General features: G+C 71.3%; 55 protein-coding genes and 1 pseudogene (1 of these 56 cut by a window edge). 21 read left to right on the top strand and 35 right to left on the bottom strand.

Annotated features, from left to right (window positions below; translation table 11 throughout):
- The 3 genes from FG385_RS24640 to FG385_RS24630 form a co-directional block, all read right to left on the bottom strand.
- Positions 1–115, bottom strand: partial view of a DUF3040 domain-containing protein gene (locus tag FG385_RS24640; RefSeq protein WP_139099154.1) — the 5' portion only. 266 nt of this gene lie to the left of the window's left edge; only the first 115 of its 381 coding nucleotides appear in the window; it begins with the start codon at positions 113–115; its stop codon lies beyond the left edge, outside the window.
- Between the two features lie 170 nt (positions 116–285).
- Complete coding sequence (gene dinB / locus FG385_RS24635; RefSeq protein WP_139099153.1) at positions 286–1,551, bottom strand: DNA polymerase IV; 1,266 nt, start codon at positions 1,549–1,551, stop codon at positions 286–288.
- Between the two features lie 82 nt (positions 1,552–1,633).
- Positions 1,634–2,380 carry a methyltransferase domain-containing protein gene (locus FG385_RS24630; protein WP_139099152.1) on the bottom strand — a complete coding sequence of 249 codons (747 nt, stop codon included), beginning with the start codon at positions 2,378–2,380 and terminating at the stop codon, positions 1,634–1,636.
- A 64-nt stretch (positions 2,381–2,444) separates the two neighbouring features.
- Between FG385_RS24630 and FG385_RS24625 the strand changes: the two genes are divergently transcribed.
- The 4 genes from FG385_RS24625 (at position 2,445) to FG385_RS24610 (ending at position 6,158) form a co-directional block, all read left to right on the top strand.
- Entirely contained in the window at positions 2,445–3,302 is an 858-nt protein-coding gene (locus FG385_RS24625) for a ParA family protein (RefSeq protein ID WP_139099151.1), read from the top strand.
- On the top strand, positions 3,295–4,098 hold the full coding sequence (locus FG385_RS24620) for a DNA-formamidopyrimidine glycosylase family protein (RefSeq protein ID WP_139099150.1): 804 nt from the start codon (positions 3,295–3,297) through the stop codon (positions 4,096–4,098). The genes FG385_RS24625 and FG385_RS24620 overlap by 8 nt, the downstream gene beginning before the upstream one ends.
- 455 nt (positions 4,099–4,553) lie before the next feature.
- Positions 4,554–5,111, top strand: a complete 558-nt coding sequence (locus FG385_RS24615; RefSeq protein ID WP_139099149.1) for a GNAT family N-acetyltransferase — start codon at positions 4,554–4,556, stop codon at positions 5,109–5,111.
- Between the two features lie 15 nt (positions 5,112–5,126).
- Positions 5,127–6,158, top strand: a complete 1,032-nt coding sequence (locus FG385_RS24610; RefSeq protein WP_200834634.1) for a quinone-dependent dihydroorotate dehydrogenase — start codon at positions 5,127–5,129, stop codon at positions 6,156–6,158.
- On the opposite strand, the gene FG385_RS24605 is transcribed toward FG385_RS24610, so the two are convergent.
- The 7 genes from FG385_RS24605 to rimO form a co-directional block, all read right to left on the bottom strand.
- A complete protein-coding gene (locus FG385_RS24605; RefSeq protein ID WP_139099147.1) occupies positions 6,130–7,377 on the bottom strand; it encodes an allophanate hydrolase-related protein in 1,248 nt (415 codons plus the stop codon). The genes FG385_RS24610 and FG385_RS24605 overlap by 29 nt on opposite strands.
- A 75-nt stretch (positions 7,378–7,452) precedes the next feature.
- A complete protein-coding gene (pspM, locus tag FG385_RS24600; protein ID WP_139099146.1) occupies positions 7,453–8,349 on the bottom strand; it encodes a phage shock envelope stress response protein PspM in 897 nt (298 codons plus the stop codon).
- 11 nt (positions 8,350–8,360) lie between these two features.
- Positions 8,361–9,206 (bottom strand): PspA/IM30 family protein, encoded by an 846-nt coding sequence (locus FG385_RS24595; protein WP_139099145.1) that lies wholly within the window; start codon positions 9,204–9,206, stop codon positions 8,361–8,363.
- 244 nt (positions 9,207–9,450) lie between these two features.
- Positions 9,451–9,891, bottom strand: coding sequence for a helix-turn-helix domain-containing protein (locus tag FG385_RS24590; protein ID WP_139099144.1), 441 nt, complete (start codon positions 9,889–9,891; stop codon positions 9,451–9,453).
- A gap of 95 nt (positions 9,892–9,986) precedes the next feature.
- Entirely contained in the window at positions 9,987–10,451 is a 465-nt protein-coding gene (locus FG385_RS24585) for a CinA family protein (protein ID WP_200834633.1), read from the bottom strand.
- Positions 10,448–11,044 (bottom strand): CDP-diacylglycerol--glycerol-3-phosphate 3-phosphatidyltransferase, encoded by a 597-nt coding sequence (pgsA, locus tag FG385_RS24580; RefSeq protein WP_139099143.1) that lies wholly within the window; start codon positions 11,042–11,044, stop codon positions 10,448–10,450. Before pgsA ends, FG385_RS24585 begins: the two co-directional genes overlap by 4 nt.
- The gene (gene rimO / locus FG385_RS24575; RefSeq protein WP_407645539.1) at positions 11,041–12,444 is read right to left on the bottom strand and encodes a 30S ribosomal protein S12 methylthiotransferase RimO; all 1,404 of its coding nucleotides are present in this window, start codon (positions 12,442–12,444) and stop codon (positions 11,041–11,043) included. Before rimO ends, pgsA begins: the two co-directional genes overlap by 4 nt.
- Before the next feature lie 72 nt (positions 12,445–12,516).
- On the opposite strand from rimO, the gene FG385_RS24570 reads away from it, so the two are divergent.
- Positions 12,517–13,029, top strand: coding sequence for an amino-acid N-acetyltransferase (locus tag FG385_RS24570; RefSeq protein ID WP_139099141.1), 513 nt, complete (start codon positions 12,517–12,519; stop codon positions 13,027–13,029).
- A 28-nt stretch (positions 13,030–13,057) separates the two neighbouring features.
- Here FG385_RS24570 and FG385_RS24565 read toward each other — a convergent pair whose 3' ends face one another.
- Positions 13,058–15,541 carry a DNA translocase FtsK gene (locus FG385_RS24565; protein WP_139099140.1) on the bottom strand — a complete coding sequence of 828 codons (2,484 nt, stop codon included), beginning with the start codon at positions 15,539–15,541 and terminating at the stop codon, positions 13,058–13,060.
- Positions 15,542–15,656: 115 nt separating this feature from the next.
- Between FG385_RS24565 and FG385_RS24560 the strand changes: the two genes are divergently transcribed.
- The 3 genes from FG385_RS24560 to FG385_RS24550 all read left to right on the top strand — a co-directional run bounded on the left by FG385_RS24560 (position 15,657) and on the right by FG385_RS24550 (position 18,289).
- A complete protein-coding gene (locus FG385_RS24560) occupies positions 15,657–16,466 on the top strand; it encodes a lysophospholipid acyltransferase family protein (protein WP_200834632.1) in 810 nt (269 codons plus the stop codon).
- A gap of 13 nt (positions 16,467–16,479) precedes the next feature.
- Positions 16,480–17,106 (top strand): NAD(P)H:quinone oxidoreductase, encoded by a 627-nt coding sequence (gene wrbA / locus FG385_RS24555; RefSeq protein WP_139099139.1) that lies wholly within the window; start codon positions 16,480–16,482, stop codon positions 17,104–17,106.
- A 190-nt stretch (positions 17,107–17,296) separates the two neighbouring features.
- Positions 17,297–18,289 (top strand): EamA family transporter, encoded by a 993-nt coding sequence (locus FG385_RS24550; RefSeq protein WP_235022770.1) that lies wholly within the window; start codon positions 17,297–17,299, stop codon positions 18,287–18,289.
- Here FG385_RS24550 and FG385_RS24545 read toward each other — a convergent pair.
- The 7 genes from FG385_RS24545 to thyX form a co-directional block, all read right to left on the bottom strand.
- The gene (locus tag FG385_RS24545; protein ID WP_235022769.1) at positions 18,241–19,887 is read right to left on the bottom strand and encodes a substrate-binding and VWA domain-containing protein; all 1,647 of its coding nucleotides are present in this window, start codon (positions 19,885–19,887) and stop codon (positions 18,241–18,243) included. The genes FG385_RS24550 and FG385_RS24545 overlap by 49 nt on opposite strands.
- A gap of 67 nt (positions 19,888–19,954) precedes the next feature.
- A complete protein-coding gene (locus FG385_RS24540; protein WP_327436859.1) occupies positions 19,955–21,589 on the bottom strand; it encodes a ribonuclease J in 1,635 nt (544 codons plus the stop codon).
- Positions 21,590–21,654: 65 nt separating this feature from the next.
- The gene (gene dapA, locus FG385_RS24535) at positions 21,655–22,668 is read right to left on the bottom strand and encodes a 4-hydroxy-tetrahydrodipicolinate synthase (RefSeq protein ID WP_139099136.1); all 1,014 of its coding nucleotides are present in this window, start codon (positions 22,666–22,668) and stop codon (positions 21,655–21,657) included.
- A 132-nt stretch (positions 22,669–22,800) separates the two neighbouring features.
- On the bottom strand, positions 22,801–24,255 hold the full coding sequence (locus tag FG385_RS24530; RefSeq protein WP_139099135.1) for a serine/threonine-protein kinase: 1,455 nt from the start codon (positions 24,253–24,255) through the stop codon (positions 22,801–22,803).
- Positions 24,256–24,324: 69 nt separating this feature from the next.
- Positions 24,325–25,563, bottom strand: a complete 1,239-nt coding sequence (locus tag FG385_RS24525) for an Nramp family divalent metal transporter (protein WP_200834631.1) — start codon at positions 25,561–25,563, stop codon at positions 24,325–24,327.
- Positions 25,564–25,658: 95 nt separating this feature from the next.
- Positions 25,659–26,057, bottom strand: coding sequence for an ACT domain-containing protein (locus tag FG385_RS24520; protein WP_139099134.1), 399 nt, complete (start codon positions 26,055–26,057; stop codon positions 25,659–25,661).
- Positions 26,054–26,806 (bottom strand): FAD-dependent thymidylate synthase, encoded by a 753-nt coding sequence (gene thyX, locus FG385_RS24515; RefSeq protein ID WP_139099133.1) that lies wholly within the window; start codon positions 26,804–26,806, stop codon positions 26,054–26,056. The genes FG385_RS24520 and thyX overlap by 4 nt, the downstream gene beginning before the upstream one ends.
- Before the next feature lie 118 nt (positions 26,807–26,924).
- On the opposite strand from thyX, the gene FG385_RS24510 reads away from it, so the two are divergent.
- Together FG385_RS24510 and FG385_RS24505 are read left to right on the top strand one after the other, a co-directional pair.
- A complete protein-coding gene (locus FG385_RS24510; RefSeq protein WP_139099132.1) occupies positions 26,925–27,449 on the top strand; it encodes a toxin-antitoxin system HicB family antitoxin in 525 nt (174 codons plus the stop codon).
- A gap of 3 nt (positions 27,450–27,452) precedes the next feature.
- Positions 27,453–28,358 (top strand): DUF4097 family beta strand repeat-containing protein, encoded by a 906-nt coding sequence (locus FG385_RS24505; protein ID WP_139099131.1) that lies wholly within the window; start codon positions 27,453–27,455, stop codon positions 28,356–28,358.
- A gap of 49 nt (positions 28,359–28,407) precedes the next feature.
- On the opposite strand, the gene FG385_RS24500 is transcribed toward FG385_RS24505, so the two are convergent.
- Positions 28,408–29,610: a winged helix-turn-helix domain-containing protein gene (locus tag FG385_RS24500; RefSeq protein WP_139099130.1), complete on the bottom strand. Its 1,203-nt coding sequence runs from the start codon at positions 29,608–29,610 to the stop codon at positions 28,408–28,410.
- A gap of 116 nt (positions 29,611–29,726) precedes the next feature.
- Here FG385_RS24500 and FG385_RS24495 point away from each other — a divergent pair, with 116 nt between their 5' ends.
- Complete coding sequence (locus FG385_RS24495; protein ID WP_139099129.1) at positions 29,727–30,284, top strand: GNAT family N-acetyltransferase; 558 nt, start codon at positions 29,727–29,729, stop codon at positions 30,282–30,284.
- Between the two features lie 279 nt (positions 30,285–30,563).
- On the opposite strand, the pseudogene FG385_RS35020 reads toward FG385_RS24495, so the two are convergent.
- Together FG385_RS35020 and FG385_RS24485 are read right to left on the bottom strand one after the other, a co-directional pair.
- Positions 30,564–31,346, bottom strand: a pseudogene (locus tag FG385_RS35020) (glycosyltransferase family 87 protein); the annotation flags it as partial.
- 203 nt (positions 31,347–31,549) lie between these two features.
- A complete protein-coding gene (locus FG385_RS24485; RefSeq protein ID WP_139099128.1) occupies positions 31,550–32,044 on the bottom strand; it encodes a GtrA family protein in 495 nt (164 codons plus the stop codon).
- 135 nt (positions 32,045–32,179) lie between these two features.
- On the opposite strand from FG385_RS24485, the gene FG385_RS24480 reads away from it, so the two are divergent.
- Genes FG385_RS24480 through FG385_RS24470 form a run of 3 tightly spaced genes read left to right on the top strand, consistent with a single transcriptional unit; the run spans position 32,180 to position 33,992 of the window.
- A complete protein-coding gene (locus tag FG385_RS24480; protein WP_139099127.1) occupies positions 32,180–32,701 on the top strand; it encodes a hypothetical protein in 522 nt (173 codons plus the stop codon).
- A gap of 41 nt (positions 32,702–32,742) precedes the next feature.
- Positions 32,743–33,162: a helix-turn-helix domain-containing protein gene (locus tag FG385_RS24475; RefSeq protein ID WP_139099126.1), complete on the top strand. Its 420-nt coding sequence runs from the start codon at positions 32,743–32,745 to the stop codon at positions 33,160–33,162.
- Positions 33,159–33,992 carry an alpha/beta fold hydrolase gene (locus tag FG385_RS24470; RefSeq protein ID WP_139099125.1) on the top strand — a complete coding sequence of 278 codons (834 nt, stop codon included), beginning with the start codon at positions 33,159–33,161 and terminating at the stop codon, positions 33,990–33,992. Before FG385_RS24475 ends, FG385_RS24470 begins: the two co-directional genes overlap by 4 nt.
- Before the next feature lie 306 nt (positions 33,993–34,298).
- Here the strand turns inward: FG385_RS24470 and FG385_RS24460 are convergent, their stop codons facing one another.
- The 10 genes from FG385_RS24460 to FG385_RS24415 all read right to left on the bottom strand — a co-directional run bounded on the left by FG385_RS24460 (position 34,299) and on the right by FG385_RS24415 (position 43,187).
- Positions 34,299–34,748: a hypothetical protein gene (locus tag FG385_RS24460; protein ID WP_139099124.1), complete on the bottom strand. Its 450-nt coding sequence runs from the start codon at positions 34,746–34,748 to the stop codon at positions 34,299–34,301.
- The gene (dapB, locus tag FG385_RS24455; RefSeq protein WP_268815942.1) at positions 34,745–35,482 is read right to left on the bottom strand and encodes a 4-hydroxy-tetrahydrodipicolinate reductase; all 738 of its coding nucleotides are present in this window, start codon (positions 35,480–35,482) and stop codon (positions 34,745–34,747) included. Before dapB ends, FG385_RS24460 begins: the two co-directional genes overlap by 4 nt.
- Positions 35,479–36,828, bottom strand: a complete 1,350-nt coding sequence (locus FG385_RS24450) for a M16 family metallopeptidase (protein ID WP_139099123.1) — start codon at positions 36,826–36,828, stop codon at positions 35,479–35,481. The genes dapB and FG385_RS24450 overlap by 4 nt, the downstream gene beginning before the upstream one ends.
- Positions 36,829–36,899: 71 nt before the next feature.
- The gene (locus FG385_RS24445) at positions 36,900–39,152 is read right to left on the bottom strand and encodes a polyribonucleotide nucleotidyltransferase (protein ID WP_139099122.1); all 2,253 of its coding nucleotides are present in this window, start codon (positions 39,150–39,152) and stop codon (positions 36,900–36,902) included.
- Between the two features lie 221 nt (positions 39,153–39,373).
- Positions 39,374–39,643 carry a 30S ribosomal protein S15 gene (rpsO, locus tag FG385_RS24440; protein WP_139099121.1) on the bottom strand — a complete coding sequence of 90 codons (270 nt, stop codon included), beginning with the start codon at positions 39,641–39,643 and terminating at the stop codon, positions 39,374–39,376.
- Between the two features lie 121 nt (positions 39,644–39,764).
- Positions 39,765–40,274 carry an RNA 2',3'-cyclic phosphodiesterase gene (gene thpR, locus FG385_RS24435; protein ID WP_139099120.1) on the bottom strand — a complete coding sequence of 170 codons (510 nt, stop codon included), beginning with the start codon at positions 40,272–40,274 and terminating at the stop codon, positions 39,765–39,767.
- A 3-nt stretch (positions 40,275–40,277) separates the two neighbouring features.
- Positions 40,278–40,754: a helix-turn-helix domain-containing protein gene (locus FG385_RS24430; protein ID WP_139099187.1), complete on the bottom strand. Its 477-nt coding sequence runs from the start codon at positions 40,752–40,754 to the stop codon at positions 40,278–40,280.
- A 101-nt stretch (positions 40,755–40,855) separates the two neighbouring features.
- Positions 40,856–41,812, bottom strand: a complete 957-nt coding sequence (locus FG385_RS24425) for a bifunctional riboflavin kinase/FAD synthetase (RefSeq protein WP_139099119.1) — start codon at positions 41,810–41,812, stop codon at positions 40,856–40,858.
- A gap of 11 nt (positions 41,813–41,823) precedes the next feature.
- Positions 41,824–42,717 carry a tRNA pseudouridine(55) synthase TruB gene (gene truB, locus FG385_RS24420; RefSeq protein ID WP_268815941.1) on the bottom strand — a complete coding sequence of 298 codons (894 nt, stop codon included), beginning with the start codon at positions 42,715–42,717 and terminating at the stop codon, positions 41,824–41,826.
- A gap of 11 nt (positions 42,718–42,728) precedes the next feature.
- Complete coding sequence (locus tag FG385_RS24415; protein WP_200834639.1) at positions 42,729–43,187, bottom strand: GNAT family N-acetyltransferase; 459 nt, start codon at positions 43,185–43,187, stop codon at positions 42,729–42,731.
- A gap of 40 nt (positions 43,188–43,227) precedes the next feature.
- Between FG385_RS24415 and FG385_RS24410 the strand changes: the two genes are divergently transcribed.
- A complete protein-coding gene (locus FG385_RS24410) occupies positions 43,228–43,860 on the top strand; it encodes a TetR/AcrR family transcriptional regulator (RefSeq protein WP_139099117.1) in 633 nt (210 codons plus the stop codon).
- On the opposite strand, the gene FG385_RS24405 is transcribed toward FG385_RS24410, so the two are convergent.
- The 3 genes from FG385_RS24405 to FG385_RS24395 form a co-directional block, all read right to left on the bottom strand.
- Complete coding sequence (locus tag FG385_RS24405) at positions 43,812–45,122, bottom strand: MFS transporter (protein ID WP_139099185.1); 1,311 nt, start codon at positions 45,120–45,122, stop codon at positions 43,812–43,814. The genes FG385_RS24410 and FG385_RS24405 overlap by 49 nt on opposite strands.
- A gap of 124 nt (positions 45,123–45,246) precedes the next feature.
- The gene (locus FG385_RS24400) at positions 45,247–46,545 is read right to left on the bottom strand and encodes an MATE family efflux transporter (protein WP_200834638.1); all 1,299 of its coding nucleotides are present in this window, start codon (positions 46,543–46,545) and stop codon (positions 45,247–45,249) included.
- A gap of 26 nt (positions 46,546–46,571) precedes the next feature.
- The gene (locus FG385_RS24395) at positions 46,572–47,552 is read right to left on the bottom strand and encodes a DHH family phosphoesterase (RefSeq protein WP_139099115.1); all 981 of its coding nucleotides are present in this window, start codon (positions 47,550–47,552) and stop codon (positions 46,572–46,574) included.
- A gap of 24 nt (positions 47,553–47,576) precedes the next feature.
- Here FG385_RS24395 and FG385_RS24390 point away from each other — a divergent pair, with 24 nt between their 5' ends.
- From FG385_RS24390 to nrfD, 4 genes are read left to right on the top strand one after another with little or no spacing between them, the layout of a single operon-like run.
- Positions 47,577–48,599: a TRM11 family SAM-dependent methyltransferase gene (locus tag FG385_RS24390; RefSeq protein WP_139099114.1), complete on the top strand. Its 1,023-nt coding sequence runs from the start codon at positions 47,577–47,579 to the stop codon at positions 48,597–48,599.
- 43 nt (positions 48,600–48,642) lie between these two features.
- Positions 48,643–51,897 (top strand): formate dehydrogenase, encoded by a 3,255-nt coding sequence (fdh, locus tag FG385_RS24385; protein WP_139099113.1) that lies wholly within the window; start codon positions 48,643–48,645, stop codon positions 51,895–51,897.
- 20 nt (positions 51,898–51,917) lie between these two features.
- A complete protein-coding gene (locus tag FG385_RS24380; protein WP_139099184.1) occupies positions 51,918–52,733 on the top strand; it encodes a 4Fe-4S dicluster domain-containing protein in 816 nt (271 codons plus the stop codon).
- On the top strand, positions 52,730–53,668 hold the full coding sequence (gene nrfD, locus FG385_RS24375; RefSeq protein ID WP_139099112.1) for an NrfD/PsrC family molybdoenzyme membrane anchor subunit: 939 nt from the start codon (positions 52,730–52,732) through the stop codon (positions 53,666–53,668). The genes FG385_RS24380 and nrfD overlap by 4 nt, the downstream gene beginning before the upstream one ends.
- On the opposite strand, the gene FG385_RS24370 is transcribed toward nrfD, so the two are convergent.
- Complete coding sequence (locus FG385_RS24370) at positions 53,657–54,247, bottom strand: Rossmann-fold NAD(P)-binding domain-containing protein (RefSeq protein WP_160148878.1); 591 nt, start codon at positions 54,245–54,247, stop codon at positions 53,657–53,659. The genes nrfD and FG385_RS24370 overlap by 12 nt on opposite strands.
- Before the next feature lie 215 nt (positions 54,248–54,462).
- On the opposite strand from FG385_RS24370, the gene FG385_RS24360 reads away from it, so the two are divergent.
- Together FG385_RS24360 and FG385_RS24355 are read left to right on the top strand one after the other, a co-directional pair.
- Positions 54,463–55,863, top strand: a complete 1,401-nt coding sequence (locus tag FG385_RS24360; protein WP_139099110.1) for an MFS transporter — start codon at positions 54,463–54,465, stop codon at positions 55,861–55,863.
- Positions 55,860–56,783, top strand: a complete 924-nt coding sequence (locus tag FG385_RS24355; protein WP_139099109.1) for a sigma-70 family RNA polymerase sigma factor — start codon at positions 55,860–55,862, stop codon at positions 56,781–56,783. Before FG385_RS24360 ends, FG385_RS24355 begins: the two co-directional genes overlap by 4 nt.
- Positions 56,784–56,857: the final 74 nt, after the last annotated feature.

The raw sequence follows: 56,857 nt of genomic DNA, 5'->3' as shown, positions 1-56,857 counted from the left end.
GGGCGGGCCGGCGGAACCGGGCACCGCGCACCGTAGACGCGAACTTGGGGTCCTCGGCATAGAGCTCGCGCTCGATCTGATCGAGCAGCCGCTGCTCATGCTCGGAGAGTGGCATCTTTCCTCCTCCGGCACAGCTGTCACGGCGCCGGGCCGCGCAACGTCCTGGACCCAACAATCTTCACCCCGAGCGGGGTGTCGCTGTCCAGGATACGAGTCCTTAGCGCGCAGGACTACCCGATCCCGGTGCCAAGCTGTGCCCCGTTTGGTTCGACGGCATCACCACCGTCACGTCGGGCCCTGCCGCGGCGGTTCAGCCGGGCCTGGGGACAGCAGCGATGCCGGCCTGATGGCCGCCGCCCCGAACTTCGATCGCGCCACGTCCGCCGCCACCTCGGCGTCCCGCCAGCGGGGCTCAGCCCGTTCGAAGGTCAGCTGCTCGGGCGTGCCGGCTCCGGCGAGTCCTTCGACCCGTACCCCGAGTAGCCGGATCTCGGCGCCGGAACTCGCCTCCGCCAGCAGCGCGACCGCCGTCGAGTGGATGACCCGGGCGACGTCGGTCGCGGAAGCGAGCGTCCGGGCGCGGGTGATCGTCCGGAAGTCGGCGAACCGGACCTTGATCGAGACCGTCCGGCCGCGCACCTGCTTCGCGCGCAGGCTCGCCGCGACGCGTTCGGACAGCCGCAGCAGCTCCCGTTCCAGCAGCGCGCGGTCGCGCTGGTCGGTGTCGAACGTGTGCTCCGCGCCGATCGACTTGTCCTGGCTTTCGGTGACCACGCCCCGCTCGTCGTGGCCGCCCGCGAGCGCGTGCAGGTGTTCGGCCACGGCGTTGCCGACCGCGCGGCGCAACCGGGGCAACGGCGCCGCCGCGACTTCCGCGACGGTGGTGAGCCCGAGCCGCCGCAGGCTCTCTTCGGTGCGCGCGCCCACGCCCCACAGCGCCGAGATCGGCAGCGGGTGGAGGAACGCGAGGGTCTGCTCCACCGGCACGACCACCACCCCGTCCGGTTTGGCCATCCCGGAGGCGAGCTTCGCGATGAACTTGACCCCGGCCACGCCCACCGAGCACGTGATCCCGTGCTCGGCCCGCACCCGCTCGCGGATCAGCTCGGCCACCTGCGCCGGGGTCGCGCGGAGCCGCCGCAGCGCGCCGCTGACGTCCAGGAAGGTTTCGTCGAGGCTCATCGGCTCGACCAGTGGCGTCAGCTCGCGGAAGATCGCCATCACCCCGCGCGACACCTCGCCGTAGAGGCCGTGGGTCGGCGGGATGAAGACCGCGTGCGGGCACAGGCGCCGCGCGACCGCGGCCTGCATCGCGGCGCGCACGCCGTACTCGCGGGCCGGGTAGTTCGCCGAGGTGACCACCGAACGGGGGCCGCCACCGGCCACGATCACCGGCTTGTCCACCAGCTCGGGCCGGGTACGCAGCTCGACGGCCGCGAAGAACGCGTCCATGTCGACATGCAGCAGGCCGCAGCCCGAGTCGTCCGGGGCGTGCGCCGGCGACACCCGGAACCGTTCGTAACCGGCGGGCAGGCCGGAGTTCCTTCCCATCGCCGCCGAGCCTACGTGGCACCACCGACAGTTCAGGACGCCAGGACGGCCTCCGCATCGGTCGCGGCCCGGCGGCGGCCGGTCAGCGGGCCTTGCGCGCCAGCACGTGGAGCCGGGTCGCGATGTCGCGGAGCGGCGAGACCATGCTCGCCGCCGTCTCGAACTCCGCCAGTTCGTCGCCGCTGTACTGGGCGGACTCCGCCTCGCCGAGCGAGTCCGACACCACGCCGTCGCCCTGCAGGAGCGCGACGTCCAGACCAGCGGCCTCCAGCAACGCGCACAACCCCTCGCTGTCGAAGCGGCGCGACAGGCTTTCACCGTCGTCGGGCAGGACGCCTTTCGCTCCCGTGAGCAGGTGCCGCGCCTCGGCGAGACGGCCGGCGAGCGCGCGGTGCAGTACGGCGGCGAAGCGGTTGGCGGCGAGCACCGACACGGCTCCGCCCGGCGCGGCGGCCACGGCCAGGGCGGCGGCCACCCGGTTCGGATCGTCGACGACCTCGAGCAGCCCGTGGGCCAGCACCAGGTCGCCCGAGCCCGCGGGCACGCGCGCGGTGAGGGCGTCGGTGTCGTCGGCGACCACGACGATCCGGTCGGCGACACCCCGCTCCTGCGCGCGGCGGCGCAGCGTGGCCAGCGCGTTCTGGTTCGGGTCGACCACGGTCACCCGGCACCCCACGGCGGCCAGCGGCACGGCCCACCCGCCGGTCCCGCCGCCGACGTCGACCACCCGCGGTTCCGCCGTGCCCTGCGCCCGGACACGCGCGACCTCGTCCTCGAGTACCCGCCAGACCGCACTAGAGCCGCGTGCCGCCCCGATCTCCGTTCGCATGGTGGGACAGCCTAGTAAAGACAGCAGGCGCAGTCGGTGAGCGCACCCGGCTACGCTCAGGGGCGTGCACACGGTCGCCGTACTCAGCCTCAAGGGAGGCGTCGGCAAGACGACGGTCGCGCTGGGCATCGCCTCGGCAGCGATGCGCCGGGGTATCCGCACGCTGGTGGCCGATCTCGACCCGCAGGGCAACGCCACCGCGTCGCTCGATCCGCCCTACACCGACGCCACCCTCGCCGACGTGCTCGAGACCCCGCACGGCCCGGTGATCGCGCGGGCCATCGCGCCGAGCGCGTGGAGCGACGAGGTCGAGGTGCTCGTGGGCTCGGAGCAGATGGAGACGCTCAACGAGCCCGGTCCCGACGAGCGGCGCCTCACGAGCCTGTCCCGCGCGCTCGACGCGCTGCACGACTCCCCGTCCCAGGGCCGGCCGCACGACCTGGTGATCCTCGACTGCCCGCCCTCGCTGGGGCGGCTGACGAAATCGGCGCTGGTCGCCGCGGACAGCGCGCTCCTGGTGACCGAGCCGACCATGTACGCCGTCGCCGGGGCGCAGCGCGCGCTCGAGGCGATCGAAGCGATCCGTGCCGGGCACAACCAGGACCTGCGGGCGGTCGGCGTGCTGGTGAACCGGCTGCGCCCGCGCTCGCACGAACACCAGTTCCGCATCGCCGAACTGCGCGAGTCCTTCGGGGCGCTGGTCATGCCGACCGCGATCCCCGACCGGCTGGCCATCCAGCAGGCCCAGGGCGCGTGCAGCCCGATCCACGAATGGCACTCCCCCGGCGCGCAGGAGATCGCACTGACGTTCAACATGGTGCTGGCGAAGATCCTGCGGTCGACCCGCGCGGGCCGCCACCGCATCGAGGAGTCCGAGGCCGAGACCACCGGGCCGATCGAGGCGATCCGCACCGATGCCTGAGGGCGACACCGTCTTCCTCGCCGGCGCGCTGCTCGACCGGGCGCTGCGGGGAAGGACGTTGTCGCGCACCGATTTCCGGCATCCCGCGCTGGCGACCACCGATCTGACCGGGCAGTCCGTGCTCGGCGTCGGGACCGTGGGCAAGCACCTGTTCACCCGCTTCTCCGGTGAGCTGAGCCTGCACAGCCATCTGAAGATGGACGGCGCGTGGGAGGTCTACCGGTCCGGCGCGCGCTGGCGGCATCCCGAGCATCACGTGCGGGTGGTGCTCGCCGACGCCGAGGTCCAGGCCGTCGGGTTCCGGCTGCACGATCTCGAACTGCTGCCAACCGCCGAGGAGTCCCGGCTCGTCGGGCATCTCGGCCCGGACCTGCTCGATCCACAGTGGACTGACGAGCACACCTCGCGCGCCACGGCCGGCCTCGCCGCCGCACCCGGCCGAGAGCTGGGGCTCGCCCTGCTCGACCAGAAGGTCATGGCGGGCATCGGAAATCTCTACAAATGCGAGATCTGCTTCCTGCTCGGCGTGACGCCGTGGGTGCCGGTGTCCGAAGTGGACGCCGGCGAGGCGGTGGCGCTCGCGCGGAAGCTGTTGCTGGCCAACGCCTGGCGGCACGAACAGGTCACCACCGGTGATCCCGCCCGCGGCCGCCGCACGTGGGTCTACGGCCGCACCCGCACCGGCTGTCACCGCTGCGGCGGCCGAGTCGAGGTGCGCACGCAGGGCACCGATGTGCAGCGGCGGCCCACCTGGTACTGCCCGCGCTGCCAGCGCGGGCCCGCGCCGTCGAAGTGAAAATAATGATGTTGCGGCGGTGGCCGGGGCGGGCATAACTTTGGCGGTACACGAGAGAGGAGGTGGTCCTAGGTTGAATATCTACAGGACTCGTGAGGTGGCTGTCCGCTAGCGGACAAAGCTGCACAAAAAGCGCGTGACGGCGGCAAACCGTCACGATGTGCCGCGCCCCGTCGACGCCGCCGGCGTCCGGGCCGCGACAGGACAGTGGACGCCTGCCAGCGAATACCAGGCAGTCACCGGACCCCCGGCGTCCCGAGCATGGTCCGGCTCGGGCCGGCAGCGGCTGACGACGCTGCCGGAGCACGCGCCGGGGGTTTCCTGTCCGCCCGTGCCGGAACCACCGGCGGTCGATCGGGTGATTCGGACCCCGCGACCTGCCGGTTCTTAACTATTCGATACGTTCCCCGGTAAACACCCAGGTGAGGCGCCTCAGCGGGACTACGCTGCCCCGTGTGCTGCAGCCCACCTACCCCGTCCAGACGCCACGGCTGAACCTGCGCCCGCTGGCCAGCACGGATCTCACCGCCTTCCACGCGATGTACTCGCATCCCGAGGTGGTCCGCCACCTGACGTGGGAGCCGCAGGGCCGGATTGACACGCGCGAACTGCTCGCCCGGAAGACGAGGCACAGCACCCTCGCCGAGCCGGGCCAGACCCTTTCGCTGGCGATCGTGCTCGTCGAGACCGGTGAGGTCATCGGCGACGTGTCGCTCGGCTGGCTGCGCGGCGAGCACGACAACGGCGACGTGATCATCGTCCTGCACCCCCGGCATCAGGGGAAGGGCTACGGCGCCGAGGCCTGCGCCGAGATCCTGCGGCTGGGGTTCGAGGGGCTGCGGCTGCACCAGATCTTCGGCGCCTGCGACGCGCGCGACATCGCGTCCGCCTCACTCATGGAGGGCCTGGGCATGCGGCACGACCCCGGCCTGCGCGAGCGCGAGCATCTCAAGCCGAAATGGGACCGCGAACTCGTCTACTCGATGCTGGCCACGGAGTGGCGAAGGCGCTGAGCGAAGATGAGGGGCGTGCTGTTCGAGAAGCTGCTGCGCCCCGCGCTCTACCGGGTCTGCGCGAACGACCCCGAGACCGTGCACGAGCGGACGGTGCGGGCCCTGAGCCTGCTGCCCGCCCATCTCCCGCTGCTGCGCGGGGTCTACGCGGTCGACGACCCCGCCACGGTCTTCGGGATCCGCTTCCCCAACCGGGTCGGGCTGGCCGCCGGTATGGACAAGGACGGGCGCGCGCTGCACGCGTGGCCGGCGCTGGGCTTCGGCTTCGTCGAGGTCGGCACGGTCACCCGGCTCGCGCAGCCGGGCAACGCCAAGCCACGCCTGTTCACCCTCGCCGCGAACGACGCGATCATCAACCGGATGGGGTTCAACAACGCCGGCGCCGACGCGCTCGCCGCGCGGCTCGCCGCCCGCGGGAAACCCGCCGTACCGCTGGGAATCAGCATCGGGAAGTCCAAAGTGGTCCCGCTCGCCGACGCCGTCGAGGACTACCGGTACTCGCTGCGCGCGCTGTACCCGTATGCGGACTACTTCGCCGTCAACGTCAGTTCCCCCAACACGCCCGGCCTGCGTGAACTGCAGGACAGGAGCGCGCTTTCGGAACTGCTGGGCGAGCTTCAGCGCACCTCGGCCGGGCTGGCCGCGACGCCGGCCCCGCTGCTGGTCAAGGTGGCGCCCGACCTGACCGACAGCGCACTCGCCGAACTCCTCGAAGTGTGCGAAGCCCATGGCGTGGCGGGGATCATCGCCACCAACACCACCCTGTCCCGCGCCGGTTTGACCGGTCCGGAGGCGGAGATCGGCAAGGAGACCGGCGGACTGTCCGGCCGCCCGCTGACCGGCCGGGCCCGTGAGGTCGTCCGGTTCGTCCACGAGCACACCGGGGGGAAGCTGCCGATCATCGGTGTCGGCGGTGTCCTCAGTGGACCCGACGCCCGCGCCCTGCTCGACGCGGGCGCGAGCCTCGTCCAGGTCTACACCGGTTTCGCGTTGAAGGGGCCCGGGCTGGTCCGGGAGATCAACCGGACATTGGCCGGGTGGCGGTGAGGTGGCGCAGGTAGGCACGCCAGTCGCCGAACTCGGTGATGTCGCGGGCGCCCGCCGCGCCCGGCGGGGCGCACGGGAAGCCGGCCGCGGTCGTGCCGTCCTCCAGTTCGATCTCGCCCAGGGTCATCGGCCCGGGCACGCCGACCCGGAACCCGTCGAACCCGGCTGGTGAGATCGTCCACCGTTCGCCGGTGAGGGGAGCGCCTTCGGCGGCCGGCAGGATGCCGGGTTCCGGCGGGCTCGTGGGCAACGCGACCATCCGGTAGCGCCCGGCCGTGCGTACCTGCTCACGGAATCGCGCGCCGAGTTCGACCAGCCGCGGGTTGAGCGGCTGGCCGCGCAGGTGCGCACCGAACACGACGAGGTCGACGCCCGTACCCGGGTAGGGGTTCCGGAGTTGCTCCGCGTTGAGGTACGCGGCCAGGTCGAGCGCGACCTGGTCCTCGAACGGCCGCGCCACGACGGTGACCCCTCGGACGGTCGCCGCGGGCAGCCCGGCGAAATCGCCGTGCCGGGCGCCGGGGAGCAGGAGAGCGTCGTAGCCTGCCGGGATGCCCGCCGTGCGCCCCACGGTTTCGACGGTCGCGCCCGTGGCGAGCAGGTCGTCGACCGCCGTGCGGAAGGCCGGGGCCCCGGTCTCGCCCGGAATCGCGACCCGGGGCCGCTCCCCTGCCGACAGCCGCACCGACGACGGCCACGCACGGCTGCCCGGATCGCCCGGATCGGTCGCCGTCACCGCCGCCAGGGCACGCTGACCATCCGCGATGGTCCGGGCGAACACACTGATCCGGCCCGGTGCGAGCACACCGGTACCCGGGACGAGCCCCGGGGTCGGGCTGAGCCCGGCCACACCGATCCCCGCCACGGCACCTGTGCCGATCGCGATGTCGGCCAGGTCGAGCGCGACGGCCAGTTGGGCGGCCTCGCCGAGGGTCACCGCACCGGCTTCGATCAGGCGACGGGCGGCGGCCGCAGTCGGGTCGAGGGCGCCGGTGACGACGGCGAGCAGGCCCGCGAGCGGCAGCGATTCACCCGCACGCACCCGTTCGTCGACGGCTTTGGCCTCGACGAGCACGTCTTCACAGGGACGGAGGGTGTTCCACAGTTCGGAACGGCCGGCCTCGGCGATACGGTCGTATGCGGCGAGGACCTGACGGCGAGCACTGACCGGTGCCGGGGGTAGCGGCGCCGGTTCCGGGGGCAGGGGCAGTGTCTCCATCCGTTTGACGGTATGTACCGCATATTCCAAGCGACAGGCGTCTCGCGTTACGCACAGGTATCGGCCGTCGTCCGGTCAGGACAGCTCGCGCAGCGCGATCGCAAGCCCGGCGAGCCGGTCGGTCGCGTCGGTGAGCGCGTCCTGCTGCAGGCCGCTGCCCCCGGCCGCGACGGCGTGCCCGGCCGCCGCGATCAGCGCGCCGTAGCCGTCGAGGCCGTCGTCTAGCTGCTCGCGCAACGTGCGGATCGCCGCGTCGAGAGCCTTGCGCTCGCCGGCGGGCGCCGACCGGCGAGCCCGTTCGATCGCCTGGATACGGCCCGCGAGGCCGCGCAGCGCGGACGCGGCCTCCGCGGCCGTCTTCCGCGCGTCCTCGACCGAAATGTCCGGCACCACGGTCTCCGCCAGCTGCCGCAGGAGCTCGGCCAGCGAAGCCTCACCTTCGGCGAGGCGCTCCATCGGCTCGCGGGCGGCCGAGTTCGGGCTCGGCAGCGGCGGCGGCGTGGTGCTGACCGGGAGCTCGGTCCGGCTCAGCTGCCGCAGCCGCAACCCCGACCGGACCCCCAGCGTGCCGAAGACGATCGCGCCGGCGATCCCGCCGAACGCCTCGCTCAGACCGCCGGCCCCGATCAGCCCGAACCCGGTGGCGAACGCGAACAGCCCGCACAGCAGGGTCAGGATGATCCACAGGGTCAGCGCCCGTGAAGCACGCCGCTTGCGGCGCTCGAGCTTCGCCGCCGGGGCGTTCCACTGCTCCCACCGCGAGCGCGCCTCGGCGAACACGGGCACGTCGCTGATCGACGGCCGTGGCGGCACCGGGCGGCGCAGCGGATTCGCCCGCTGCCGCGGCGCGCCCTCGGGCGGGAAGTACTGCTGCAGCTTCTCCTGGGCGCGCTGCGCGTAGTCGGGCAGGCGTTCCAGATGCTTTTCCAGCTTCGCGCCGAGTTCCCCGAAATCCCGTCTGCCCGTCCCCATGAGGACCCCGGTCAGGCCTGGTTCTTCTGCTGCTCGGCCTGCACCCGCGCCTGGATCTCACGCTGGATGTCGGCCGTCGGGGAAGCAGCCTTGCCCGCTGAGCCTTCGGCACCGTCGGTGACCTGGGCGACCGGCTCGCCCTTCATCGACGCGCGAATCTGCTCCAGCCGCGAATGCCCGGCGAGCTCGGTGGTGGCCGTCTGCACCTCGAGCATGCGGCCCTGGACCGAGTTCTGCGCCAGCTCCGCCGCGCCGAGCGCGGTGGTGTAGCGCTTCTCGATCTTCTCGCGGACCTCGTCGAGCGACGGGGTGTTGCCCGGCGCGGCCAGCTCCGACATCTGGTTGAGCGAGGCCGACACCTTCTCCTGCATCTTGGCCTGCTCCAGCTGCGAGAGCAGCTTCGTGCGCTCGGCCAGCTTCTGCTGCAGCATCGTCGCGTTGCGCTCGACGGCCTGCTTGGCCTGCGCGGCCGCCTGCAGCGACTGATCGTGCAGCGTCTTGAGGTCCTCGATGCCCTGCTCGGCGGTGACCAGCTGCGTCGCGAACGCCTCGGCGGCGTTCTCGTACTGCGTCGCCTTCTGCTCGTCGCCCTTCCCCCGCGCCTCGTCGGCCAGCACGAGCGCCTGCCGCGCCGAACTCTGCAGCTTCTCGACCTCGCCCAGCTGGCGGTTGAGCTTCATCTCCAGCTGCCGCTGATTGCCGATCACCGCCGCGGCCTGCTGGGACAGCGCCTGGTGGTTGCGCTGCGCGTCCTCGATGGCCTGCTGGATCTGCACCTTCGGATCGGCGTGCTCGTCGATCTTCGACGAGAACGCCGCCATGAGGTACTTCCAGGCCTTAACGAACGGGTTGGCCATCTGCTCCGCCTGCCTTCTTACGTCCCACTGTCCAAGTTGTCCGGCCGATGGGGCGCTGCACTCCCCTGACTCGAGCAACGCCCCGGCCCCGGCGTGGGTTCCATCGTGTCAGGTCAGCGCCCGCGGTTCCAGGCGACCCCGGGGGAATTCAGGGACTACCCCGAGCCGGTACCCCGGAATGGCCGCGAGGCCGCCTCCCGGACGTGGGATGTCCGGAAGACGGCCTCGTGGGAAGAATCGCCGGTTATGCCGCGACCATCTTCGGCGCGCGGATCGTCGTGCGCAGGGCCGGGCCCATCCGCGGCGGCGAAACCCGCAGGTCCGCGAGGTCGTTGCCGATCACGCCGTCGACGATCCGGCCGCCCTCGAGGCCTTCGGCGGCCTCGTGCCGCTCGCTCTGCTCACCGCGCGCCTGCTCGCTCTCGGCCATCGTCGCGACGTCGACCGTGTCGATCGACGAGATGTCCGTGGCCACGTTGTACAGCAGTTCGCCGAGTGGGAGTTCCAGCGCGTCACAGATGGAGGCCAGCAGTTCGCTGGACGCCTCTTTCTGGCCCCGCTCCACTTCCGAAAGGTAGCCGAGGCTCACCTTCGCGGCGCGGGAGATGTCGCGCAGCGTGCGACGCTGGTTGGTGCGGGCATGACGGAGCCGATCACCGATCGCCTCACGCAACAGCACGGTCATCACGCGCCTCCCTTCCTGGTACCGACCACGTTACCCAGACCGGGCCCTCCGCCGCAGCGGTTGACACGGCCTTACGCCAACGGCGAACGCCTGGCTCAGGCCAGATGTTCCCTCAGCAGGTCCAACGCGGCGCGTACCGCTTCGGTTCGAACCGCGGCCCGGTCACCTTCGAACCAGGACGTCTTCACCTCGCGCACCCCGGGCCCCGCGAGCCCGGCGTGCACCGTGCCGGGCACCACCCCGTCCTGCGGATCCGGTCCGGCGACCCCGGTCAGGCCGAGGCCCCAGTCGGCGCCGCAGCGCTCCCGCGCGCCGTCGGCGAGCTGCGCGGCGACCTCCGGGTGGACGGCACCGGACCGGGCCAGCAGCTCCGGGTCGACCCCCGCGAGGCTCGCCTTGAGGTCGGTGGCGTAAACCACCAGCCCGCCGCGGACGACGGCGCTCGCGCCGGGCACTTCGGTGAGCGTCACGCAGACCAGGCCGGCGGTAAGCGACTCCGCGGTCGCGACCGTCTGGCCGAGCCTGGTCAGCCGGGTGACCAGTTCGCGGGCGAGGTTCACGGCGCGACGGTCCGGGTGCCCGCCGCCCGCAGCCGGACCGCGCGCAGCACGTAGTCCACGCCCGTGCCCACCGTGAGCACCACGGCGATGCCCATCAACGTCCAGGATACCGGCGCGGCGGCGGCCGGGAGCGGGAGCAGGAACAGCACGATCGCGGCAATCTGGGTGAGCGTCTTGGCCTTGCCGCCGCGGCTGGCCGCGATCACCCCGTACCGGATGACCCAGAACCGCAGCAGGGTCACCCCGATCTCGCGGACCGCGATCACGATCGTGACCCACCAGTACAGCTCGCCGAGCAGGCTCAGCCCCACCAGCGCGGCGCCGGTCAGCGCCTTGTCGGCGATGGGGTCCGCGATCTTGCCGAGGTCGGTGACCAGGCCGTAGCGGCGGGCCACCCAGCCGTCCACCTGATCGGTCAGCGACGCGAGCGCGAACAGCGCGGTGGCCGCTATCCGCCAGCCGGTGCTGTGCCCCCCGTCGATGAACAGCACCACCACGAACACCGGCACGAGCACCAGCCGCGACAGCGTGAGGATGTTCGCGACGTTGATGTTGGAGACGGGTGCTGGGGTCTCGTCGGGCACGGCACTCACCCGTTTGGACGTACGAGGAGATCGACGCCCTCGCTGTCGACCACACGGCAGCGGACGAACTGACCGGCCTCGGTTTCACCCGCGTCGAGCACGATGCACGCGCCGTCGACCTCGGGGGCCTGGTGCGCGGCCCGGCCGACCACAGTGCCGTCTTCAGCGCCCTCCGCAGTGTCTTCCACGAGCACGTCCACCAGTTCGCCGACGCGGTCTTCGGCGCGCTGCGAGGTCAGTTCCTCGACCAGCGCGGAGATCTTGGTGACCCGCTCCGCGACGAGTTCGGGGTCGACCTTCCCGTCGAACGTCTCGGCCTCGGTGCCGTCCTCGTCGGAGTAGCCGAACACGCCTACCGCGTCGAGCCGCGCGTTCGTCAGGAACCGTTCGAGCTCGGCGACGTCCTCCTCGGTCTCGCCGGGGAAGCCCACGATGACGTTGGTGCGGATCCCCGCGGCCGGCGACAGCTCGCGGATCTGGTCGATCAGCGCGAGGAAGGAGTCCGTCGAGCCGAACCGGCGCATCCGGCGGAGCACGGACTCGCTCGAATGCTGGAACGAAAGGTCGAAGTAGTCCGCGACGCCCGGGGTGGTCGCGATCGTGCGGACCAGATCCGGGCGCGTCTCCGCGGGCTGCAGGTACGAAGCGCGCACCCGTTCGATGCCCTCGATCGCGGCGAGCCGCGGGAGCAGCCGTTCGAGCGCGCGGGTTCCGCCGTCTTCGCGGCTCAGGTCCTTGCCGTACGAGGTCGAGTTCTCACTGACCAGGAACAGCTCCTTGACGCCTTCCCCGGCGAGCCAGGCCGCCTCGGCGAGGATGTCCTCGGGACGCCGGGAGACGAACGAGCCGCGGAACGACGGGATCGCGCAGAACGAGCAGCGCCGGTCGCAGCCGGACGCGATCTTCAGCGCGGCGACCGGGCCTTCGCCGAGCCGCGCGCGCGGGATCCAGCCATGCCCGGGCACGCTGACCTCCGCCGCCGCGGCCGGCCGCTCGGCCGGGCTGATCGGCAGCAGCTTGCGCCGGTCCCCCGGGGTGTGCGACGCGATCTTGTGCCCGGAGACGATCTCCCCGAGCCGTTCGGCGAGATCCGGGTAGTGGTCGAAGCCGAGCACGGCGTCGGCCTCGGGCAGGCTCTCGGCGAGCTCGGCGCCGTAGCGCTCGGCCATGCAGCCGACGGCGACGACCTTCGCGCCCGTGTCGGCGGCCGCGAGCAGGGTGTCCACCGAATCCTTCTTCGCCGACTCGACGAAGCCGCAGGTGTTGACCACGACAACCTCGGAGTTCTCCGGATCGTCGCTCAGCTGCCAGCCGCCCGCGGCGAGGCGGCCGGCCAGTTCCTCGGAGTCGACCTCGTTACGGGCGCACCCCAGGGTCAGCAGGGAGACGCGGCGGGATTCGGCAGGCACGCCACTCAGGGTAGCTGGCGAGTGGGGCAACCCACGGCGACAGGGGCGTGGCGGCCCGGATACGGTCGGTCGGTGCAGCACGAACCCGCCACCCGGGTCGGCATCCGCCGGGCCCGGATCGCCGACGTCCGCCAGATCAAGGACCTCGTGGACGCGGACGCCGGGCGAGTGCTGCTGGAGAAGGAACTCGTCACGCTGTACGAGCACATGCAGGAGTTCTGGGTCGCCGACGCCGGCGGCGAAGTGCTCGGCTGTGGCGCGCTGCACGTGCTCTGGGAGGATCTGGCGGAGATCCGCACGGTCGCGGTGGACAAGGCCGCGCGCGGGCAGGGCATCGGGCACCGCCTCGTCGGGCGGCTCGTGGACCATGCGGTGGAACTGGGGCTGCGGCGGATCTTCGTGCTCACCTTCGAAACGTCGTTCTTCGCCAGGCACGGGTTCCGCGCGATCGACGGAACCCCGGTGCCGCAACAGGTCTACGACGAGATGCGCCGGTCGGTCGACCCTGGGGTGGCGGAGTTCCTGGACCTGCCGTACGCGAAGCCGAACACCCTCGGCAACACGCGGATGCTGCTGGAGCTGTAATCACGCCCCACGAACCGCCCAGAACCGGCTACTCCTCGTCGTCGGGCTCGCCGCCACCACCGCCGCGGATCATGAACAGCACACCCTCCAGCTCGTCCGGTTTGATGAGCACGTCGCGGGCCTTGGACCCCTCCGACGGGCCGACCACGCCGCGGCTTTCCAGCAGGTCCATCAGCCGCCCGGCCTTGGCGAACCCGACGCGCAGTTTGCGCTGCAGCATCGACGTGGATCCGAACTGCGACGTCACCACGAGCTCGGCCGCCTGCAGGAGCACGTCGAGGTCGTCACCGATCTCCGGGTCGATTTCCTTGGCCTCGCCCGGTTTCGCCGCGGTGACGCCGTCGGTGTAGTCAGGCTGTGCCTGGTCCTTCGTGAAGTTGACGATCGCGGCGATCTCGTCGTCGCCGACGAACGCGCCCTGGATCCGCACCGGCTTCCCTGCGCCCATCGGCAGATACAGGGCATCGCCCATACCGATCAGCTTCTCCGCGCCCGGCTGGTCCAGGATGACCCGCGAGTCGGTCAGCGACGACGTCGCGAACGCCAGCCGCGAAGGCACGTTCGTCTTGATCAGACCGGTGACCACGTCCACCGACGGCCGCTGCGTCGCCAGCACCAGGTGGATCCCCGCGGCCCGCGCCTTCTGCGTGATGCGGACGATCGCGTCCTCGACGTCGCGCGGCGCGGTCATCATCAGGTCGGCCAACTCGTCCACGATCGCCATGATGTACGGGTACGGGCGGTACTCCCGCTCGCTGCCCGGCGGCGGTTGAATGTCACCGGATCTCACCTTGGCGTTGAAGTCGTCGATATGGCGCACCCGGTTGGCCTGCATGTCCTGGTAGCGCTGCTCCATCTCCTCCACCAGCCACGCCAGCGCCGCGGCCGCCTTCTTCGGCTGGGTGATGATGGGCGTGATCAGGTGCGGAATGCCCTCGTACGGGGTCAGCTCGACCATCTTCGGGTCGATCAGGATCATCCGGCACTCGTCCGGCGTCGCCCGCGCCAGCAGCGACACGAGCATCGAGTTGACGAAACTCGACTTACCGGAACCGGTGGACCCCGCAACCAGCAGGTGCGGCATCTTCGTCAGGTTCGCGGTGACGAAATGGCCCTCGATGTCCTTGCCGAGCCCGATCACCATCGGGTGGTTGTCCTTGGCGGCCTTGGACGAACGCAGCACGTCACCGAGGCGGACCATTTCGCGGTCGGAGTTGGGCACCTCGATGCCGACCGCGGACTTGCCCGGGATCGGCGCGAGCAGGCGCACGTTGTCGGTCGCCACCGCGTACGCGATGTTCTTGGTCAGCGCGGTGATCTTCTCGACCTTCACGCCGGGGCCGAGCTCCACCTCGTACCGGGTCACCGTCGGGCCCCGGGTGAACCCGGTGACCTGCGCGTCGACGTTGAACTGCTCCAGCACGCCGCCGATCGCCTCGATCATGGCGTCGTTGGCCTTGCTGCGGCTCTTCGGCGCGTCACCCAGCTGCAGCAGATCCGGCGAGGGCAGGTTGTAGTCGCCTTCGACGGTCCGGGTGACCGACAGCGCCGGCTCGGGCGCCTTTTTCGGCTTCTTCTCCGGGACGTCCGCGGGCTTGACCTTCGGCCGCGCCGGGGTCGGTGGTTCGGCGAGCGCGGCCTCGATGTCGAGCTGCTCCCCTTCCCCGCTGCTGGCCTGGCGGCGCCGCGACGGCTTGCGCAGGCGGACGGCCTTCGGATCCGGCTCGTCGACGGCCTTCTGCTCCTCCTCGAACGCGCGCTGTTCCTCCGCCATGCGCTCGCGCTCTTCGGGGTCCAGGCCCCATTCACGCAGCGCCTGCGGGATGTCGCGCACGCGCGTGCCGGTGAACACCAGCACGCCGTAGCCGAGCGCCAGGATCAGCACCGGGGCGGCCACCCACGGCGTCACCCCGCGCGCGAGGAGACCACCGGAGAGCGCGCCCAGCTGGCCGCCGGCGTACATGCGGTCGTCGTTGGTCTCGGGTCGCCTGCTGAACAGGTGCAGCAGCCCGAGCAGGGCGAACGTGACCAGCACGGTGCCGATCACCATGCGCGGCCGGGCCTCGGGCCGCGGTTCGGACCGCATCAGCGCGACCCCGGTCACCCACAGCACGAGCGGCAGGGTCACCGACGCGGCGCCGAACACCGTCCGCGCGGCCAGTTCGAGGTACCCGCCGACCGGGCCGCCCGCCCGCCACCACACCGCGGCGGCGAGGATCAGGCCGAGCGCGATGAGCGCCAGCCCGAGCCCGTCCCGGCGGTGCTCGGGCTCCAGCTCACGGCTGCGCCCGACGGTCCGGGCCATCGAGCCCACGCCGCGGGCGACGAGGGTCCAGCCGCCGCGAGCCGCCTTGGCGAACGTGCCGCCGGACGAGCGGCGGGCCGGTGGCCTCCGTGCCGACGACGAGCGCGCACGCGGCTTGCTCCCGGTGCGCGGCCTGCGCGCCGGGCTCTTGCTGCCGCTGCGTTTCGCCGTCGTCCTTCTCCTCGTGGTCGCCGAACCGCCTGCCATGCGTTCTACGGTAACCGGAGAAACCCACGAGTCCCATGCGCCACTCGCGGCCCACCGCGAACTTTCTCCCCAGTCGGCCGTCCAGGTGAAGATCCCTGTCTGCCATGCTCTGCTCATGGTCGCGCTGCACCACGAGGAACAGGGGACGCCACGCCCGAGGCCGCCGGCGATCTGGCGGACGATGTCGGCACTGGACACCGGGCTCGTCCATCTGGTCGGCAGGCTCCGGGTCACCGGCGCCATCCCGCGTGAGCTGAAGGGCAGACCTCTGCTGCTCGCCGCGAACCACATCGGCGTGTTCGACGCGTTCGTGCTGATCGCGGCGTGCAACCGGCTGGGGTTCGCGCCGCGGTTCCTGCTCGCCGGCGGGCTGCTGGACGCGCCGGTGATCGGACCGGCGCTGCGGGCCAGCGGGCACCTGCGGATCGACCGCGGCAAGGCGACCGCGCTCGAGCAGTTCGACCAGGCCGTCGAGGCGATGCACACCACGACGAGCCCGATCATCGTCTACCCGGAGGGCCGGATCAGCCACGATCCGGGCCTGTGGCCCGAACGCGGCAAGACCGGCGCGGCCCGGCTCGCTCTCGCGGCCGGGGTGCCGGTGATCCCGGTCAGCCAGTGGGGCGCGCACGAAGCGGTCTACTGGGGTACGGAGAAGGTGGCGGGTCCGGCGGACCTGCTGCCGCTCGCGCGCTCGGGGTTCACCGCCCCGTTGCGGCGGCCCCGGTTCAAGGTGCATTTCGGCACGCCGGTGGATTTGTCCGATGTGGATGCCGGGCGGCCGGGCGCCGGGATGCGCGCGCATACGAAGATCATGCGGGCGATCGCCGGCGGGCTGGTCCCGTTGCGGGCGGGCGAGCTGGACCGGCCCCGGTTCCACGACCCGACCCGGCCGACGGACACCGTCAGCCCGTGGCGCCCGTGAGCGGAGTGGCGACGTGAACCCGCGCATTCTCGTGGTCTTCTACAGCGCGACCGGCAACACCGCCGCGCCCGCCTCGTCGGCGGCCGAAGGCGCGCGCGAGTCGGGCGCCGAGGTCCGGCTGCGGACGGTCGCGGAAACCGCTCCCCCGCAGGCGATCGCGAGCAACCCACGCTGGCAGGCGCATGTCGACGGCGGGCCGCACGCCGAACTCGCCACGCTGGAGGACCTCGAATGGGCCGACGGGCTCGCGGTGGGCAGCCCGACCCGCTTCGGCGGGCCGGCCGCGCAGCTCAAGTCGTTTTTGGACACCACGGGTGGCCTGTGGGCGCAAGGAAAACTGGCGGACAAGGTCGCGACGTCGTTCACCACCGCGTCCACCGCGCACGGCGGGCTGGAGTCCACGGTGCTCGCGATCAACAACGTCTTCTATCACTGGGGAGCGGTCGTCGTCCCGCTCGGCTACGCCCACCCGCACCTGATGGACAGCGGAAACCCGTACGGTGGCTCGTTCGTCTCACGGAAATCCGCCGCGCCGGACAAGGAAGCGCTCGACGCGCTGCGCCTGCGGGGTAACCGCCTCGCCACGCTCACCGGTTATGTCGCCAACGGCCTGCGCGGCCGTGTCAGCCCACCCGAGTGAGTCGCCCCTCCGCGAACGTCGAACCCGTCGCCTCGGATGTCGAACTCGGCGTCCCGGACGTCGAACTCAGCGTCCTGAACGTCGAACTCAGCGTCCTGGAGGTCGATCTCGGGACGGGGTGGAGTGGATCGGCGGGGAGGGCGCGAAAAGCGGGCGACAGTGGGTGGGGCTGGCGCATAGCCTCGGCCGCGTGACAGTCGAAGCGCGCGCGGTCGCGCCCGTCTCGCGAGGCTCGCGGGGGCGCGGCACGGTCCTGATCCTCATCTCATCGGTCTGCTTCGGCACCTCGGGCCCGATCGGGAAACCGGCGATGCTCGCGGGCCTGTCACCGGAACAGGTCGCCGCGGCCAGGATCGGGCTCGCCGCCGTCGTCCTCCTGGCCGGCGTCGCGCTCTTCCGCCCCGCGCTGCTGCGGGTGCGCAAGGCCGAGCTGCCCGCGCTCGTGGGCTACGGGCTGCTCGCCGTGGCCGCCGTGCAGCTGACCTACTTCATCTCGGCGCAACGCCTCCCGGTCGGGATCGCGATCCTGCTCGAGTTCACCTCACCGGTGCTGATCGCGCTGTGGACCCGGTTCGTGCGGCGCATCCGCCTACCGCGCGCGATGTGGCTGGGAATCGCGCTCGCGATGGCCGGTCTCGCGCTGGTGGCGCAGGTCTGGGCCGGGCTCGCGCTCGACCCCGTCGGCTTCTTCGCCGGGCTCGGCGGGTCGGTGTGCTCGGCCGCGTACTTCCTCATCGGCGAGCACACCGCGGCGACCCGCGATCCGCTCGGCATGGTGACCTGGGGCATGGTGGTCGGCGCGATCGTGGTGTGCGCGGTGGCGCCGCCATGGACGATCCCCGCTTCGCTGCTGGGCGCGCCGGCCTCGTTGGGCCCGTGGCATCCGCCCGTCTGGGCGCTACTGGTCACCCTCACCGTGCTCTCGACGGTGCTCGCCTACGCGTTCGGCATGACCGCGCTGCGCTACCTGCCCGCCGCGGTCGCTTCCGTGATCGGCCTGCTCGAGCCGGTCGTCACGATCGTCACGGGCTGGGTGCTGCTCGGCGAATCGCTGAGCTGGGTGCAGCTGGCCGGGGCGCTCGTCCTGCTGGGCGGCGCGACCGTCGTCCAGATCGTCCACAGTAGACGCGGCGATCAGGTGCATCCCGGCGTGGGGCAGGAAAGCCCGGCCAGCGCACCGTAGAACACGTCGGCGATCCTCGCCGGATCGGTCGCGATGAACGTCTTCCCGCCGGTCGCCCCGGTGATCGCGCCGAGCTCACCCACGTCGACGTCCGGACCGATCCCGATCCCGATGACCGGCAGCGGGCGGCGCGGGTCCTGCAGCCGCCTGAGCCCGTCGAGCAGTCCGTCGCGGGAGATGCCCCGCGGATCCTCGTTGCGGCCGTCCGTCATCACGATCACGAGGTTGAGCCGCCCGGCCTCCCAGTCGGCGCGCGCCTGCCGGTAGGCGGCGAGCACCGTGTCGTACAACCCGGTCCCCCCGTTCGGCGTCGCCCGCAGCGCACCCAGCGTCCGCGCCGCGCCGGTCGCCAGCTGCGTGCCGACCGGCGCCATCGGCAGCACCTCGCGGTAGTCGCGGTCGCCGTCCAGGTCGGTGGAGAACACCCAGGTGCTCGTCTCGGAGGTCGGTTTGAACAGCCCGAGGGCACGGGCCGCCGCCTCCGCCGCCAGCTGGATCCGCGTGCGGCCGCCGCTACCCGGCACGATGGCGTTCATCGAGCCCGAGACGTCGATCAGCACCCGGGCGCGGGAGCTGGTGTTGACCTTCGCCCACTGGTTGAGCACCTCGTCGAGTGCCGTCTCCGGCGGCAGCGGCGACAGCGCCTGCGGGATGGCGGCGACATGGGTGTCACCGGTGTGGCCGAACAGCATGCGCCCGTCTGGGGTGCGCACCCCGATCGCCGCGAACGCCGCCTGGCCGCGGGCCCCGAGCAGGGCGCGGACTAGTTCGGCGGCGGCCGCCTGCTGGGCGCTCCCCGCGTCGCCGAGGACCGCGAACGGGTAGTCGAGCGAAGGCACCGGTTGCGGCGGGTACACGGCGACGAGCCGGTCTCCGCCGGCCGCGTCGTGCGCCAGCACGGAAGCCTCCGACGCGGGAAACGCGCTGATCGGCTGTTTCGAACTGCCGCCGGCCGGCAGCCGTGCGTAGAGATCGTCCAGGCCCGGCAGGGTGTTCGGCGAGAGCCGGCGCATCGCGGCCGCCTGGTCCGCCCCCGGGGGAAGCGCTTTCGCCAGCCCGAGCAGCGCCGACACGCCGACCGGGTCCGAACCGGGATCGGGAATGCCCACGGTCACGCCGGAAGTCAGAAGTCCTTGCCAGGTCGGGGTTTTCGCCGGCCATCCGAGCGCCCTCGCGGCGGCTTCGGTCAGCGCGAACACCACCGGTGAGGTCGCGATCGGCGACCCCGACTCCGGTACGTCCACCGCGCCCGCGGCCTTCGCGCGGCGCAGGCGCAGGGTCGAGTCGGGGATCCAGACATCCGGGCGGCGAGTACCGTCGCCGACCGCGAGCGAAGCGGCGACGGCGGCCGGGTCCCGGTCGATCACCTCGAACCGGAAGCACTTTCCTGCCGCGACCTCGCGGCCGATCCGGTCCACCACAGGCGCGACCTCCGGGGCGGCCGCCACCCGGACGACGTCCTGACGCGGGCAGCCGGGTTCGGCGGTCACCCGGTCGACGGTGATCCAGCCCGCCGCGCCCAGCACCACCACGGCCGCGGTGACGGCGAGCACCGTCCGGGCCCCGTGGCGCCGGGTCGCCGGCTCGTGTCGCCCCACCCGGTAGAGGCTAGGACGAAATCCCGGCGGCACCAGGCGCCAGCGGAAGCAGTGCCCGCTACTCCATTCAGACCGGGATGACGGTAGGCACGATCATCGGGCGGCGGCGGTAGGTCTCGGCGACCCACCGGCCCACGACCCGGCGCACCGCCTGCGCGATGCGGTGGCTGTCGGTGATCCCTTCGGCTTCGGTGCGGGCCAGCTCCATCTCGACCAGCGGCACGACCGCGTCGAGCGCCTTCGGGTCGTCGGAGAAACCGCGCCCGGAGATCGTCGGGGTGCCCATCGCGCGCCCGGTGGTCGAGTCCACCACCACGGTGATCGCGATGAACCCGCCCTCGCCCAGGATCAGCCGGTCCGACAGGGTCGACTCGCCGACGTCGCCGACCGAAAGCCCGTCGACGTACACGTGACCGACCTCGACGCGGCCCGTCGCGCGCGCCCGGCCGTCGACGAGATCCACCACGACCCCGTCCTCGGCGAGCACGACGTTCTCCGGCGCCACCCCGGTGCGCACCGCGAGTTCGCCGTTGGCGCGCAGATGCCGCCACTCGCCGTGCACCGGCATCACGTTGCTCGGGCGGATCGAGTTGTACAGGAACAGCAGTTCGCCCGCGGACGCGTGCCCCGACACGTGCACCTTGGCGTTGCCCTGATGCACGACGTGCGTGCCGAGCCGCACCAGCCCGTTGACGACCCCGTACACGGCGTTCTCGTTGCCCGGGATGAGCGAACTGGCCAGCACGACGGTGTCACCCGGGCGGACGGAGATCTGCCGGTGCTCCCCGCGCGCCATCCGCGACAGCGCCGAAAGCGGCTCGCCCTGCGAACCGGTCGACACGAACAGCACCTTGGTCTCGGGCAGGTTCACCGCTTCGTCGAGGTCGATCAGCAGACCGTCCGGGATGTTCAGCAGCCCCAGTTCCGCCGCGATGCCCATGTTCCGCACCATCGACCGGCCCACGAACGCGACGCGACGCCCGTGCCGGACCGCCGCGTCGAGCACCTGCTGCACGCGGTGCACGTGGCTGGCGAAACAGGCCACGATCACGCGCTGGGTGACGCGGCCGATGACGTCGTCGAGCACCGGCCCGATATCGCGCTCCGGCGTGACGAACCCGGGCACCTCGGCGTTGGTCGAGTCGATGCACAGCAGGTCCACGCCCTCGTCGCCGAGCCGGGAGAAGCCGGCCAGGTCGGTCAGCCTGCCGTCCAGCGGCAGCTGGTCGAGCTTGATGTCCCCGGTGTGCAGCACGACCCCGGCCGGGGTGCGGATCGCGACCGCGAGCGCGTCCGGGATGGAGTGGTTGACCGCGAAGAACTCGAGTGCGAACGGGCCGACGGCGCGGTGCTCGGACTCGGTCACCTCGATCAGCTTCGGCCGCTGCCGGTGCTCGCGGCATTTCGCCTCGAGCAGGGCGAGGGTGAAGCGCGAACCGTACACCGGCAGATCCGGCCGCAGCCGCAGCAGGAACGGCACGGCGCCGATGTGGTCCTCGTGCCCGTGGGTCAGCACGAGCGCGTCGATGTCGTCGAGCCGGTCCTCGATGGCCCGGAAGTCGGGCAGGATCAGGTCCACGCCGGGCTGCGCGTCCTCGGGGAAGAGCACCCCGCAGTCGACGATGAGCAGCCGTCCGGCGTGCTCGAAGACGGTCATGTTGCGGCCGACCTCGCCGATCCCGCCCAGCGCGACCACGCGCAGGGCACCGCCGGGCAGGGCGGGCGGGGTGTTGGTCGGTCCGGGTCCGGCGGGCGGAGAGGTCGAAGTCACCTAGGCATGGTCCCAACACTGGTATGAGTGGTCGGCGTGACGTAGGCCGCCGCCGAGTCGGCTTGCGCGACCCTGGAACTGTGCCAGTCCCCGCCGGGTGACTCGACGAGGGGGACCCCCGCCTGTGCCAGGTCGCCCGCGATAGCCTCGATCTGCTCGTCCGTCGCCGGCACCAGCGGCAGCCGCGGTTCGCCCGCGTCGTGGCCGCGCAGCCGGAGCGCCGCCTTGGCGAACACGACCCCGCCCACCCGCGACATCGCGCGGTAGACGGGCAACATGCCGCGGTGGTTGGTGCGGGCGGTGGAGTTGTCGCCCTTCTCGTAGGCGTCGAGCATCGCGCGGATCCGGCCCGCGACGATATGCCCGATCACGCTGACCACCCCGGTCGCGCCGACGGAGAACCACGGCAGGTTCAGCGCGTCGTCGCCGGAGTAGTAGGCCAGCTGGGTGTTCGCGATGACCTCGCTGCCGGCCAGCAGATCGCCCTTGGCGTCCTTGACCGCGAGGATCCGCGGGTGCTCCGCGAGCCGCTGCAGCGTGTCTACCTCGATGGGCACGATCGAGCGCGGCGGGATGTCGTAGAGGATCACCGGCAGTTCGGTCGCGTCGGCGACCGTGGTGAAGTGCGCGTAGATCCCGGCCTGCGACGGGCGCGAGTAGTACGGGGTGACGAGCAGGACCCCGTGCGCCCCGGCCTTCTCCGCCTGCCTGGTCAGCTCGATGCTGTGCGCGGTGTTGTAGGTGCCGCCTCCGGCGACGATGGTCGCGCGGTCCCCGACCGCCTCGGCCACGGCGCGGATCAGGTCGGCCTTCTCCGCGTCGGACGTGGTGGGGCTCTCGCCGGTCGTGCCGTTGAGCACCAGCCCGTCGTTGCCCAGTTCCACCAGATGCTCGGCGAGCTCCTGCGCCCGCTTCAGGTCCAGGGCACCGTCGGCGTCGAAGGGGGTGACCATCGCGGTGAGCACGCGCCCGAACGGCCTGCCGGGGGCGGCGGAAGGGGGTGTGGACATGGTGTCGACGGTACCTCCTCTCGGCCGGGTTCTCCCCCACGACCTGCCGGTTCGGCACGATCGGCAGGCGCCGCGGGCAGCTGGCCGGAGAATCCCCGGCGCCCGCCCAGCGGCACCGGAACTTCTGCTGCGCTACTTGAGTCCCTTGGACGCGGCGCCGGTCCAGGCCTGCCCGTCGGCCCTGGTGAGCAGGCAGTAGACGTCGCGCACGGGATAGGACGAGTACTCGCTGTCCGGTTTGGTCCGCCAGGCCTGCCCGGTGGGGATCAGCGCCCGGTAGACGAACCCGGTCTTGCCCGGGATGGCGTTGGTGTGGAACGTCATCGCGCAGCGGGCTTCGGCCCACGCCGGCAGGTTCGACGGGTACTCGGCCTCGACGTCGTCGCTGCCGCTGCCGTCGTAGGTCTTGGCGGTCTCGTAGAGCTCCGTGTAGTGCAGGTTCGAGCAGCTGACCCAGGAGTTCTTGGGCACGCTTTGCGGGCCCTGCAGCAGAACCGTGGTGCACGGGTAGCTGCCTTTGTCGAAGTCCGGCAGGTCCCCGCCCGCGCCGTAGGTGAGAGTGGGGCGCAGTGCGCTGTCCACGGTGGGGCTGCCCCACTGGTCGCCGAGTACGAAACCACCGGCCAGCACCACGATCGTGGCCACCGCGGCGCCGATCCACAGCGGCTTGCGCGAGCGTTTCCCGGCCGGTGCGACGCGGGTGGGCGCAGGTCCGGACCATACGGCGGTCTGGCCACCGGGAGGGGTCGGCTGCCCGCTCGCCGCCATCGCGAGCAGATGCTGGGCCTGCGCGGGGGCGATCCGCGCTTCGGGGCTGGCGATCAGCAGGCCCATGATCGCCGACGCGAGCGGGCCCTGGGTCCGGCTCAGGTACGGCACCTCGTTCACGATCGCGTGCAGGGTGGCCGCGGTGGTGGGCCGTTCGAACGCCAGCGTGCCCTCGACCGCGAAGAACAGCGTCACGCCCAGGGACCACAGATCCGAGGCGGGCACGGCGTCGGAGCCCGCGACGCGTTCCGGCGCCATGAACGCGGGCGAGCCGATGATCATGCCGCTCGTGGTGAGCCGCGGATCGTCCACAGCCTGCGCGATCCCGAAGTCGGTGAGCTTCACCCGGCCGTTCGCCGAGACCATGATGTTGCCCGGTTTGACGTCGCGGTGCACGATCCCGGCTTCGTGCGCGGCCCGCAGCGCGCCGAGGACCTGCTGCCCGATGGAGGCGACCTGCGCGGGCGGGAGCGGACCGGACCGCCGCACCAGCTCCGCGAGCGTCGGCGCCTCGACGAGTTCCATCACGATGTAGGTCGCGCCCTGTTCGGACACCACGTCGAACACGGTGACCACGGCCGGATCGTTGAGCCGCCCGGCCGTGCGCACCTCACGCAGCACACGTTCGCTGTGGACGGTGCCTTCGGCGCCGTCGGGCAGCCGCAGCTCCTTGATCGCGACCGGGCGCCCGATCACCCGGTCCTCGGCGCGCCACACGACGCCCATCCCGCCCCGCCCGAGCTCGCCGAGCAGCGCGTACCGGCCGGCGATCAGGCGGGGGGCCGGCTGGGTCGACTGCGTCGTCTGCTCGTGCGTCAAGACGTGGCCTTTCCTCGGATCGGACAGCGAGATGGTAATCCGACCCCGGCCGCGCCGCGGCGGTTCCGCTCAGCCCGCGAACGTGAGGTAGACCAGCGCGATGTTGAGCACGATGATCACACCGGCGATCGCCCACGCCAGCGCGGTGGTGAACCGGTGGTTGGCCTGCGCGCCCATCACCGCCCGGTCGCTGGTCAGGCGCACGAGCGGGACGAGCGCGAACGGGATCCCGAAGGACAGCACCACCTGTGACACCACGAGCGCGCGCGACGGGTCGGCCCCGGCCGCGAGCACCGCGATCGCCGGCGTGAGCGTGATCAACCGCCGCAGCAGCAACGGGATCCGCTTGCGCAGCAGGCCCTGCATGATCATCGCGCCCGCGTAGGCACCGACCGAAGTGGACGCCAGGCCCGAGGCGAGCAGCCCGATCGCGAACAGCAGCGCGACCGCGCCGCCGAGCATCTGCCCGATCGCGGCATGCGCCCCGGCGATCGAGTCCACGTCGCCGCGGCCGCGCAGGATCGTCGCCGCCAGCAGCACCATCGAGAGATTGACCGCACCCGCGAGCACCATCGCGAGCCCGACGTCGATGCGCGTCGCGCGCAGGAGCCGCGAAAGACCGCTCCCCCGCTGACGCCCGTGGCGGTCGCGCGCAAGGCCGGAGTGCAGGTACACCGCGTGCGGCATCACGGTCGCGCCGAGCATCGCGGCGGCGAGCAGGACGCTCCCGGCTCCGTCGAACCGCGGGACCAGCCCGCCGAGGGTCCCGGATCCCGAAGGGGGTTCGACGAACACGCTCGCGAGGAAGCCGATCGCGATGATCGCCAGCAGGCCCGTGACGACCCGTTCGAACGGCCGCTGGCCGCGCCGGTCCTGCACGAGCAGCAGGGCCATCGACACGATGCCGGTGATCACGCCCCCGGCCAGCAGGGGCAGGTCGAACAGCAGGTTCAGCGCGATCGCGCCGCCGACGACCTCGGCCAGGTCGGTCGCGATCGCGACCAGTTCGGCCTGCCCCCAGTAGGCCAGCCGGGCGCCGCGCGGCATGCGCTCGCGGACGGCTTCCGGCAGCGACATGCCGGTGACCAGGCCGAGTTTCGCCGAGAGGTACTGGACGAGCGCGGCCATCAGGTTCGCCGCCACGATCACCCAGACCAGCAGGTACCCGTACTGGGCGCCGGCGCTGATGTTCGACGCGACGTTGCCCGGGTCGACGTAGGCGATGGCCGCGACGAACGCCGGGCCGAGCAGGACGGAACCGGCCCGCATCCGGGCGAGTTTGGGACCGACCGTCTCCGCCAGGGCCATACCGCCACCTCTCGCCGCCTAATCCGAAGTTTAGGCGTGCCGAACTTCGAGGTTCAAGTCTCCTGAGACGTGGGTTACCAATCCGGGTACCCGGATCAGGACGGGAGATGCACCTCGTGCCCGGCGGCGGTGAGCGCCTCGACGGCGCGGCCCAGGTCCGCCTGCTTCACCAGGACGTGATCGGTGTCGAAGGTGGAGAGCGTGACGAGCGCGACCCCGGCGGAGGCGAGTTCGTTGGCCAGGGCGGCGATGATGCCGGTGAGCGTGAACGCGAGCGGGCCCCGCACGGTGAGCAGCCGCCAGCCGGCCTCCACCCTCGCGCTCGCCGGCGCGAAGTCGGCGGCACAGATCACCGACAGCTCGGCGGCCGTGCGCGTCACCGACACCAGCCCGCCGCGGCCGGGCGCGAGAAGTTCTTCGGGAACCGCGGCATCCGGGTCCAGCCGGGCGACGGCGTACTCCTCCGGCTGGACGTCGATCGCGAGCCGTTTCACCCCTCGAGGACCTTCGGACTGGAAGCGACCTCGGTGCCGTCCGGGAGGGTCGAAACGGTGAAGTCGGCGAACACGTTCCCGGCGGCCTTTTGCAGCTGCCGCAGGCATTCCACAGCGAGCGCGCGGATCTCGACGTCGGCGTGCTCGGTCGCGCGCATCGCGATGAAATGGCGCCAGGCGCGGTAGTTGCCGGTGACGACGATGCGGGTTTCGGTGGCGTTGGGCAGCACCGACCGGGCGGCCTGGCGGGCCTGCTTGCGGCGCAGCGTCGCACTCGGCGCGTCGGCGAACTTGTCCTCGAGCCCGGCGAGCAGTTCGTTGTAGGCCTCGACGCTCGCCTGCGCGGCGGCGAGGAACTTCTCGTGCAGCGCCGGGTCGTTCGCGATCACGTCCGGTTCGACGAAGGCGGCGTCCCGCTCGGGCACGTAGCGCTGGGAAAGCTGCGAGTACGAGAAGTGGCGGTGCCGGATCAGCTCGTGGGTCAGCGACCGCGAGAGGCCGGTGATGTAGAAGGTCACCGAACCGTGCTCGAGCACCGACAGGTGCCCGACCTCGATGATGTGGTCGATGTAGCCGGCGTTCGTGGCCGTCTTGGGGTTGGGCTTCTTCCACGACTGGTAGCAGGCCCGGCCGGCGAACTCGGCCAGCGCCTCGCCGCCGTCGGCGTCGGTGGACCACGGCACGTCCTCCGGCGGGAAGAACTCCGTCTTCGCGATCAACTGCACCTTCGGCGAAACGGTCTCGGCCACGTTCGCGCTCCTTCCCCTCTTTTTCCGGCTTGGGCAGCGTAACCGCCGCCGGCCCGCCCGTCGGGGAGGCGCCACGTGACGTCTTGACTGACACCACACTTGACGTCATAGTGGTGTCATGGATTTGTCGCCGTACATCACGAGCCTCCGCGAGGACCTCACCGCGACGGCGTCCGCAGGGGACGAACAGACCCGGCGGGCCGCGGCGGTGCTCTCGGCGGCGCTGGAACCGGCGGTCCGGCTGGCGCTCATGAACGCGCTGTCCGATCTGGCCGCCGAAGTCACGACACAGCTGGCCGACCAGGTCGTCGAGGTGCGCCTCGACGGCCGCGACGTGCGGGTCGTGGTCACCGGAACAGGCACCGCGGAGCGGCCCACGCCGCCGCCGCCTCCCCCGCCGCCACCGCCCGGACAGGGTGAGGGCAGCGACAACATCACGCGGATGACGCTGCGGATGGTCGAGCAGATCAAGGGCCAGGCCGAACAGGCCGCGGCCGCGCAGGGGGTCTCGCTCAACACGTTCATCTCGCAGGCGGTGCAGGGCGCGTTGCACGGCGCGGGGCAGCTGCACGGGGATTGGAAGAGCAGGCCGAAGCCGGGCAAGCAGACCGGCTCGCACCTGCATGGCTGGGTGGAGGGATAGCAGATGGCCGAGCCAGGAGGGGACGACCTGATCCGCACGGAGACCTACACCGCGGAAGGTCCGCAGGATCTGGATATCAGCATCACGCTCGGGAAGATCGAGGTCGAGCTGACGGACGGGGGTCAGGAGGCGTTCGTCGAAGTGCGGCACGATCCGCAGGCCGGTGAGCCGTGGGCGCAGGGTGTGGCGAGCGTGCTGAACTGGGTGAGCGAGCGGTTCGGCGATCAACTCGGCGCGGAGCTGGCGGGCAGCCCCGCCGAGGCGGTCGAGCAGACGCGGATCGAGCAGACCGGCAAGCGGCTGGTCGTGCGCGCGCCGAAAGCCTTGCCACTGCGGAACATTCCGCTCGCGGTGAAGGTCACCGCGCCGGCGGGCTCTTCGCTCGAGATCCGGGCCGGGTCGGCCGAGGTGAAGGTCAGCGGGGCCTGCGGGCGCGCGGACGTGCTGACCGGGTCCGGCGACGTCACGCTCGACCGGGCCGACGGAGCCGTGACCGTGCGCACCGGTTCCGGCGCGATCCGGCTGGGACCGACGCTGGCCGGGCTGCAGCTTCGGACGGGCAGCGGTGACGTGGAGGCGTCTTCGCTCGCCGGTACGGCCACGCTCGTGACGGGCACCGCGGATGTCTGGCTCGGCGCGGCTTCGGGCGAAATCATGGCCCGCAGCGGCAGCGGCGACCTTTCGGTGGCCGAGGCGGCGAGCGGTTCGCTGGAGCTGATCACCGGATCCGGGGAGATCCGGGTCGGGGTGCGGCCGGGGGTGACCGCCGAGGTGGACCTGACTTCGGGTTCCGGCAAGGTGTCCAGCGAACTGGAGGTCGGGCTGGAACCGCCGGAAGGCGAGGTGCCGCTGACCATCCGCGCGCGGACGGGAACGGGCGCGGCGGTACTCACCCGCGCCACCCAGTAGCGCGGTATCAGGGGGATGCGAGGGGGCGCCCGGCCGGGCGCCCCCTCGCTCATGCCCGCCGTAGCTTCGCGGCCAGATCACCCCGCTCCCCGACCCGCACGCCGTCGAGGCTCAGCCACCCGGCCATCAGCCGCAGTTCGGCGGCCAGTTCCGCGGCCACGCGCGTCTCGTCGACCTCCGGCTCGGCGAAGGCGCCCTGGACCCGCAGCACCCCCGCCTCGCGATCGGCCTTGAGGTCCACGCGCGCGACAAGCTCACCGTCGAGCAGGAAGGGGAACACGTAGTAGCCGTACTCGCGCTTGGCCTCGGGCACGTAGATCTCGATGCGGTAGCGGAAGTCGAACAGCCGCTCCGTGCGGGCGCGTTCCCAGATCAGCGGATCGAAGGGGCACAGCAGCGCCCGGCCGGTGACCTTCCGCGGCACCCGCGCGCCGGAGAACCGGTACGCCGGGGACCGCCAGGTGCGCACCCGGACCGGCTCCAGCACCCCCGACTCCACCAGCTCAGCGACCGCCTGATGGCTCACGTCCGGCCCGAGGCGGTAGTAGTCGCGCAGGTCCGGCTCCGTCGCCACGCCCAGCGCCGCGACCGAGCGGGTGATCAGCTCCCGCGCCCCCTCCTCCGGCGACACGCGCCGCGCGAGGATCTTGGCCGGGACCACGCGCTCGGTCAGGTCGTACAGCCGCTCGAACTGCCGCCTGGTCCCGGTCGTCAGCTGTCCCATGCCGAACAGCCATTCGCAGACCTTCTTCACCTCGGACCGGTCCCACCACGGCCCTGGCGTGCGCTTCGACTCCCCCACCACGGCGCGCTCGATCCCGCCCGCGCCGATCGGCCCGTCCTCCTTGACCACCGCGAGGATGTCGTCGACCAGGCCCGGGGACTTGCCGGCCAGCCGCGCGTAGTTCCGCCACCATCCGGCCCGCTTCGCCCCCGACCGCAGCAGCGGCCAGTCCTCGACCGGGATCAGGCTCGCCTCGTGCGCCCACGTCTCCACGAGCAACCGCGGCTTGCGGGCGCTGTGCGTCCAGGCGGCCTCGTCGATCAGCGTGCGGTCGTATGCGCCCAGCCGCGAGAACAGTGGCGCGTAGTGCGCCCGCACGGCGACGTTCACCGAGTCCAGCTGGAGCAGTCGCGTGCGGGACAGCACCCGGCGCAGGTGCCGCCTGGTCGCCACGTCCGGCCGCGCATCCGCGAAACCCTGCGCGGCCAGCGCGATCCGGCGCGCCACCGCGATGCTCATCGTGCTCATCGAGCGACATCGTGCCAGCACCCACCGACAAAACGCGCAGCGTGCCGTGAGGGACCCCCTCATGCCCTTATGTGCCGTGAGGGACCCCCTCACGGCACTGCGGGTACGTTCCAGGCATGAGCACCGCCCGAGTCCGTGCCGCCGTCGCCGCGGACGCCCCGGAGATCGCCCGTATCCAGCACGTCACCTGGCGTACCGCCTATGCCGAACTGCTCGGCGAGCAGGCGCTGGCCACGCTCGAAGGGAACGCCGAACAGCGGTGGGCCGAGGCGATCGCGCATCCGGAAACCACCGTCTACCTCGCGACCGAGGGCGAGTTCGCGGTCGGCTTCTGCGTGGCCGGGCCGGCGCCGGACGAAGAGATCGCGAACGCCTCGGGCGAACTCCCCGAGGACGCGGACCGCACCGGCCTGATCGCCACGATCCTCGTCGAACCACGCTGGGGCCGCCGCGGGCACGGCGGCCGCCTGCTCGCCGGAGCCGCCGGCGGGCTGCGCGAGCGCGGCGCCGAACGCGGGATCAGCTGGGTCGCCGAGTCGGACTCGGCGTCACTTTCCTTCTTCCGCCGCGCCGGCTGGCGTCCGGACGGCACCGTGCGCACCCTCGACACCGGCGAGCGCCGGCTCCGTGAGCTCCGCCTGACCGGCGACCTCGAAATCGAGCTGGTCGGCTGAGCCGGGCCCGCGGCGGCCCAGGTACCAGCGCACGGTCATCACGGTCAGGAAGGCCACCGCGATGATCTGGTAGCTCGAGCCGGCGACCTTCTGCGGGAAGCTCCAGATCTGGTACTCCAGCGGCACCTGGTAGTGCGGCGCCAGCCAGAGGATCACCACACCCACCCAGCCGGACAGCAGCAGCCAGAACTTGTGCTGCTGGTAGCCCTTGATCATGATCAGGGCCCCGGTGGGCAGCGCGAGCACCCAGTGGTGCGACCACGAGATCGGCGAAACCAGCAGCACGCCCGTCGCGTTGACGCCGAACGCCATCGCCAGATCGCCGTCATTCAGCGCCCGCCGGGTGCCCAGCCAGGTCATGGCGATCACCAGCAGCACGCCGACACCGCTGACGACGGTCAGCGTGGTGCCCGACATGCCCAGCTTCTCGAAGGTCGCGTTCACCGACTCGTTCGCGTGAATGGGGCCGATGTTCATGCCCGACGCGTGGAAGATGCGGTCGGTCCAGTACAGCCACGAATCGTGCGGCATCAGCACGAACGCGATCGCCGTGCACACGGCGAAGCTCACGAAGCTCGTCACGACCGCGCGGAAGTCCTTGCGGAGCAAGAACAGCAACGCGAACCCGGCCGGGGTCAGCTTGATCGCGGCCGCGATGCCGATCAGCGCACCGCGCGGCCACTTCGGGTTCGGCCACAGGCAGTCCAGCGCGACCAGCATCATCAGCAGGACGTTGATCTGGCCCCAGAAGATCGTGTTGGCGACCGGGTGCCCGACGACCATGACGCACGCGCCCGCGACGACCATCCACGGCTTGGCCATCAGCCCGCGCAGCTCGGGTGAGCTCTTGCGGTAGGCCAGCAGGAGCGGGAACAGGCACAGCGCGGTCAGCCCGGTCAGCAGCGGGTAGCCGATGGGCGGCGGGACGATCGCCAACGGGACGAACATCACCACCGAGAACGGCGGGTACGTGTACGGCAGGGCGCCCCCGACCGAGGAGACGGGCAACTGCGTGTAGATCGAGTGGCCCTTGAGGAACGTGTCGGCGCCGAGGCGGTACACGTCGACGTCAGTCGGCCATTTCCGGAGGCCGTGCGCGTAGTAGGCCAGCGCGCAGAACAGGCCGAGCGCCAGCAACAACTCGAGCCCGAGGCGCACCCGCGCGCCGGTACTCCCGTGCCTCCAGGTCGAGACGACAGAATTCAACTCTCTTCTCCCAGGTCCCAAAGCCACGAGAAGTATCCAGCAAACTGACGCGGCAGCCCCTATCTTGGTTGCCCGCGTGTCACGGCCTTCGATCGGGTCCCCTGTTTCCCATCGGCAAACACCACCCACCGCATTACGCAGTACATGAACACGGCTTCCCCGGCGCCCGCGAGCAGGCGGGACAGGTGGTATTCGACGCCGAGACCGGCCAGTCCGGCGCCCACGCCGAGGATGAACACGAGGTAGTTCACCCCGACCGCGACCGCGTACTTGACGGTCTGCCCGCCCACCGGCGCATGGGATCGGAAGTTCAAGGTCCGGTTCAGCACGAAACTCAGCCCGAACGCGATCAGATAACCGGCCGTCACGCCCACCGGCAGCGGCAGGCCGAGCCCGCTGCGGGCGAGGGTCAGCACAGCCAGGTCCACGCCGAAGGTGAACCCGTTGATGATCGCGTAACCGGCGAAACTCGGCGGCACGCAGACCGGCAGCGGGCGCACCAGAGCGGCACAGAACGCCGCGAACCGGGCCGGCAACCCGCTCTCGTCACGCACCGTGCCAGGTTTCCAGGGCCAGGTGGACGGAAGGTGACCAGACGGTGGTCAACAGGAAGCGAAGAGTACGGTGAACCCCCCTGCGCACACCTCCGTGTCGGGATAGCGTCTTTACCCGATACTCCAGGAGGCGCGATGCTCGGCTGGTTCTGCCTGACGCTCGGCGTCGCGTTCGGCTCCGCGCTCGTGCCGGTGATCAGCGTCGAAGTGTTCGTGCTCGGGCTGATGTCCAGCGAGCCGGGGGCGCAGTGGTTCCTCGTGGGCGCGGCGGTCGCGGTCGGGCAGATCGCCGGGAAGCTGTTCTACTACCTGGCCGCGCGCGGGTCGATCAAGCTGCCTCCGTTCCTGCACGACCGGCTGCACCGGCAGCGGCCGCCGACCCGCCGCCGGGAACTGAGGCACCGGCGCACGAAGTGGCTGCGCGCCAAGGTCGAGGCCGTTCGCGAGCGCTGCCACCGGCATCCGAAGTGGATGGCCGGCACCTACGGGGTCAGCTCGGTCGTCGGGCTGCCGCCGTTCATGGCGACGACGGTGCTCGCCGGCCTCGCGGACATGCGGATCTCGACCTTCCTGTCCATGGGCCTCACCGGCCGGTTCCTCCGGTACAGCCTGCTCGCCGCCTGTCCCGCCGTCTTCGCTCACTTGATGCACCTATAATTACCTATCCTTCCCCATGTTAGGGAAGGTAGAGTGTTTTTATGACCAAAAAGCTCTACTCCGTGGACGAGGTCGCCACCCAACTCGGCCTCCACGTCCGCACGGTGCGCGGGTACGTCCGCGACGGGCGGCTGAAGGCCGTCCGCATCGGCAAGCAGTACCGGATCGCGCACGAGGACCTCGAAGCGCTGCTCGGCACACCGGTCCCCGAGGCGCCGGAGGTGAAACGGCAGCGGCGGGCCGACGTGTCGAGCATCGTCGAGATCGACGCGGTCAGCCCGGAGACCGCTTCCCGCGTGAGCACCCTGCTGATGGCGGCGAGCGCGCGCCAGGGAGCCGAACCGCTGCGCGTCGAGACGGCCTACGACGAGGAGCGGGGGCGGATGAAGGTGATCGTGCTCGGCGGGTTGAGCGACACCGCCCGGCTGCTCGAGTACGTGGAGGCGGTGGTGAGCTCGTGATCTACCGGACCGAGGCCGGCGGGCAGCAGATCCGCCGGCGTTACCAGCAGCTTCTCGCCTCCTGGCCCGTTCCCGCCGAGCACCTGCGGGTGCCCACGAGGGAAGGCGAGACGTTCGTCGTCGTGTCGGGGCCGCGGGACGCGCCGCCACTGGTGCTGTTCCACGGCTCCGGGGCGAACGCCGCGGCGTGGATGGGCGATGTCGCGGCGTGGTCCGGGAAGTTCCGGGTGTACGCGGTGGACATGATCGGCGAGCCCGGGCTGAGCGCGCCGTCGCGGCCGCCGCTCGGCGGCGACGCGTACGTGCGGTGGCTGGACGACGTCTTCGAAGCGCTGGGGCTGGACCAGGTCTCGATCGCCGGGATGTCGCTCGGCGGCTGGCTCGCGCTCGCCTACGCGACGCGGCGGCCGGAACGCGTGGCGCGGCTGGTGCTGCTGTGCCCGGGCGGCGTGGGGCGGCAGAAGTACGGCTGGCTGGTCAAGACCTTGCTGTACAAGCCGTTCGGGGAGCGCGGCCTGCGACGGTCGCTGAAGACGGTGGCGGGCATGGACGCCGCCGCGAGCCCCGAGGCGTTCGCGTACCTGCAGCTGATCTTCACGCATTTCCTGCCGCGCAAGGAAAAGCTGCCCGTGTTCGGCGACGACGCGCTGCGGCGGTTGACCATGCCGGTCCTGGTCATCGCCGGCGCGCGCGACGCGATGCTCGACTCGTTCGGGACCGAACGCCGGATCCGGCAGGCGGTTCCCCACGCGAAGGTGACGATCCTGCCCGAAGTCGCGCACGCGGTCCTCGGGCAGACCGAACCCGTGCTGGAGTTCCTGACGGGCTGAGAGTTTTCCGTGCACCGGCGGAGGCGGGGCGGTCGCGGGCTCGATCGCCCCGCGCCCACGGGGGTGATGTCGAGCTGGAGACACTACCCGGCGAAGGCGCCTGCCTCCGGCTGACGCTGCCGCTCGACCCCGGCCGACTGCCACGGCGGCCGAACGTCGAACTCGCCGCCCCCAACGTCGAACTCGCCGCCCCCAACGTCGAACTCGCCGCCCCCAACGTCGAACTCGGCGTCGCGAACGTCGAACTCGCCGCCCCCAACGTCGAACTCGGCGTCCCCAACGTCGAACTCGGCGGGGGCGAGGGGGCTAGGAGGGGTCGGCGGCTGCTAGGTCCAGGGCGCGGCGCATGGTGGAGCGGGCGCGGCGGCGGTCGCCGGCGATGTCGTAGGCGTAGGCCAGCCGGTACCAGTTCCGCCAGTCGCCGGGATGCGCTTCGAGTTCGGCCTTGCGCTCTTCGAACCACGCGTCCGCCGCGTCGCGGTCGATCCGGCCGGACGGGCGGCGCGGCAGGTCCGAAACGTCGGGCAGCGCGCCCTCGGCGTCGAGCCGGGCCCCGAGGCGCTGGATCCGCAGCCCCGACCGCCAGGTCGCGATCACCATCCAGGCCCCGAGCGCCGGCAGCACGAACACCGCCACCCCGAGCACGATGCCGACCGCCGTCCCGGTCCGCAGCAGCTGGACCCCCCGCTCGGCGAGCAGCACCAGGTAGACCACCAGCGCGGCGGTCAGCAGCACGGCGAGGTTACGGGCTTTCACAGCTCGAGCACGTTCTCCAGTCCGACGGTCAGCCCCGGCCGCCGGAGCACCTCCCGCACCCCGAGCAGCACGCCCGGCATGAACGAGGTGCGGTCCATCGAATCGTGCCGGATCGTGAGGGTCTCCCCCTCGCCGCCGAACAGGATCTCCTCGTGCGCGACGAGCCCGGGCAGCCGGACCGCGTGCACCCGCACGTCGTCGATCAGCGCGCCGCGGGCGCCGTCGACCTCCGACGTGGTCGCGTCGGGACCCGGCTCGAGCCCGGCTTCGCGGCGCGCCCGCGCGAGCAGCCGCGCGGTGTGTGCCGCCGTGCCGGATGGCGCGTCGGCCTTGCGGTTGTGGTGCAGTTCGATGACCTCGGCCGAGGCGTAGAACCGGGCCGCCTGCTGGGCGAACCGCATCGCGAGCACGGCGCCGAGCGCGAAGTTCGGCGCGATCAGCACCCCGAGCCCGGGTTTCCCGGCCAGCCAGCCACGTACGGTTTCCAGCCGATCCTCGGTGAAGCCGGTGGTGCCCACGACCGCCCGGATGTCGTGCTCGATCAGGTAGCGCAGGTTGTCCATCACCGCCTCGGGATGGGTGAAGTCGACGGCGACCTCGGCTTCGTCGAGACGAGAACGGTCCTCGCCCGCGTCGACGGTCCCGACGAGTTTCATGTCGGCCGCCCCTTCGACGGCGTTGGCCACCGTCGACCCCATCCGGCCCTGGGCACCCAGCACACCGACGCGAATCACGACGCGATCACCTCTCGCAAGTCCTCCGGAAGCTCGTCGGAATGAGAGTACGGCCCGACCACGGTGGCCGCGGTGACCCCTCCGGGCGTGCGGAACAGGGTGTGTGCCAGCTCGCAGACCTCCTCGGTGCGCACCGCGTCGATCCTGGCCACCGTTTCGTCCACGCTCTGGTACAGCCCGAAGTTGAGCTCCTGCTTGCCGATCCGCGACATCCGGGACGCGGTGTCCTCCAGGCCGAGCACGAGCCCGCCCCGCAACTGCCCCTTCGCCCTGGCCACCTCCGCGTCGGTGAACCCGTCCTTGCCGACCTGCCCGAGCAGATCGCGCAGCACGTTCGACACCTCGCCCAGCCGCTCGGGCTGGCAGCCCGCGTAGATCGACAGATGACCGGTGTCGGCGTACGAGGCGACCGAGGAATACACCTGGTACGCCAGCCCGCGCTGCTCCCGGATCTCCTGGAACAGCCGCGAACTCATGCCGCCGCCGAGCGCCGCGTTGAGCACGGTGAGGGCGTACCGGCGCTCGTCGTGCCGCGAGGGGGTACGCATGCCGAGCATCACGTGCGCCTGCTCGGTGTCATCGGTGTGCAGGGCCAGCCGGGAGCCGGCGGCCACCCTGGCGCGGCCCCGCCGCGGCGGCACCGGAGTGTCCGAACCGGACAACCGCTCCCGCAAAGCCTTGCGCGCCAGGCGAAGCACGTGCGCGTGTTCGACGTTCCCGGCGACCGCGAGCACCATGCGGGGCAGCGTGTAGCGGCGGCGGTAGAAGCCGCGAAGCGCCTTCGCCGCCATGCCGCGAATCGACTCTTCGGTGCCCAGCACGGGTTTCGCGAGCGGGTGACCGGCGAGCACCGAGCTGACGAAGGTCTCGTGCAGCAGGTCCTCGGGATCGTCGTCGCGCATCGCGATCTCCTCGAGGACCACGCTGCGTTCGGTGTCCACATCGGAGTCGGCGCACAGTGCCTCGAACACCACGTCCGTGACCAGATCCATGGCCAGCGGCAGGTTCTCGTCGAGCACCTGCGCGTAGTAGCAGGTGTGCTCCTTGGCGGTGAACGCGTTGAACTCGCCGCCGACCGCGTCGATCTCCTCCGCGATCCGGGTCGCGCTGCGGGTGCGGGTGCCCTTGAACAGCAGGTGCTCGAGGTAGTGCGCGGCGCCCGCGACGGCGGCCGGCTCGTCCCGCGAGCCGATACCGACCCACAGTCCGACGGTGGCCGAGCGCACGCCGGGCACGTGCTCGGTGACCACGCGCAGCCCGCCGGGCAGCACGGTCCGCTTCACCGCGGCGTCGAGTTTCCTCGTGGTGCCTGCGGGCTGTTCGTATCCGGGAATCTGACGAGCCATGAAATCCTTCGCTTGCAAGCACGAAGGCCCGCCCGAGACGCGCTCGAACGGGCCATTCGCGGGAGAGTGCCTTACTGAGCGGCTTCGGCCTTGTCTTCGGCCTTCTTCTCGTCCTCTTCGTCCTTGACGAGCACGAGGCTGATCTTGCCGCGGTTGTCGATGTCGGCGATCTCGACGCGGAGCTTGTCGCCCACGTTGACCACGTCCTCGACCTTGCCGATGCGCTTTCCGTTACCCAGCTTGGAAATGTGGATCAGGCCGTCCTTGCCGGGCAGCAGCGAGACGAACGCGCCGAACGCGGCCGTCTTCACCACGGTGCCCAGGAACCGCTCGCCCACCTTCGGCAGCTGCGGGTTGGCGATGGCGTTGATCTTGCCGATCGCCGCCTCCGCCGACGGGCCGTCGGCCGCGCCCACGTAGATCGTGCCGTCGTCCTCGATGGAGATGTCGGCGCCCGTCTCCTCGGTGATCGAGTTGATCATCTTGCCCTTCGGCCCGATGACCTCGCCGATCTTGTCGACCGGGATCTTCACGCTCGTCACGCGCGGGGCGTACGGGCTCATCTCGTCGGGACCGTCGATGGCCTCGGCGATGACCTCCAGGATGGTCAGGCGCGCGTCCCTCGCCTGGTTCAGCGCGGCACCGAGCACGTCGGACGGGATGCCGTCGAGCTTGGTGTCCAGCTGCAGCGCGGTGATGATGTCCTTGGTGCCGGCGACCTTGAAGTCCATGTCACCGAAGGCGTCTTCGGCGCCGAGGATGTCGGTGAGCGCGACATACCGCATCTCCCCGTCCACCTCGTCGGACACCAGGCCCATCGCGATACCCGCGACCGGCGCCTTGAGCGGCACGCCCGCGTTGAACAGGCCCATCGTCGAGGCACAGACCGAACCCATCGAGGTGGACCCGTTCGAGCCCAGCGCCTCCGACACCTGCCGGATGGCGTACGGGAACTCGTCGCGCTTGGGCAGCACCGGCACGAGCGCGCGCTCGGCGAGCATGCCGTGCCCGATCTCCCGCCGCTTCGGCGAACCGACGCGGCCGGTCTCCCCGGTGGAGAACGGCGGGAAGTTGTAGTGGTGCAGGTAGCGCTTGGTGGTCTCCGGGGACAGCGAGTCGATCTGCTGCTCCATCCGGAGCATGTTCAGTGTGGTGACACCCAGGATCTGGGTCTCGCCGCGCTCGAACAGCGCCGACCCGTGCGCCCGCGGGACAAGGCCGACCTCGGCCGAGAGGCTCCGGATGTCGGTCAGGCCGCGGCCGTCGATGCGGACCTTGTCGCGCAGGATGCGCTGGCGGATCAGCTTCTTGGTCAGCGCGCGGAACGCGGCACCGATCTCCTTGTCCCGGCCTTCGAAGGCCTCGCCGTCACCGACGCCGACCTTGGCCAGCACCGCGGCCTTGACCTCGTCGGTCGCGTTGTCGCGGTCCTGCTTGCCGCCGATCGCGAGCGCGCGCGTCAGGTCGTCGGTCGCGATCGCGGCGACCGCTTCGTACGCGTCCTGCTGGTAGGCGGGGAACACCGGGTAGTCACCGGTCGGCTTCGCGGCGACGTCGGCCAGCTTCTGCTGCGCCTCGCACAGCACCCGGATGAACGGCTTCGCGGCGGCGAGACCCTCGGCGACGGTCCGCTCGTCGGGCGCCGTGGCGCCGCCGGCGATCAGGTCGAGCGTGTGCTCGGTGCCCTCGGCCTCGACCATCATGATCGCAACGTCATCAGCAGAGCCGTCACCGCTTTTGACAACACGCCCGGCCACCACCATGTTGAAGGTGGCCTTCTCCAGCTGCGGCCAGGTCGGGAACGCGACCCACTGGCCCTCGATCAGCGCGACGCGCACGCCGCCGATCGGACCGGAGAACGGCAGCCCGCCGATCTGGGTGGACGCGGACGCGGCGTTGATCGCCAGCACGTCGTACGGGTCGTCGGGGTGCAGGCTCTGCACCGTGACGACGACCTGGATCTCGTTGCGCAGCCCGTCGGTGAACGACGGGCGCAGCGGCCGGTCGATCAGCCGCGCGGTGAGGATCGCGTCGGTCGAGGGACGGCCCTCGCGGCGGAAGAACGCGCCGGGGATCCGGCCCGCGGCGTACATCCGCTCCTCGACGTCCACGGTCAGCGGGAAGAAGTCGAAATGCTCCTTCGGGTGCTTCGACGCCGTGGTCGCCGACAGCAGCATGGTCTCTTCGTCCAGGTAGGCCACGACGGCGCCGGCGGCCTGCCGGGCGAGCCTCCCCGTTTCGAAGCGGATCGTGCGGGTGCCGAACCGGCCGTTGTCGATGACGGCTTCGGATTCGTGCACCGGGTGTCCGCCTGCTTCGGTCATTATCTGTGGTTCTCCTCGTTCGTACGGCGAACGAAGCCCCGCCCTTGCGGGGCCGGCCCGAGGAACGAGGCCGGTCTTCGATCGAAGCCCCCGGGACCACTCCCGGGAGCCACTACCGAGGACCGGCGGCGGCATCCTCGCGCTGTTCGCCTGCCCTCTTTCTTGCGATTATGTGCCGAGGGGGAGCGACCGGGTGGTCACTCCCCCTCGGAGTTTCGAGTTTATCGGCGGAGGCCGAGTCGCTGGATCAGCGACCGGTACCGTTCGATGTCCACCTTCTTCACGTAGTCGAGCAAGCGGCGGCGGCGGCCGACCAGCAGCAGCAGCCCGCGACGCGAGTGGTGGTCGTGCTTGTGCACCTTGAGGTGCTCGGTGAGGCCGATGATCCGCTTCGTCAGCAGGGCCACCTGTGCCTCGGGGGATCCGGTGTCCGAGTCGTGCAGGCCGTACTCGGTCAGGATCGACTTCTTCTCGTCGGTGGACAGCGCCACGCTGTGTTCTCCTTGGGTTTCGCGTGCCGTGCGGCCCGGACGCGTGACCGCGCCGGGTAAGTCGGTCACGGCCGCCACGGACTGCAGCCGGACCCAGTTGTTCAGGGTATCAGGCAGCCGTTCAGCCGGCCTGCCGGGACTCGAGCGGGAACCGCGTCAAGATCGAGTACCGGGCGCCCCATTCGGTGCGTTCGCTGCGCATCAGCACGACCTCGGTGGCCGTCCACGGCTCGCTCACGAAGCCGGACAGCCGCCGCGGCAACTCTTCCGGCACGTCGCCTTCGGTGCGGGCCACGGTCAGATGCGGCAGGTACGGGCGCTCGTCCCCCGCGCCGGCCGCCGCAGCCAGTTCGGTCAGGCCCTCGCTGTAGACCCCGAGGTACAGCACGCGGGCCAGGGTGCCCGCCCCTTCCAGGCGCAGCATCGGCGCGTGCCAGCCGGCCAGCGCCGACCGCAGCCAGTGCGCCCGCTCCTCCGGATCGTCCCGGTCACCGTAGAAGCCGAGGGTGATGTGCCACTGGGCCGGCGGGATCCAGCGCGGCCGCGGCGCCCGCTCCTGAACCGGCTCCAGGTGCACGCGCAGCGCCTCGGTGATCTGGGCGGGCGGCAGCAGCGCCGAGAACAGCGACATCAATCAGCCCCGCAGTCCGGCCCGGCGCAGCAGGTCCGCGATCGCCGGGTAGTCCTCGTCCAGCCGCTTCGCGGCCTCGGCCAGATCCTCGTCCTCGGCGACCTCGCGCAGCGCCACCAGTGCCAGCCGGTCGTCGACGGCGGCGACCGGGATGTTGTCCCTGCCGACGGTCGGCCGCGCGTCCTTGACGTCATCGAGTGCGGCGAGCAGGGCTTCCTTGCGGCCGGCCGCGACCTCCGGGATCAGGCACTTGCGCTCGAGCATGATCATCCTGGCCAGCACGACGGGATTGCCGATCTTGGCGCGCCGGCCGCTCATCACCTGGCTCAGCATCGGGGCACTGATCCCCAGCACCTCGGCGAGATAGGCCTGCGAAACGTCGAAGGCCACCACGAGCCGGCGCACCCGGTCCCCCAGCGGCTCCCCATACCACTCGCGCTGCAGCGCGATGTTGCGCTGGACGATCTTGTGGTCCTCCACCGGCCTGCTCTCCCCTTCGCTCCCCGTCACGCGCCGCCCTGCATTTTGCCAGGAATGATCCGATCCGCGGTGCGCTTTCGGTGACTGATTCGCAAACGCACTCAACCGCGGGTCAAGCCGAGGATTTCCCTCGTCCGAGTGACATCGTCGTCGATCTGCTCGACCAGCTCGGCGGAGCTGCCGAAGCGGATCTGGTCGCGAAGGCGACTGACGAAGTCGAGGCCGACGTACTGGCCGTAGAAGTCCTCGTCGACGTCGAGCACGAACGCCTCGACGGTGCGCTCGCGACCGGAGAACGTGGGGTTCGTGCCGACCGAGACCGCGGCGGGCAGGCGGCGGTCCGGGTCGGCCCCGCGGACGAACCAGCACGCGTACACCCCGTCGGCGGGCACGGCGGCGAACCGCGGGGTGGACAGGTTCGCCGTCGGGTAGCCCAGATCGTGGCCACGGCCGTCGCCGCGCACGATGATCCCTTCGAGCCGGTGCGGCCGCCCGAGCGCCTCGGCCGCGGCCACCACGTCACCGGCGTCGATGCACGAGCGCACGTACGTCGAGGAGAACATGATCTCGGTGTTGTCGTTGTGCTCGCCCTGCAGCTCGGCGCCGTAGGTGACGAACCCGAAGCGGCGGCCCAGCTCCCGCAGCACCGGCACGGTGCCGGCCGCCTTCGAGCCGAAGGTGAAGTTCTCGCCGACGACGACGGCGGCGGCGTGCAGCCGGTCCACCAGGATCTCGTGCACGAACTCGTCCGCGGACATGTGCATCAGCTCGGGCGTGAACGGCAGCACCGCGAACACGTCGATGCCCATCTCCTCGACCAGCTCGGCCTTGCGGCGCAGCGTGGTCAGCTGCGCCGGATGGCTGCCGGGGCGGATGACCTCCGAGGGGTGCGGATCGAAGGTGAGCATGACGCTGGGCAGGTTCCGGGTCTTGGCGATCTCTGCCGTCTTGCCGATGAGCACCTGATGCCCGCGGTGCACCCCGTCGAACACGCCGATGGTGACCACGCACCGGCCCCAGCCACCGGGGAGATCTTCGAGCCCACGCCACCTCTGCACGGTGGTCAACCTTAGGCCGGGTCGAGCACGACCACCGACCGGGCCACGCCGCCGGCGTCGACGGCGAGCGCGAGGGCTCGGCCGTCCGGGTCGAACACGCCGTAGGTGCCCCCGATCCCGGACGCGCGCACCTGCTGTCCAAACCGGACGGCCTTGGCCGTGGCGGCGTCCACGTCGTAGCGGGGGAAGGCGGCCGCGACCGCGCCACTGAGGTCGAGCGAGAGCCGGGGCTCGGCTTCCAGCTGTTCGAGCGTCCTGGCCGTGGCGAGGGTGAACGGGCCGACCGACGTCCGGCGCAGGGCCGCCAGATGCCCGCCGACCCCCAGCCGCGCGCCCAGATCCCGGGCCAGCGCCCGGACGTAGGTGCCCGACGAGCACTCGATGACGGCGTCGAGTTCGACGCGATCGGTCTCGTGGCGGGTGGCGAGCAGGTCGAAGCGGTAGACGGTGACCTTGCGCGCCGCGAGCGCGACCTCCTCCCCCGCGCGGACGCGGGCGTAGGCGCGCTTCCCGGCGACCTTGACCGCGCTCACCGCGCTGGGCACCTGCTCGATCTCCCCGGTGAGCCCGGCGATCCCGGCCGCGATCTCCTCGTCGGTCACCCCGCTCGTGTCCGCTGTGGACAGTCGCTCGCCCTCGGCGTCGTCGGTCGTGGTCGAGACGCCGAGGGACAGCGTGGCGACGTAGGTCTTGCGGTCGAGCGCGAGATGGCCGAGGAGCTTCGTGGCGCGCTCGATGCCCAGCACCAGCACTCCGGTGGCCATCGGGTCGAGCGTGCCGGCGTGCCCGACCCGGCGCGTGCCCATGATCCGCCGCACCCGGGCGACGACGTCGTGCGAGGTCATCCCCGGCGGCTTGTCGACGACGAGCAGACCGGGCGGCGGGGGCGGGGTCTTCGGTGGCACGACGGCACACCCTACCGGGCGGCCGCCAGGTCCCGGCCGTAGCACCGGGACAGCGATTCGCCCTGGTAGGGACCGAAATTGTCGATCCGCCGGTAACCTTCGCGCTCGTAGAAGCGGATCGCGTCGGGCTGCGCGGTCCCGGTCTCCAGCTTCAGCGTGCCGACCCCGAGCCGCCCCGCGCGCGCCTCCAGCTCTCGCAGGATCGCGACCGCGGCGCCACTGCCGCGCGCTTCGGGCACGACGTACATCCGCTTGATCTCGGCCACCCCGGCCTCGAGTAGCCGCAGCGCCCCGCACCCGACGGCGCGGCCCTTCCGGCGGGCCACCACGAACACGGCGATGTCCTCGGCGGACGGCGTGCGGCCCGGTTCGTGGTCCGCGAAGTCGTACCGCGCGTCGAGTTCGGCGCGTTGCGCGGCCCGCAGCGCGGCGCCGTCCGGGGCGTCCCAGTCCTCCACCGCGATGGTCATCACGACTGTTACCGTAACAGACGTTACGGAATGGAGGACCATGGCACGGACGGCGGACCGGACCGAGCAGGCCGAACGGATCTCGCGCGCCGTCTGGCGGATCATGGCCGAGGCCGGCCCGCAGGGGCTGACCCTGCGGGCCGTCGCGACGGCGGCCGGATGCACGACCGGCCTGGTCCTCCACCGCTTCCCGGACAAGCGGGCGCTCCTGCTGCACGCGCGGGACCTGCTGCACGAGCGCACGGGGCGGCGGATGGACGAGCGGGAGGCCGAGGGTGGCCCGCCGGTCGAGGTGCTGCGCGCCATCCTGCGCTACGCCGCGTCGATCGACCACGGCAAGCGGCAGGAGGCGCGGGTCTGGCTGGGCTACCTCACCGCTTCGCTCACGGACCCGGACCTCGCCGCCCGGCATGTCACGGCGAACCGCGCCTTCCTCGCGAGGGTCGGCCGCCTCCTCGCGTCCGCCCGCCCCGGCTGGGACGAGCGGGCGCGCACGGAGGTCGCGACCGCGCTCGTGGCCCTGGTCGAAGGCGTCAACACGCTCGCGGCGGCGGACGGTCACGCCTACTCGCCGGACCGGCAGGAAGCGTTGCTCGACCGCGCGCTGGACGCGTTCGGGCTGGGCTACGCCGCCACCGGGACCGGGCGCCGTTCGGGGACGTCCCACGGGTAACGGCGGACCTGCACCGGCACGTCTTCCCCGCGCGCCTGCGCGGCGAACAGTTCCGCGCGTGCCCGGCGCCACCAGACGAGCATCCGCACCGTGCCGAGCGCCAGCACGGCCACGACCGCGAGCAGCGCGATCCGGAAGCTGCCGCTGTACTGCAGCAGCACCCCGATCAGCAGCGCGGTGACCGTGGTCGCGGCGAAACCGCCGACGTTGACCACACCCGTCGCCGTGCCGACGCGATGGAGCGGGTTGTAGTCCCGCGCGAGCGCGAAGCCGATCATCGAGGCCGGCCCGCCCAGGGACAGGAAAGCGAAGCAGGGCACCAGGATCGCCGCCGGGATCGGGCCCGGCCAGCCCAGCAGCAGCGCCCAGACGAGCGCGGCGCCGCCGAGATAACCGCCGACGAGCGGCATCCGCAGCCCCGGCCGCGCCGCGATGAGCGCGCCGACCACCGGCCCGCCGATCATCGACCCGAACACGAACACCGTCAGCAGCGCGCTCGCCGCCGCCGGCGCCATGCCCTGCCCCTCCACGAGGAACGGCACACCCCACAGCAGGGTCAGCACGTTCGGCGCGAACATCGTCGAGAAGTGCACCCAGAACCCGAGCCGGGTGCCGGGCACGCGCCACGTGACGCGGATCTGCCGCAGCAACTCGCGGCGGTCCACCGCCACGGCCTTCGCGGTGTGGCCGCTTGGGGTGTCCTTCACGCGCGCCGCGACGAACGCCGAATACAGCGCGGTGAGCAGGCCGGCGGCGAGGAAGGTCGGCAGCCAGCCCGGTCCGGCGAGCAGCAGGGTGAGCGGGACGGTCGCGGCGAGATTGCCGATGAACCCGATGGCGGTGGTGAAGGAGGTGACCACGGCGTACTGCCGGCCCGGGAAGTGCGCGGCGACGAGCCGCAGCACGCTGACGAAGGTGAGCGCGTCGCCGAAGCCAAGTACGCCGCGGGCAAGCAGCCCCACGCCGTAGGACGTCGCGAGCGCCAGCACGGTCTGGCCGAGGCCGAGGAACAGCAGGGCGGTGACGAGGATCTTGCGGGGACCGTAGCGGTCGACGAGGACGCCGGTCGGGATCTGCATGGCGGCGTACACGCCGACCTGCAGGACGGTGAACGCGCTCAGGGCCGCGGCGCCGACCCCGAAGCGGTCGGCGGCTTCCAGTCCGGCGACCCCGAACGAGGTGCGGTGGAAGACGGCGAGGAGGTAGACGAGAGCTGCGGTGAACCAGATGAACCACGATCGGCGGCTGGCCTTGCCGATCACGGGTGCCTGCGCGGGCGGCACGAACGAAGCCTCCTGGCCGAGTCGGGAGCGGGGGAACCGCTGGGTATATCGCTGATGCGAAGAAGAAACTTACCGGTGACCGCGGTGTGATCGGCCACAGTGGTCAGCGCACGGCACCCGGCACGGCCCAGTGCCCGGAACGCCACCGCGCGAGCACCGTCGCGAGCCGCAGCGCCATGAACAGCGACAGCCCGGTCCAGATCCCGGTCAGCCCCCAGCCGAACGCGAGCGAGATCCAGATCAGCGGCAGGAACCCGATCGCCGCGCTGGCGAGCGTCGCCGTGCGCAGGAAGGCCGCGTCACCCGCACCGAGCAGCACCCCGTCGAGCGCGAACACCACACCCGCCACGGGTTGCAGCGCGACGAAGAACCACCACGCGTGCGGGACCTCCCCCAGCACCCCGGGATCCGAGGTGAACGCGTGCGGCAGCACGCCCGACGCGGCGGCGAACACGGCGCACAGCACGCAACCGAAGATCAGGCCGTACAAGGTGATCTGAGCGGCGACGCCTTTCGCCCGCCGCTGCTCGCCGCCGCCCAGCGCGGCACCGACGAGCGACTGCGCGGCGATGGCGACCGAGTCGAGCACGAGCGACAGGAACGTCCACAGCTGCAGCACGATCTGGTGCGCACCGACCGCCGCGGCCGACGTCCGGGCCGCCACGGCCGCGGCCGAGACGAAACAGGCCTGGAACGCGAGGCTCCGCAGCACGAGATCTCGCCCCATGCCCAACTGGGCGCGCATGACCGCCGGATGCGGCCGCAGCGAGACCCGCTCGGCGAGCAGGGCGCGCAGGAACATGCTCGCCGAGATCACCTGCGCGACGAGGTTCGCCACCGCGGAACCTTCCAGGCCCCACCCGGCCACGTACACCAGCAGCGGGCACAGCACGGCCGAAATCCCGTTGCCAGCCAGCACATAGCGCAGTGGCCGGACCGCGTCCTGCACGCCGCGCATCCAGCCGTTGCCGGCCATCGTGACGAGGATCAGCGGTGCGCCGCACAGCGCGATCCGCAGCCACGACACCGCCGCGCCCGCGATCTCGTCATTGCCGGCCAGCGCCCGCGCGATCGGCCCGGCCAGCAGTTGACCCGCGGCGAGCAGGACCAGCCCGACGAGGATCGCGAGCCAGGTCGCCTGCACGCCTTCGCTCACCGCCTCCGCGCGGCGGCCCGCGCCGTGCAGCCGGGCCGTGCGCGCGGTCGTGCCGTAGGACAGGAAGGTCAGCTGGGTGGAGATCTGCGAGAGCACCACGCCACCGAGCGCGAGCCCGGCGAGTGGGAGTGCGCCCAGGTGGCCGACGACCGCGGTGTCGACGAGGACGTACAGCGGTTCGGCGCACAGCACGCCGAGCGCGGGGATCGCGAGCCCGAACACCTGCTTCGCGGGTACCCCGGTCATCTGCACGCTCAGCACATTAGCCGGGCCTACAGGAGCGGGGCGCCTGCCAGGGCGTCGCGTACGGCGGCGAGCACCTCCTCCTCGGTGCCGTGCACGGTGCAGCCCGCGGCGAGCCGGTGCCCGCCGCCGCCGAGCCGGCGCGCGGCGGCCGAGACGTCGATCTTCCCGACCGCGCGCAGCGACACGGTCCACTCTCGGGGCCCCTGCTGCTTGAACGCGGCGGCGACCTCGGCGTCCCGGATGGACCGCACGACGTCGACCACGGCCTCGACCTCTTCGAGGCGGACGTCCGCCGCCGCTTCGAGGGTCACGTAGGCATAGGCGAGCCCGTACCCCTGGGCGGCTTCGGGCTCCAGCCGGGCGGTGCCGAGTGCCTTCGACAGCATCGGCAGCCAGGCGAACGGGTGGTCGTCGACGACCTCCCTGGCGAGCCGGTCCGGGTCGACGCCCGCCTCGAGCAGGCGGGCGGCGGCGCGGTGCGTCGACGGTGTCGCGCGCCGGAAACCGCTCGTGTCGGTCACCAGGCCGGCGTAGAGGCACCGCGCGATGGGCTCGTCCAGCGGCACGCCCAGTTCGTCGAGCAGCTTCAACACGAGCACCACGGTCGCCTCGGCGGAATCGTCCACGACATGGTGCGTGCCATAGCGGGTGTTCGAGGCGTGATGGTCGATCACCAGGACCGAGCCGCCCGCGGCCTTCGTCGCCTCGACCCGGTCGGCGAGCGACCCCAGCCGCGCGGGCGCCGGGGTGTCACAGCAGACGACCAGCGGGCTCGAAGCCGGGACCTCCGCGGCCGGGACCACGAGGTTGCCCGCGTCCAGCCCGCGCAAGCTCTCCGGGATCTCGCCGGGCAGCGCGAACGACACCCGCACGGTCGCTCCTCGCTGGTGCAGCGCGCGGCCGAGCGCGAGCGCGCTGCCGAGCGCGTCGGCGTCGGGGCGGACGTGGGCCAGCAGCGTGACGTCGGTGGCGGCCCGCAACAGGTCGAGCGGCGAAGAAGGGCTCATGCGGGCAAGCTACGCTTTTCCGCGATGTTCGACTATGGGATCCTCCTCTACCCCTCGGCCAACCGGGTCTACGCCGACGCCTCGGCCGCGCTGCTGCGCGCCGAACTGGGCGTGTTCGGCCAGGCGCTGAGCACCACGCCCGAAGAGCTCGGCGAACGGCGTCTCGGCGGCGTCACCTACGTGACGTTCTCGACCACCGCCCGGCTGTCCGAAGAGGACGTCGAGCTGCTGTCGAACCTGTCCTCGCTGTATGCCCTGTTCGAGCTGACCGGCGAGCTGCTGCGCCCGGTCGAGGTCGCGCCGCTGGACGAGTTCGGCTCGGACCTGCTCACCATCCAGAAGTACGCCGGCAAGACCAACGAGCTGTTCACCAGGCTGCTGCTGAACGTCACGCTGCTGTCCACTTCGGACCCCACGGCCTTCCTGCGCGAGCCCCTGCACGTCCTGGACCCGCTGTGCGGCCGGGGAACCACCCTCAACCAGGCGATGAACTACGGCCTCGACGCGACGGGCATCGAGCTCGACCGGCGCGATTTCGACGCCTACGAGCAGTTCGTCAAGACCTGGCTGCGCACCCACCGGATCAAGCACACCGTGGAGTCGGGACAGTTGCGGCGCAACAAGGTCAAGCTGGGCCAGCGGCTCGAGCTCGCCTTCGCGGTGACCAAGGAGCAGTACAAGGCGGGCGAACTCCGCCACGTCACCTACTACAACTGCGACACCGTGACCGGGGCGGACCTGCTGAAGGCCGGTTCCGTGGACGCGATCGTCACCGACGCGCCCTACGGCGTGCAGCACGGCAGCCACCGTTCCCAGGAGCTGTCCCGCAACCCGCGCGAGCTGCTGGCCCAGGCGGTTCCGGCCTGGGTGCGCACGCTGCGCTCCGGCGGCGCGCTCGGGATCTCGTGGAACACCAACGTCACCAAACGTGTGGAGATCGCAGAGATCCTCACGGCGGCCGGGCTCGAGGTGCGGGAACTGGGCGAGTTCGCGCACCGGGTCGACCAGGCGATCCTGCGGGATCTGCTGGTGGCCCGGAAGCCCTGACGCGCCCCGGGTTGAGAACCGGGAGAGCGGGTACCCGCGCGGCATGGGCCTGACACGATGGATCCGGGACTGGCCGGTGCTCCGGCAGTGGACCGAGCACGACGCCACGGGGCGCGGGGCCGCGGCGAAGAGCCGGGCGAGCCTGGAGCTGACGCCGCGGACCGCGAACGCGGACCGGGTCGCGAAGTCGGTTTGTCCTTATTGTGCGGTCGGCTGCGGGCAGAACGTTTACGTCGAGCACGGCGAGGTCACCCAGATCGAGGGCGACCCGGACTCGCCGGTGAGCCGCGGCCGGTTGTGCCCCAAGGGGTCCGCGAGCCTCCAGCTGACCACCGGGTCCGCCCGCGAGCACAAGGTGCGCTACCGCCGTCCATACGGGACGGACTGGGAGGAGCTGGACCTCAGCACCGCGATGGACATGATCGCCGAACGGACCATCGTCGGCCGCGCGAAGGGCTGGCAATGGGAATCGGACGGGATGCGGACCCGCCGCACGATGGGCATCGCGAGCCTCGGCGGGGCCACTTTGGACAACGAAGAGAATTACCTGATCAAGAAGCTGTTCACCGCGCTCGGCGCCGTGCAGATCGAGAACCAGGCCCGTATTTGACACTCCTCCACGGTTCCCGGTCTGGGCACCTCCTTCGGTCGTGGCGGGGCCACGACGTTCCAGCAGGACCTGGCGAACGCCGACTGCATCGTCATCGAAGGCTCGAACATGGCCGAATGCCATCCCGTCGGGTTCCAGTGGGTGATGGAGGCGAAAGCCCGTGGCGCCAAGGTGATCCACGTCGATCCGCGGTTCACCCGCACGAGCGCGCTCGCGGACCTCCACGTGCCGCTGCGGGCCGGCACGGACATCGCGTTCCTCGGCGGGATCATCCACCACGTCCTCGAGGAGGAGAAGTACTTTCGCGACTATCTGCTGGCCTACACGAACGCGTCCACGATCATCGCCGAGGAGTTCGCCGGCACCGAGGACCTCGACGGGGTCTTCTCCGGGCTCGACCGTGAACACCGCAGCTACGACACCTCGACCTGGCAGTACGACGGCGCGGAGATGCAGGCCGCTTCCGGCGAGCGCGACCAGGAGTGGGACCGCCGCACCGGAAGGGGCAGCTCGGTGTCGCGCGCCGGGCGCGGTGAGGCACACGGCTCGGGTGGCGCGGAGATCCAGGCCACGCCGCGCACGGATCCGACGCTGACGCACCCGAGGTGTGTGTTCCAGCTCCTCAAACGGCATTACGCGCGCTACACCCCAGAACTGGTGGAGGAGATCTGCGGGGTCCCGCAGGACACCTTCCGCCAGGTGTGCGAACTGCTCGCCGAGAACTCCGGGCGGGACCGCACGAGCGCGTTCGCCTACGCGGTCGGCTGGACGCAGCACACCGTGGGCGTGCAGTACATCCGCACCGCGTCGATCCTGCAGTCGCTGCTGGGCAACATCGGCCGTCCCGGCGGCGGGATCCTCGCGCTGCGCGGGCACGCGTCGATCCAGGGCTCCACCGATATCCCGACCCTGTTCAACTTGCTGCCCGGCTACCTCCCGATGCCGCACGCGCACACCGACGAGAACCTCGACACATTCGTCCAGGCCGAGTCGACGCGCAAGGGCTACTGGGCCAACATGCGCTCGTACCTGGTGAGCCTGCTCAAGGCCTACTGGGGCGACGCGGCCCGGCCGGACAACGAGTTCTGCTTCGACTACCTCCCGCGGCTGACCGGCAGCCACAGCACCTACGAGACCGTGCTCGGCCAGCTGCGCGGCGAATGCACCGGCTACTTCCTGATGGGTGAGAACCCGGCCGTTGGCTCGTCGAACGGGAAGCAGCAGCGGCTGGGCATGGCCAACCTCGACTGGCTGGTCGTCCGGGACTTCTCGCTCATCGAGAGCGCGACCTGGTGGAAGGACGGTCCCGAGATCGAAAGCGGCGAGTTGCGCACCGAGGACATCGGCACTGAGGTGTTCTTCCTGCCCGCCGCCGCGCACACCGAAAAGGACGGCAGCTTCACCAACACCCAGCGCCTGCTGCAATGGCACCACCAGGCGGTCGAGCCGCCCGGTGACGCGCGCAGCGAGCTGTGGTTCATGTATCACCTGGGCCGCAGGATCCGGGAGAAGCTGGCGCGGTCCGCCGACGAGCGGGACCGCCCGGTGCTCGAGCTGACCTGGGAGTACCCCACGAAGGGCGCGATCGCGGAACCCGATGCCGACGCCGTGCTCGCCGAGATCAACGGGTGGAACGCCGAGGGCGAACCGCTGGGCTCCTACGAGCAGCTCCGCGACGACGGCTCGACCACCTGCGGCTGCTGGATCTACTGCGGGGTCCGCAAGGAGGGCGTCAACCAGGCCGCGCGCCGCAAACCCGGTGCCGAGCAGAACTGGGTCGCGGGCGAATGGGGCTGGGCGTGGCCGGCGAACCGGCGCATCCTCTACAACCGCGCCTCGGCCGATCCGGACGGCAAACCGTGGAGCGCGCGCAAGGCCCTGGTGTGGTGGGACGGCGAGCGGAAGCAGTGGACCGGGCACGACGTCGCCGACTTCAAGGTCACCAAACCGCCGGACTTCCGGCCCGGGGAAGACGCCACCGGACCGGACGCGCTGACCGGGACCGACGCGTTCATCATGCAGGCCGACGGCAAGGCGTGGCTCTACGCCCCCGCGGGGCTGACCGACGGTCCCCTGCCCGCGCACTACGAACCGCAGGAGTCGCCGTTCGGGAACCTGCTCTACCGCCAGCAGCACAACCCGGTCCGCCAGGTACTGACGAACAAGACCAACCTGCTCCAGCCCAGCGGGAACGAGCCCGGCGCCGAGGTGTTCCCGTTCGTGCTGACCACCTACCGGCTCACCGAGCATCACACCGCGGGCGGGATGAGCCGCTGGCAGCCGTATCTGGCGGAGCTGCAACCCGAACCGTTCTGCGAGGTCTCCCCCGAACTGGCCGCGGAACGGGGGCTCGAGCACACCGGCTGGGCCACGATCGTGACCGCGCGCAGCGCGATCGAGGCCCGGGTGCTGGTGACCGGCCGGCTCACCCCGCTGCGGGTGCAGGGCCGCACGCTGCACCAGGTCGGGCTGCCCTACCACTGGGGCCCGAACGGGCTCAGCACCGGCGACAGCGCCAACGACCTGACCTCGGTGAGCCTCGATCCGAACAGCCATATCCAGGAGAGCAAGGCGCTCACCTGCGACATCCGCCCCGGCCGCAGGCCCCGCGGCCCCGCCCAGGTGCGGCTGGTCGAGGAGTACCGGCGGCGCGCCGGTATCACCACGGACACGGGAACGGAGGTGTGAGCGTGACCGGTTCACCGCGGATGGGGTTCTTCACCGACACCAGCGTGTGCATCGGGTGCAAGGCGTGCGAGGTCGCGTGCAAGGAGTGGAACGCGGTGCCGGACGACGGGCTCGAGCTGTCCGGCATGTCCTACGACAACACCGTCGGCCTCGGCGCGGACACCTGGCGCCACGTCGCGTTCATCGAGCAGCACAAACCACTCGCGAGCCAGGAATCCGACGCGCTCTCGATGGCCGAAACCGGTGACGGGGAAACCGGCTTCCGGTGGCTGATGTCCTCGGACGTGTGCAAGCACTGCACCGAGGCGGCCTGCCTCGACGTCTGCCCCACCGGCTCGCTCTTCCGCACCGAATTCGGCACGGTCGTGGTGCAGGAGGACATCTGCAACGGATGCGGCTACTGCGTGCCCGCCTGCCCCTACGGGGTCATCGACCAGCGCAAGGACGACGGGCGCGCCTGGAAGTGCACGCTGTGCTACGACCGGCTCGGCGACGGGCTGGAACCCGCCTGCGCCAAGGCGTGCCCGACCGATTCGATCCAGTTCGGACCGCTCGGCGAACTGCGCGAGCGCGCGCGGGGCCGGGTGCGGCAACTCCAGGACGCGGGTGTGCACGATGCCCGGCTCTACGGCGAGAACCCCGATGACGGCGTCGGTGGCGACGGCGCGTTCTTCCTGCTGCTCGACGCGCCGGAGGTCTACGGGCTGCCGCCGGATCCCCAGGCCACCACCCGGGACCTGCCCTCGATGTGGCGGCACGTGGCCACCGCCGCGGCCGCGCTGGCGGGCGCGGCACTGACGGCATTCCTCGGCACAGTAAGGGAAAAGCGGAAATGAACGACCACAAAGCCCGCACCGGCCACCGCGGGCGCGGCGAGCAGCCGATGGTCCCCGACGCCGAATTCTCCTCCTACTACGGGAAACCGGTGCTGAACGCGCCGGTGTGGCACTCTCCCGACATTCCCGGCTACCTGTTCCTCGGTGGCCTCGCGGGTGCCTCCTCGCTGCTCGGCGCCGGCTCACACGCGACCGGCCGTCCGGCGCTCGCGCGAGTCGCGAAGACCGGGGCGTTCGGCGCGATGAGCCTGTCACTCGCCGCGCTCGTCCACGACCTCGGCCGCCCGTCCCGGTTCCTCAACATGCTGCGGGTGTTCAAGGTGACCTCGCCCATGAGCGTCGGTTCCTGGCTGCTCGCCGGGTACGGCCCGCTGGCCGGTGCCGCGGCGTTCTCCGCGGTCGCCGGCAAGCTGCCCCGGATCGGGGCGGCGGCGACCGCGGGTTCGGCGCTGCTCGGCCCCGCGGTGGCCACCTACACCGGGGCGCTGATCAGCGACACCGCGGTACCGGCGTGGCACGAGGGCTACCGGGAAATGCCGTACGTGTTCGCCGGCTCTGGTGCGACCGCGGCCGGTGGTCTCGGCCTGCTTGCCGCGCCCGGCAGGGAAAGCGCTCCGGCACGCGCGCTCGCCGTGCTCGGTGTCGCGCTCGAGGGCGCCGCGGTGTCGCGGATGCGGCAGCGGCTCGGGATGATCGCCGAGCCCTACCGGTCGGGCAACGGCGGCCGGTACCTGCGCGCGGGCGAACTCCTGTCCGCGGCCGGGGTGGCCGGTGCCGTCCTCGGCCGCCGCAACGGGATGGTGCGGCGGTTGTCCGGTGCCGCGCTGATCGCCGCCTCCGCCGCGACGCGGTGGGGAATCTTCCACGGCGGCAAGGATTCCGCGAACGATCCGAAGTACACCGTGGTGCCCCAGCGCGAGCGGCTACGCGAGTGAGCGCACCGCGGGCGCGAGAGCCTCTTCGCACCACTGCCGGAAGGTGGTGGGCGTGTCGATCTCGTGTCGGGGCGCACGGGTGACGCCGAGGTTCAGCCCATTGTCGGCCGCGACCATCATGTCCAGCATGCCCTGGGCCATCGCCTCCGAGACACCGCGAGCGGTCAACTGGTTCTTGAGCGCGTCGCCGGGGATCCGCTCGTATCGGACCGGCAGGCCGAGCACCTCGGTCATGACGGCCGCCATGCCGTCGGCGGACGGGTCCTGCGGCCCGAGCACCGGGACCTCTTCCTGACCGGACCAGGTGGGGTCGAGTAGCAGCCGCGCGGCCACGGCGGCGATATCGCGGGCGGCGACGGTCGGCTGCCGGAGTCCGGCGGAAAGGATGTCGGAGAACAGGCCCTGTTCCTTGATCGACCGGACCTGGCGCAGCATGTTGTCCATGAACGCGGGCATGGTCAGCGCGCGGAACGCCGCACCGGTGCTCGCGAGCAGATCGTCCATGGCCAGCGAACCGGTCACGAGCCCGGCTTCGAAGACCCCGGACGCGTATGCCGCCGAGCCCGTCGAAGCGGTCACCCTGTTCTGCGGGCGGTTCCTGCAACTGCTCACCTGGGACGCGCAGGTGCGGACCTGCCGGCTGAGCATCGCCGCGGCCGAGCGGCTGGGCGGCTATCTCGCCGAACGCGATCCGCGAAGTGGTCACCGCCGCCGTGCGCGGCTGACCTGCGCACCGATGAGTTCTCCCGTGCCGGCCGGTAGGTACCGGCGAAACGACCTCATGGGAGGACTCGATGGACGACAGGCAACGATGGGTGCTCGCGCTGACCTCGGTCGCGGCGCTCATGGTCATGCTCGACATGCTGGTGGTCACCACCGCACTCGATGCGATCCGCCGGACGCTCGGCGCGAGCATCACGGGTCTCGAATGGACGGTGAACGCCTTCACGCTCGCCTTCGCGGTGTTCCTGATGACCGCCTCGGCGCTCGGTGACCGGCTCGGACGGCGCAAGATGCTCGTCGCGGGGCTCGCGGTGTTCACGCTCGCGTCGGCCGCGTGTGCGGTCGCGCCCGGCACCGGCGCCCTGATCGCGGCCAGAGCGGCGCAGGGCCTCGGCGCCGCGATGGTCATGCCGCTGGCGTTTTCCCTGCTGTCGGCGGCTTTCCCGCCCGAGCGCAGGGCGAAGGCGCTCGGCCTGTTCAGCGGGGTGACCGGGCTGGCGACGCTCGGCGGCCCGCTGCTCGGCGGGGCGATCGTGCAGGGGCTGAGCTGGCAGTGGATCTTCTGGCTGAACGTGCCGCTGGGCCTGGTGGTGATCCCGCTCGTGCGTGCCCGGATACCGGAGAGCACCGGCCCGGCGGCGCCGCTGGACCTGCCCGGCGTGACGCTCGTGACGGGTGCGGCGTTCGGCGTGGTGTGGGCGCTGGTGCACGGCAACGGCTACGGCTGGACCAGGCTGGACGTGCTCGGGCCGCTCGCGGTCGGGCTCGCGCTCGGCGCGGGGTTCGTCTGGTGGGAACGGCGCTCCCCCGCGCCGATGCTGCCGATGCGCCTGTTCCGGTCTCGCGCGTTCTCCGCCGGCAACGCGACCGGTTTCCTGCTGTACGCGTCGATCTTCGGCACGGCCTTCTTCCTGCCGCAGTTCCTGCAGATCGCGCTCCACTACGGACCTTTGCGGGCCGGGCTCGCGCTGGTGCCGTGGACGATGACGCTGACGCTCGTCGCCCCGGTGGCGGGCACGCGGATCGCGCGCTTCGGGGAGCGGCCACTGCTCGCCGGCGGCCTGTTCCTGCAGGCCGTGGGGTTCGCCTGGATCGCGCTGATCGCCGGCCCTTCGCTGCCCTACGCGCTGCTGGTCCCGCCGCTGGTGCTCGCGGGAACCGGGGTGTCGATGGCGATGCCGGCCGCGCAGCACGCGGTGATCAACTCGGTAGGCCCGGCGGAACTCGGGAAGGCCTCGGGCGCGTTCAACACCCTGCGGCAGCTCGGCGGCACGTTCGGCGTCGTGATCGTGGCGACGGTGTTCACCGCGGCCGGCGGCTACGGCTCGCCCGCGACGTTCACGGCCGGGTTCGGCCCGGCCGTGGGCACCGCTGCGGTGCTCTCGCTCACCGCCGCGGTTGCGGGGTTGTGGCTGCCGGGGCGGCGGGTGAACAGTGAACCCGCCGAACCGGTTCTGGAGGTTTCCCGATGACGACGGACTTCGCCGAGCGCACCGACCCGTTCCGCCGGGAGCTGCTGTCCTACTGCTACCGCATGCTCGGCTCGATCCATGACGCCGAGGATCTGGTGCAGGAGACCTACCTGCGGGCCTGGCGCGCGCACGCGGATTTCGACGAGCGGCGGGCGTCGCTGCGGACCTGGCTGTACCGCATCGCGACCAACGCGTGCCTGAACGCACTCGAGGGCAGGGGCCGCCGCCCGTTGCCTTCGGGGCTCGCCGGACCGGTCGAGGCCGTTGGCGATCATCTGGACTGGGATGCGGAAACCCCGTGGCTGCAACCATTTCCGGGTGACCCGGCGACGGCGGCCGAATCGCGGGAGAGTATCCGGATCGCGTTCGTCGCGGCACTGCAGCATCTCCCGGCGCGGCAGCGTGCCGTGCTGATCCTGCGGGATGTGCTGGCATGGCGGGCCGCGGAAGTCGCGGCGCTGCTCGACACCACCACGGCCGGCGTGAACAGCGCGCTGCAACGCGCCCGCGCGCAGCTCGCGGAGCTCACGCCGGCGGAGGTGGCCGAACCGTCGGAGGCCGAACGCCGCGCGACGCTGGAGCGGTACGTCGCCGCGTTCGTCGCCGGGGACGTGACGGCGCTGGCCGCGCTGCTGCGTGCGGACGTCGAACTCGAGATGCCGCCTTACCCCATGTGGTTCTCGGGTATCGGCCCGGTGCGCGGGTTCCTCGGACCGCGCGTCCGTCCCGGCCGGTGGCGGGCGCGGGAGGCGCTGGTCAACGGCGAGCCCGGGATGGCGGGATACGTGCTCCGCGACGGTGTGTACCGCGCGCACGCGCTGCACACGCTCACGATCACGAAAACCGGCATCGCTCGGATCGTGGCCTTCCAGGAACCAGCCCTCTTCCCCCTGTTCGCCCTCCCCCCAACCACCCCCTAATCCCAATGCCGCGTAGTTAGGGCTTGCGAGTTGATGTCAAGTGGGTCTGTGTGGCGCCTGCGTGTCTGACAATG

Origin of the sequence: Amycolatopsis alkalitolerans (genome assembly GCF_006152065.1) — a bacterium.
GTDB lineage: Bacteria > Actinomycetota > Actinomycetes > Mycobacteriales > Pseudonocardiaceae > Amycolatopsis_E > Amycolatopsis_E alkalitolerans.
This window is presented reverse-complemented; position numbering and strand designations above follow the sequence as displayed.

Bases quoted from the DNA above. Each gene is read 5' to 3' on its own strand.
- dinB (WP_139099153.1), bottom strand. From the start codon at position 1,551: ATGGGAAGGAACTCCGGCCTGCCCGCCGGTTACGAACGGTTCCGGGTG.
- FG385_RS24630 (WP_139099152.1), bottom strand. From the start codon at position 2,380: ATGCGAACGGAGATCGGGGCGGCACGCGGCTCTAGTGCGGTCTGGCGG.
- FG385_RS24620 (WP_139099150.1), top strand. From the start codon at position 3,295: ATGCCTGAGGGCGACACCGTCTTCCTCGCCGGCGCGCTGCTCGACCGG.
- FG385_RS24605 (WP_139099147.1), bottom strand. From the start codon at position 7,377: ATGGAGACACTGCCCCTGCCCCCGGAACCGGCGCCGCTACCCCCGGCA.
- pspM (WP_139099146.1), bottom strand. From the start codon at position 8,349: ATGGGGACGGGCAGACGGGATTTCGGGGAACTCGGCGCGAAGCTGGAA.
- FG385_RS24595 (WP_139099145.1), bottom strand. From the start codon at position 9,206: ATGGCCAACCCGTTCGTTAAGGCCTGGAAGTACCTCATGGCGGCGTTC.
- FG385_RS24590 (WP_139099144.1), bottom strand. From the start codon at position 9,891: ATGACCGTGCTGTTGCGTGAGGCGATCGGTGATCGGCTCCGTCATGCC.
- FG385_RS24565 (WP_139099140.1), bottom strand. From the start codon at position 15,541: ATGGCAGGCGGTTCGGCGACCACGAGGAGAAGGACGACGGCGAAACGC.
- FG385_RS24560 (WP_200834632.1), top strand. From the start codon at position 15,657: ATGGTCGCGCTGCACCACGAGGAACAGGGGACGCCACGCCCGAGGCCG.
- dapA (WP_139099136.1), bottom strand. From the start codon at position 22,668: ATGTCCACACCCCCTTCCGCCGCCCCCGGCAGGCCGTTCGGGCGCGTG.
- FG385_RS24525 (WP_200834631.1), bottom strand. From the start codon at position 25,563: ATGGCCCTGGCGGAGACGGTCGGTCCCAAACTCGCCCGGATGCGGGCC.
- FG385_RS24510 (WP_139099132.1), top strand. From the start codon at position 26,925: ATGGATTTGTCGCCGTACATCACGAGCCTCCGCGAGGACCTCACCGCG.
- FG385_RS24505 (WP_139099131.1), top strand. From the start codon at position 27,453: ATGGCCGAGCCAGGAGGGGACGACCTGATCCGCACGGAGACCTACACC.
- FG385_RS24500 (WP_139099130.1), bottom strand. From the start codon at position 29,610: ATGAGCACGATGAGCATCGCGGTGGCGCGCCGGATCGCGCTGGCCGCG.
- FG385_RS24495 (WP_139099129.1), top strand. From the start codon at position 29,727: ATGAGCACCGCCCGAGTCCGTGCCGCCGTCGCCGCGGACGCCCCGGAG.
- FG385_RS24480 (WP_139099127.1), top strand. From the start codon at position 32,180: ATGCTCGGCTGGTTCTGCCTGACGCTCGGCGTCGCGTTCGGCTCCGCG.
- FG385_RS24475 (WP_139099126.1), top strand. From the start codon at position 32,743: ATGACCAAAAAGCTCTACTCCGTGGACGAGGTCGCCACCCAACTCGGC.
- FG385_RS24450 (WP_139099123.1), bottom strand. From the start codon at position 36,828: ATGGCTCGTCAGATTCCCGGATACGAACAGCCCGCAGGCACCACGAGG.
- FG385_RS24445 (WP_139099122.1), bottom strand. From the start codon at position 39,152: ATGACCGAAGCAGGCGGACACCCGGTGCACGAATCCGAAGCCGTCATC.
- thpR (WP_139099120.1), bottom strand. From the start codon at position 40,274: ATGTCGCTGTTCTCGGCGCTGCTGCCGCCCGCCCAGATCACCGAGGCG.
- FG385_RS24415 (WP_200834639.1), bottom strand. From the start codon at position 43,187: ATGACCATCGCGGTGGAGGACTGGGACGCCCCGGACGGCGCCGCGCTG.
- FG385_RS24410 (WP_139099117.1), top strand. From the start codon at position 43,228: ATGGCACGGACGGCGGACCGGACCGAGCAGGCCGAACGGATCTCGCGC.
- FG385_RS24400 (WP_200834638.1), bottom strand. From the start codon at position 46,545: ATGACCGGGGTACCCGCGAAGCAGGTGTTCGGGCTCGCGATCCCCGCG.
- FG385_RS24395 (WP_139099115.1), bottom strand. From the start codon at position 47,552: ATGAGCCCTTCTTCGCCGCTCGACCTGTTGCGGGCCGCCACCGACGTC.
- FG385_RS24390 (WP_139099114.1), top strand. From the start codon at position 47,577: ATGTTCGACTATGGGATCCTCCTCTACCCCTCGGCCAACCGGGTCTAC.
- FG385_RS24380 (WP_139099184.1), top strand. From the start codon at position 51,918: ATGGGGTTCTTCACCGACACCAGCGTGTGCATCGGGTGCAAGGCGTGC.
- nrfD (WP_139099112.1), top strand. From the start codon at position 52,730: ATGAACGACCACAAAGCCCGCACCGGCCACCGCGGGCGCGGCGAGCAG.
- FG385_RS24360 (WP_139099110.1), top strand. From the start codon at position 54,463: ATGGACGACAGGCAACGATGGGTGCTCGCGCTGACCTCGGTCGCGGCG.
- FG385_RS24355 (WP_139099109.1), top strand. From the start codon at position 55,860: ATGACGACGGACTTCGCCGAGCGCACCGACCCGTTCCGCCGGGAGCTG.